This is a genomic window from Aquitalea pelogenes, assembly GCF_001515305.1.
GTDB lineage: Bacteria > Pseudomonadota > Gammaproteobacteria > Burkholderiales > Chromobacteriaceae > Aquitalea > Aquitalea pelogenes.
This window is the reverse complement of record NZ_LNQV01000033.1, coordinates 1-47954: the sequence shown is the minus strand read 5'-3', so window position 1 is coordinate 47954 and position 47954 is coordinate 1. Positions and strand designations below refer to the sequence as shown.

Annotated in this window: 38 protein-coding genes, 6 tRNA genes and 4 pseudogenes; 15 read left to right on the top strand and 33 right to left on the bottom strand. The window is 56.1% G+C overall.

Annotation, left to right across the window (positions count from 1 at the left end; genetic code table 11):
• Nucleotides 1-1188 (top strand): annotated as a pseudogene (locus AWT75_RS14320) (multifunctional CCA addition/repair protein); the annotation flags it as partial.
• Between the two features lie 54 nt (nucleotides 1189-1242).
• Entirely contained in the window at nucleotides 1243-1617 is a 375-nt protein-coding gene (locus AWT75_RS14315; protein ID WP_045848627.1) for a lysozyme inhibitor LprI family protein, read from the top strand.
• A 39-nt stretch (nucleotides 1618-1656) separates the two neighbouring features.
• Here the strand turns inward: AWT75_RS14315 and AWT75_RS14310 are convergent, their stop codons facing one another.
• From AWT75_RS14310 to AWT75_RS14270, 9 genes are all read right to left on the bottom strand, one after another.
• On the bottom strand, nucleotides 1657-2355 hold the full coding sequence (locus AWT75_RS14310) for an N-acetylmuramoyl-L-alanine amidase family protein (protein WP_062789772.1): 699 nt from the start codon (nucleotides 2353-2355) through the stop codon (nucleotides 1657-1659).
• Nucleotides 2349-3152, bottom strand: coding sequence for a TrmH family RNA methyltransferase (locus AWT75_RS14305; protein WP_062789770.1), 804 nt, complete (start codon nucleotides 3150-3152; stop codon nucleotides 2349-2351). The genes AWT75_RS14310 and AWT75_RS14305 overlap by 7 nt, the downstream gene beginning before the upstream one ends.
• 3 nt (nucleotides 3153-3155) lie before the next feature.
• Nucleotides 3156-4478 carry an HDOD domain-containing protein gene (locus AWT75_RS14300; RefSeq protein ID WP_045848625.1) on the bottom strand — a complete coding sequence of 441 codons (1323 nt, stop codon included), beginning with the start codon at nucleotides 4476-4478 and terminating at the stop codon, nucleotides 3156-3158.
• Nucleotides 4465-5211, bottom strand: coding sequence for a class I SAM-dependent methyltransferase (locus AWT75_RS14295; protein WP_062789768.1), 747 nt, complete (start codon nucleotides 5209-5211; stop codon nucleotides 4465-4467). Before AWT75_RS14295 ends, AWT75_RS14300 begins: the two co-directional genes overlap by 14 nt.
• Nucleotides 5212-5217: 6 nt before the next feature.
• A complete protein-coding gene (gene motB, locus AWT75_RS14290; protein ID WP_062789766.1) occupies nucleotides 5218-6120 on the bottom strand; it encodes a flagellar motor protein MotB in 903 nt (300 codons plus the stop codon).
• Nucleotides 6121-6138: 18 nt separating this feature from the next.
• Entirely contained in the window at nucleotides 6139-6996 is an 858-nt protein-coding gene (motA, locus tag AWT75_RS14285; protein WP_045848622.1) for a flagellar motor stator protein MotA, read from the bottom strand.
• A gap of 314 nt (nucleotides 6997-7310) precedes the next feature.
• Nucleotides 7311-8690: an aspartate aminotransferase family protein gene (locus AWT75_RS14280; RefSeq protein WP_045848621.1), complete on the bottom strand. Its 1380-nt coding sequence runs from the start codon at nucleotides 8688-8690 to the stop codon at nucleotides 7311-7313.
• Between the two features lie 224 nt (nucleotides 8691-8914).
• Complete coding sequence (locus tag AWT75_RS14275; RefSeq protein WP_045848620.1) at nucleotides 8915-10246, bottom strand: glutamine synthetase family protein; 1332 nt, start codon at nucleotides 10244-10246, stop codon at nucleotides 8915-8917.
• A gap of 53 nt (nucleotides 10247-10299) precedes the next feature.
• A complete protein-coding gene (locus AWT75_RS14270; protein WP_062789764.1) occupies nucleotides 10300-11055 on the bottom strand; it encodes a gamma-glutamyl-gamma-aminobutyrate hydrolase family protein in 756 nt (251 codons plus the stop codon).
• 400 nt (nucleotides 11056-11455) lie between these two features.
• On the opposite strand from AWT75_RS14270, the gene AWT75_RS14265 reads away from it, so the two are divergent.
• Entirely contained in the window at nucleotides 11456-12070 is a 615-nt protein-coding gene (locus AWT75_RS14265) for a cupin domain-containing protein (protein WP_231588940.1), read from the top strand.
• Between the two features lie 59 nt (nucleotides 12071-12129).
• On the top strand, nucleotides 12130-13617 hold the full coding sequence (locus tag AWT75_RS14260) for an aldehyde dehydrogenase (protein WP_062789762.1): 1488 nt from the start codon (nucleotides 12130-12132) through the stop codon (nucleotides 13615-13617).
• 80 nt (nucleotides 13618-13697) lie between these two features.
• Here the strand turns inward: AWT75_RS14260 and AWT75_RS14255 are convergent, their stop codons facing one another.
• From AWT75_RS14255 to AWT75_RS14245, 3 genes are all read right to left on the bottom strand, one after another.
• The gene (locus tag AWT75_RS14255; RefSeq protein ID WP_082696112.1) at nucleotides 13698-15320 is read right to left on the bottom strand and encodes a methyl-accepting chemotaxis protein; all 1623 of its coding nucleotides are present in this window, start codon (nucleotides 15318-15320) and stop codon (nucleotides 13698-13700) included.
• Nucleotides 15321-15667: 347 nt separating this feature from the next.
• On the bottom strand, nucleotides 15668-17269 hold the full coding sequence (locus AWT75_RS14250) for an NAD(P)/FAD-dependent oxidoreductase (RefSeq protein ID WP_062789758.1): 1602 nt from the start codon (nucleotides 17267-17269) through the stop codon (nucleotides 15668-15670).
• A 116-nt stretch (nucleotides 17270-17385) separates the two neighbouring features.
• Nucleotides 17386-17886 (bottom strand): YajQ family cyclic di-GMP-binding protein, encoded by a 501-nt coding sequence (locus tag AWT75_RS14245; protein WP_045848614.1) that lies wholly within the window; start codon nucleotides 17884-17886, stop codon nucleotides 17386-17388.
• Between the two features lie 193 nt (nucleotides 17887-18079).
• On the opposite strand from AWT75_RS14245, the gene AWT75_RS14240 reads away from it, so the two are divergent.
• A complete protein-coding gene (locus AWT75_RS14240; protein WP_062789756.1) occupies nucleotides 18080-18718 on the top strand; it encodes a LysE family translocator in 639 nt (212 codons plus the stop codon).
• A gap of 82 nt (nucleotides 18719-18800) precedes the next feature.
• On the opposite strand, the gene AWT75_RS14235 is transcribed toward AWT75_RS14240, so the two are convergent.
• The 4 genes from AWT75_RS14235 to AWT75_RS14220 form a co-directional block, all read right to left on the bottom strand.
• Entirely contained in the window at nucleotides 18801-18974 is a 174-nt protein-coding gene (locus AWT75_RS14235; RefSeq protein ID WP_233160942.1) for a DUF2788 domain-containing protein, read from the bottom strand.
• 206 nt (nucleotides 18975-19180) lie between these two features.
• Nucleotides 19181-20407 (bottom strand): argininosuccinate synthase, encoded by a 1227-nt coding sequence (locus tag AWT75_RS14230; RefSeq protein ID WP_045848611.1) that lies wholly within the window; start codon nucleotides 20405-20407, stop codon nucleotides 19181-19183.
• 44 nt (nucleotides 20408-20451) lie between these two features.
• On the bottom strand, nucleotides 20452-21375 hold the full coding sequence (gene argF / locus AWT75_RS14225; protein WP_045848610.1) for an ornithine carbamoyltransferase: 924 nt from the start codon (nucleotides 21373-21375) through the stop codon (nucleotides 20452-20454).
• Nucleotides 21376-21566: 191 nt separating this feature from the next.
• Nucleotides 21567-23525, bottom strand: coding sequence for an aminotransferase class I/II-fold pyridoxal phosphate-dependent enzyme (locus tag AWT75_RS14220; RefSeq protein WP_045848609.1), 1959 nt, complete (start codon nucleotides 23523-23525; stop codon nucleotides 21567-21569).
• 262 nt (nucleotides 23526-23787) lie between these two features.
• Between AWT75_RS14220 and dinG the strand changes: the two genes are divergently transcribed.
• From dinG to rnk, 6 genes are all read left to right on the top strand, one after another.
• Nucleotides 23788-25914: an ATP-dependent DNA helicase DinG gene (gene dinG, locus AWT75_RS14215; protein WP_062789754.1), complete on the top strand. Its 2127-nt coding sequence runs from the start codon at nucleotides 23788-23790 to the stop codon at nucleotides 25912-25914.
• 129 nt (nucleotides 25915-26043) lie between these two features.
• On the top strand, nucleotides 26044-26358 hold the full coding sequence (locus tag AWT75_RS14210; protein ID WP_045848607.1) for a DUF3579 domain-containing protein: 315 nt from the start codon (nucleotides 26044-26046) through the stop codon (nucleotides 26356-26358).
• Between the two features lie 167 nt (nucleotides 26359-26525).
• Nucleotides 26526-27698, top strand: a complete 1173-nt coding sequence (locus AWT75_RS14205) for a porin (RefSeq protein ID WP_239689600.1) — start codon at nucleotides 26526-26528, stop codon at nucleotides 27696-27698.
• 107 nt (nucleotides 27699-27805) lie between these two features.
• The gene (gene map / locus AWT75_RS14200; RefSeq protein WP_045848606.1) at nucleotides 27806-28603 is read left to right on the top strand and encodes a type I methionyl aminopeptidase; all 798 of its coding nucleotides are present in this window, start codon (nucleotides 27806-27808) and stop codon (nucleotides 28601-28603) included.
• A gap of 126 nt (nucleotides 28604-28729) precedes the next feature.
• Entirely contained in the window at nucleotides 28730-29584 is an 855-nt protein-coding gene (locus AWT75_RS14195; RefSeq protein ID WP_062789752.1) for a flagellin N-terminal helical domain-containing protein, read from the top strand.
• Nucleotides 29585-29694: 110 nt separating this feature from the next.
• Complete coding sequence (gene rnk / locus AWT75_RS14190) at nucleotides 29695-30105, top strand: nucleoside diphosphate kinase regulator (RefSeq protein WP_045848604.1); 411 nt, start codon at nucleotides 29695-29697, stop codon at nucleotides 30103-30105.
• A gap of 51 nt (nucleotides 30106-30156) precedes the next feature.
• Here rnk and AWT75_RS14185 read toward each other — a convergent pair whose 3' ends face one another.
• The 4 genes from AWT75_RS14185 to AWT75_RS14170 all read right to left on the bottom strand — a co-directional run bounded on the left by AWT75_RS14185 (nucleotide 30157) and on the right by AWT75_RS14170 (nucleotide 33778).
• Nucleotides 30157-30765 (bottom strand): alpha/beta hydrolase, encoded by a 609-nt coding sequence (locus tag AWT75_RS14185; protein ID WP_062789750.1) that lies wholly within the window; start codon nucleotides 30763-30765, stop codon nucleotides 30157-30159.
• Complete coding sequence (locus tag AWT75_RS14180) at nucleotides 30765-31073, bottom strand: (2Fe-2S) ferredoxin domain-containing protein (RefSeq protein WP_045848602.1); 309 nt, start codon at nucleotides 31071-31073, stop codon at nucleotides 30765-30767. The genes AWT75_RS14185 and AWT75_RS14180 overlap by 1 nt, the downstream gene beginning before the upstream one ends.
• Nucleotides 31074-31135: 62 nt before the next feature.
• A complete protein-coding gene (gene dnaB, locus AWT75_RS14175; protein WP_062789748.1) occupies nucleotides 31136-32545 on the bottom strand; it encodes a replicative DNA helicase in 1410 nt (469 codons plus the stop codon).
• A 51-nt stretch (nucleotides 32546-32596) separates the two neighbouring features.
• Entirely contained in the window at nucleotides 32597-33778 is a 1182-nt protein-coding gene (locus tag AWT75_RS14170) for a BaiN/RdsA family NAD(P)/FAD-dependent oxidoreductase (RefSeq protein ID WP_062789746.1), read from the bottom strand.
• A gap of 129 nt (nucleotides 33779-33907) precedes the next feature.
• Here AWT75_RS14170 and sodB point away from each other — a divergent pair, with 129 nt between their 5' ends.
• Complete coding sequence (gene sodB / locus AWT75_RS14165; protein ID WP_045848599.1) at nucleotides 33908-34489, top strand: superoxide dismutase [Fe]; 582 nt, start codon at nucleotides 33908-33910, stop codon at nucleotides 34487-34489.
• A gap of 100 nt (nucleotides 34490-34589) precedes the next feature.
• On the opposite strand, the gene AWT75_RS14160 is transcribed toward sodB, so the two are convergent.
• The 11 genes and pseudogenes from AWT75_RS14160 to AWT75_RS14115 all read right to left on the bottom strand — a co-directional run bounded on the left by AWT75_RS14160 (nucleotide 34590) and on the right by AWT75_RS14115 (nucleotide 44388).
• Nucleotides 34590-36434, bottom strand: a complete 1845-nt coding sequence (locus AWT75_RS14160; protein WP_062789744.1) for a SurA N-terminal domain-containing protein — start codon at nucleotides 36432-36434, stop codon at nucleotides 34590-34592.
• Between the two features lie 77 nt (nucleotides 36435-36511).
• Nucleotides 36512-36588: transfer RNA gene (locus AWT75_RS14155), tRNA-Asp, on the bottom strand.
• A gap of 6 nt (nucleotides 36589-36594) precedes the next feature.
• Nucleotides 36595-36670: transfer RNA gene (locus tag AWT75_RS14150), tRNA-Val, on the bottom strand.
• 42 nt (nucleotides 36671-36712) lie between these two features.
• A pseudogene (locus AWT75_RS14145) lies at nucleotides 36713-36981 on the bottom strand (HU family DNA-binding protein).
• Nucleotides 36982-37157: 176 nt separating this feature from the next.
• A complete protein-coding gene (gene lon / locus AWT75_RS14140) occupies nucleotides 37158-39572 on the bottom strand; it encodes an endopeptidase La (RefSeq protein WP_062789741.1) in 2415 nt (804 codons plus the stop codon).
• 143 nt (nucleotides 39573-39715) lie between these two features.
• Nucleotides 39716-40996, bottom strand: coding sequence for an ATP-dependent Clp protease ATP-binding subunit ClpX (gene clpX / locus AWT75_RS14135; RefSeq protein ID WP_045848596.1), 1281 nt, complete (start codon nucleotides 40994-40996; stop codon nucleotides 39716-39718).
• A 16-nt stretch (nucleotides 40997-41012) separates the two neighbouring features.
• Entirely contained in the window at nucleotides 41013-41645 is a 633-nt protein-coding gene (gene clpP / locus AWT75_RS14130) for an ATP-dependent Clp endopeptidase proteolytic subunit ClpP (RefSeq protein ID WP_045848595.1), read from the bottom strand.
• Between the two features lie 24 nt (nucleotides 41646-41669).
• A complete protein-coding gene (gene tig / locus AWT75_RS14125; RefSeq protein WP_062789774.1) occupies nucleotides 41670-42977 on the bottom strand; it encodes a trigger factor in 1308 nt (435 codons plus the stop codon).
• 468 nt (nucleotides 42978-43445) lie between these two features.
• A tRNA-Thr gene (locus tag AWT75_RS14120) sits at nucleotides 43446-43521 on the bottom strand.
• Between the two features lie 44 nt (nucleotides 43522-43565).
• A complete protein-coding gene (locus AWT75_RS21330) occupies nucleotides 43566-43973 on the bottom strand; it encodes a hypothetical protein (RefSeq protein WP_153013340.1) in 408 nt (135 codons plus the stop codon).
• Nucleotides 43974-44303: 330 nt separating this feature from the next.
• Nucleotides 44304-44388: transfer RNA gene (locus AWT75_RS14115), tRNA-Leu, on the bottom strand.
• 171 nt (nucleotides 44389-44559) lie between these two features.
• On the opposite strand from AWT75_RS14115, the pseudogene AWT75_RS14110 reads away from it, so the two are divergent.
• A pseudogene (locus AWT75_RS14110) lies at nucleotides 44560-45248 on the top strand (Bax inhibitor-1 family protein).
• Nucleotides 45249-45278: 30 nt separating this feature from the next.
• On the opposite strand, the gene tilS reads toward AWT75_RS14110, so the two are convergent.
• A complete protein-coding gene (gene tilS, locus AWT75_RS14105) occupies nucleotides 45279-46604 on the bottom strand; it encodes a tRNA lysidine(34) synthetase TilS (RefSeq protein WP_062789739.1) in 1326 nt (441 codons plus the stop codon).
• A pseudogene (locus tag AWT75_RS14100) lies at nucleotides 46594-47558 on the bottom strand (acetyl-CoA carboxylase carboxyltransferase subunit alpha). Before AWT75_RS14100 ends, tilS begins: the two are co-directional and overlap by 11 nt.
• Before the next feature lie 218 nt (nucleotides 47559-47776).
• Between AWT75_RS14100 and AWT75_RS14095 the strand changes: the two are divergent.
• Together AWT75_RS14095 and AWT75_RS14090 are read left to right on the top strand one after the other, a co-directional pair.
• Nucleotides 47777-47852 (top strand) — tRNA-Val (locus AWT75_RS14095).
• Between the two features lie 5 nt (nucleotides 47853-47857).
• Nucleotides 47858-47934: transfer RNA gene (locus AWT75_RS14090), tRNA-Asp, on the top strand.
• The last annotated feature ends 20 nt before the right edge of the window (nucleotides 47935-47954 follow it).

The following is a 47954-nucleotide window of genomic DNA, read 5'->3' as shown; positions in this document are numbered from 1 at the left end:
GGACTGCGGGTAAAGGACCGGTGACGTGGGTGGGTGGTAGGGCCAGCGTGGAAGCCATGCTCAAACAGGGCTACAACCGGTGGCAAGGACTTCCCAGTTTTCCTGCATCCGCGCAGTCACGAAGAATACGCACTGGCACGCACCGAGCGCAAAACCGGCAAGGGCTATCACGGCTTTGCCTTTCATGCCGATGAAAGCGTGACGCTGGAGCAGGACCTGGCGCGGCGCGACCTCACCATCAATGCCATTGCCGAAGACGAGCAAGGTCAGCTGATTGACCCGTATCACGGCCAGCAGGACCTTAAGGCCGGCCTGTTGCGTCATGTCAGCCCGGCCTTTGCCGAAGACCCGGTGCGTATTTTGCGCCTGGCCCGCTTTGCTGCCCGCTTCGGCTTTGCCGTGGCGGATGAAACCCTGCTGCTGATGCGCAATATGGTGGCAGCCGGTGAGGTCGATGCGCTGGTGGCCGAACGGGTATGGCAGGAAATGGCAAAGGCACTGATGGAAGACAAACCATCGCGCTTCTTTCTGGTGTTGCGCGAGTGCGGTGCCCTGCAACGCATCCTGCCGGAAATCGATGCTTTGTTCGGCGTGCCGCAGCGAGCAGACTACCACCCGGAAATCGACACCGGCGATCATGTGATGCGTGTCATCGACATGGCAGCCAGCATGCAGCAGCCACTGGCGGTGCGGTTTGCCGCCCTGACCCACGACCTGGGCAAGGCGCTGACACCGGCCGATGTGCTGCCGCGCCATATCGGCCATGAGCAGCGTGGTGAAAAACCCTTGCTGGCACTGTGCGTACGGCTGCGTGTACCGGCGGAATGCCGTGATCTGGCACGCATCACCGTGCTCAATCACACCAAGATTCACTGCACGGCTGAAATGAAGCCCGCCACCATCTTGCGCCTGTTCAAGGACTGCGACGCGCTACGCCGACCGGAACGTTTCCGCCAGATGCTGTGTGCCGTGCTGGCCGATGCCCGCGGCCGCCTGCATTTTGAAGACTGCGCTTATCCCCAAGTGGAGTGGATGGAGCATTTGCTGCAAGCCGCACTGGAAGTGGACGCCGGAACCATTGCCCGCAGTTGTGACGACCCGCGCCAGATACCGGCCATGGTAGAGAAGGCGCGTATTGCCGCCATCACCCAAGCACGCCAGGACTTGCCAGCAGCGACAGCCCGATGATGCCGATGTGCTAAACTGTGCATCCTCGCATCTTCCCAGCCCAGGAGAACCCATATGAAATCCTTGCTCAGCCTGATTCTGCTGGCATTGAGCGCCAGTGCACTGGCCAATTCTGCCTGTGACAAACCCAAGAACGATTTTGACGGCCTGTACTGTCTGAACAAGGTGTACAGCCAGGCAGACAAAGATCTGAACGAAAGTTATGGGGAATTGGCCAAGCAACTGGATGCGGATGGCAAGAAGCTGCTGAAGGCCGGACAGCTGAACTGGATTCGCCAGCGCAATGCCGACTGTAGCTACAGCGATTCGCGTGGCTTCTTTGTCAATCTGGATTGCGCCACCCGCACCACCATTGATCGCCTGCAGTTCATCAATGATCGCAAGCGCGAGTGCAAGAGCGCCGGCTGCATGAACAGCAAGCTGCAATAAGCCTGTGCCGCTCCACACCAGCCCTGCTGCCCTGGCGCATCAGGGCTTTTTGTTTGCCTCTGCCAGCGGACAACGCAAGGCACCGGCTGCAATGGCACGCGCCATACGGCTAGCCACAAGGGGCGATGCCAGGCGGACTTCTTCCTGTGGATTCACAATCACACCGTGTTCAATCAGCACAGCGGGCTGGCTGGCGGTCTTGAGCACCACCAGGTCATCAAACCAGTAAATGCCCAAAGCGGCATCGGCCAGTGGGCGATTCTCACCGGCAATTGGTTCGGCGTGATGCAAGGTGGGTCGTTCACCCGCCTCTTGCAGGGACAAGGCAATCTGGCGGGCACAGGCCAGGCTTGTTTCAGCAAACGGGTTCTTGCGTGACACAAACAGGGAATAGCCCTGAAAACGCCCTGCTTCCGGCAAATACTGCGGCTGGACCGAATCGTGGTGTACCGAAAGCAATAATTGCCGTCCTTGCGCCAGCTGGGTGCGTTCGGTCAATTGCCTGATATTGCCCTGCTCGCCGATCACCGCCACATCCACACCTTGCTCACGCAGCATGCCGGCCAGCAGCAAACCGGCGCGCCGGTTGAAGCTGAACTCGGTCTGACCACTGGCGCTGCGCGCACCCGGTGCCTGCAGGGAATGACCGATATCCACCGCCACCGATTGCAGCGCGGCAGCCGTGGCCGGCACAGCGAGTGCAGCACCCAGACAGATGGCAAGCCAGGATTTCAGCATGGTTTTACCGCTTCTTGCTGTCTTACCCGCTCGAACAGGCAGACAGTCGCCGCCATCGCCACGTTCAAGGATTCGGCATGCCCCGGCATCGGAATACGAACCCGGGCATCGGCCAAGGCCAGCAAGGCCGGGCTGACACCCGCACCTTCATTGCCGAATACCAGCGCCACCGGGCCGGTCAGATCCTGGCTATACAGCGAACAGCTCCCTTCCAGATAAGTCACCAGCTTGCGACCGGAAAATTGTGTCAGCGACGCTGCCAGATCCACCTGTTCGTGAATGTGCAGCACAAAATGGGCACCCATGCCGGCACGTAACACCTTGGGCGAGTAAACATCGACACAGCCCTTGGACAACAGCACCTCACGCACGCCGGAAGCGGCAGCACAACGCAGGATGGTGCCCAGATTGCCCGGGTCCTGGATGTCCTCCAGCACCACGCGCGCGGCATCCGGCGCAGGCAGGGGCGGACACGGACGCTGGCACAGTGCCAGCAGTTCGGGCGGGCTGGCCAGTGCACTCACTTTGGCCATGATGCTTTCAGGCAGCATGATGACGGTGACAGCGGCAGGCATACGGGTAAGCAAGGCTTGTACTTCGGGGTGGGCGCTGGCTGTTTCATTCAGGTACAGGCGCTGCGGTGGCTGCCCTGCATCCAGCGCCGCCGCAGTCAGATGGATGCCTTCGAGCACCATCACACCCTGCTTGCGCCGCTCCCGGCTGTTTTGCACCAGCCGGGTCAGCTGCTTGATTTCGTCGTTATGGGGCGAGCTTATGGTTTTAACGGTGTACAACATGCATCAATGGTGCGGCGTCAGCCGGGCCACCAGTTCCTTGAAGCGGTGGTAGCTGGTGTCGTCAATCACGCGTCCGCTGCGGCCATTGTCCACATAGAACACCCCGACCAGACGATGGCCAAGGTACAGACTCATGATGGCGAATTCGCTATCACCGATATGATCGAAAAAGTCATCCTGGTATTTGCGTACCAGTTGGTTTCGCACACTCTCCGGTGCGTGGAAGCTTTGTGCCTTGCTGGTGAGCAAGGTAAAGAAGGTGCCCGGCTCCAGCTCTACCGCCAGCTTGCGCAGGGCATGGCCCTCAGCCAGACCCACCTGGTATTTGAGGCGCAGGCTGTGGCTGTCGTGATCGTAGCGATAGTACAGCACGCGTTCGAACTTGAGGTCGTTCGACAGATGCCGGATCGATTCGCGGATGCCTTGCTCCAGTTGGTCCGGGCTGGTCAGCGCCACGGCCTTCTTCATTTCAGGCCGCTTGTATTCGCCTTCGATGAACAGCAAGGCCCGCGCCGGGTAGGTATACGCCGGTGCCCGCGGTTGACGCGCAACCGTCAGGCAGGCCTGGACCACCCCCAGATAGACCTGCTGCTGGCTGATACCGATCAGCTTGCCTACCACGTCCAGACCGACATTCCACGGCCCGCGCCACCAGCCCTGCTCCAGGGTATTGGCCGTGGCCACCGCCAGCTTGAGCAATTGCTTGCGCTTGCTTGGCGCTCCACCACCCAGCAAGGTCAGCAGGCCGACAGGCAGCGGGACGGCACGCACAAACTGCTCCAGCAACTTGGAATAGTCTGTCTCGAAATGGTCGGCCACTTCTTGCAGCAAGGGCTTGTCCGGCAACTGGTTGCGATAAATCAGGTACAGACAGGCAGGCAGGTTGTAGATCAGCGCAGCGACAAAGCAGTCTTCCACCTTGTGTTCGCCGGAAATGGACAGCCATTCCTTGATGATGAGCGCTGCCACCCTGCTTCGGCCCAGCCAGTCTTCCACCGCCTCCACCACTTCGGCATCCAGCTTGTCCGGAATGATGTGCATGGCAGTCAGTTTGCCAAAACGCCCCACCACCGCCTCCAGCCCCATCAACATCAGGGTCTGCTCGACAGAAGGAATGGATTCATTGCGCTGCAAGGCACGCGAACCGCCCACCACCCGCAGCAGATCAAACAGCAGCAGCGGGTCGGACAGGCACAGATTGGCCAGATCAGTAAAACTGATCAGATCGTTGTTACGGGCGCAGGCGTCCCTGACACCTTCCAGCGTGCCAGGCAGAATCGGCCAGCGTCGTTCGGAGATGGACTGAAACCAGTTAGCGAGATCCATGAGGGTGGCACCAGATCAGCAATTCTTTCTGCAGCGGTCCGCCAAGCGGAATCCGGCTATCAGGTTGGACATCGGGAACCGTGAAGGTATTGCTCACCAGCACGCTGGCGGGCGCACCTTCGGTCAGGAATTTTTGCCAAACACGCGGCATGGGTGCAGGAGACAAAAAGGCATAAACCACATCGTGCCTCCCCCAGTGCTCCTTCCAGAAACTGCGGCAGCCGAACTCAAGCCTGGCCGGACGACGGGCAAGATGCCAGCGCAACCACGCCATCAACCAGCTGCCCCAGGCATTTTCCAGTGCCAGGATGTGCAGATCGGGACGCAGCACCGCCAGTTGCATGGCCAGGCGGCCATCTCCACAACCGGCCTCCAGCACCCGGGCATCCTGCGGCAGATAAGCAGCCAGCTTTTCTGCAACCTCGTGGGCTGAGCGATACAGCGGTACCCGCTCGGTAAGGGCGTTGCGTCCCAGTGCCAGAGTCAACAGCAGGCCGGACAGATAAACCCAGGCAGGCAAACCCAGTTGCTGCAACAGAACCACCGCAGGCACAAACAGGCCATGCGCAAACTTCTGCCAGCCCGGCAAGCGCCAGACATAAGCCAGTAACACGGCAAACATCGCCTGCAAGATGGCCCAGGCCTGCGGCTGTACCACCGGTGCGACAAAGAACCAGGCCAGCAAAGCCGCCAGCAATTGCAGCAGCACATGGCGCAACAAGCCCAGGCGCATGCGGACTTATTCTGCCTTGGCCGGGGCGGCTTCCACCGGGCCGATCGGACCGATGGGTTCCTGATTCAGCGGCGGCTTCACCCCGTCGTTCTGGATGGCCTGCTCGGCATCCTTGTTGAGCACCACAATGGTGATGCGCCGGTTTTCCGGGCTGAAGACATTGCTCTTGATCAGCGGATTGGCCGCAGCCACACCCACCACGCGCATCACCTTGTCGTCCTGCAGGCCACCAGCCACCAGCTCACGTCGCGCGGTATTGGCACGATCAGCCGACAACTCCCAGTTGCTGTAACCATTCTGTCCATTGCCAAAAGGCGTGGCGTCAGTATGGCCGGAAATGCTGATGCGGTTGGGAAGCTGGTTCAGCTGCTGGGCCAGTTGCTGCAGCAGTACACGGGTATGCGGCAACATGCGCGAACTGCCCGAATCAAACATCGGACGGTTCTGCTCGTCGACAATCTGGATTTTCAGCCCTTCCGGCGTCATTTCCAGCTTCATCTGGTTCTTGTAGTCCTTCAGCACCTGGCTTTGCTCGACACTGGACTGGATTTTCTGCTGCAGATTATCCAGCGCCTGCTTTTCCAGTACCTTGCGCTCCTGCTCCTTGCTGCTCTTGTTGACCTGACCGGCCTTCTTGGTCAGGTCGTTACCACCGCCCTTCACCACCGAGGTGGCATCACCGGCACCATCGCCACCGGACATGGCTACTTTCAAGGGCGTCTTGAAGTATTCGGCAATGCCATTGAGCGTGCCTTGCGAAGCAGAACCAAGCAGCCACATCAGCAGGAAGAACGCCATCATCGCCGTCACGAAGTCGGCATAGGCAATCTTCCAGGCACCGCCATGATGGCCGTGCCCGCCTTTTTTGATACGTTTGACAATAATGGGGCGTTGCGATTCGTCAGCCATGATCCAACCCTGTTTCGCTTATTTTTTGGCTTGCTTGACGTGGTCTTCCAGTTCCTTGAAGGAAGGACGATCGGTCGAAGTCAGCACCTTGCGGCCAAATTCCACGGCAACCTGAGGCGCGTAGCCATTCAGGCTGGCCAGCAGGGTCACCTTGATAGTCTGGAATACACGGGTGCCATCACCCAGCTTGTGTTCCAGAATGGTGGCCAGCGGAGCCACAAAGCCGTAAGCCAGCAAAATACCGAGGAAGGTACCCACCAGCGCGTGGGCAATCAGCATGCCAAGCTCGGATGGCGGTGCGCCTACCGACTCCATGGTATGCACCACACCCATCACCGCGGCCACGATACCGAAAGCCGGCAAGCCGTCGGCCAGGCCCTTCACGGCACTGATCGGCACTTCACCTTCGTGATGATGGGTTTCGATTTCCACATCCATCAGGTTTTCGATTTCGAAGGCGTTCAGGTTGCCGCCCACCATCAGACGCAAATAGTCACAAATGAACTCGACCACATGGTGATCATGCAGCACCGCCGGATATTTGGAGAAAACCGGGCTGGCTTCCGGATTCTCCACATCAGCCTCGACCGACATCAGGCCTTCCTTGCGCACCTTGGACAGGATTTCAAACAGCAAGGTGAACAGCTCCATGTAAAAGGCCTTGTTGTAGGGTGAGCCTTTGAACACGGTAGGCAGGGCCTTGATGGTGGCTTTCATGGGAGCACCACCATTGGCGACCACAAAAGCGCCGGCCGCTGCACCGGCAATCATCACCACTTCCAGAGGCTGCATCAGCGCCCCCAGATGACCCCCTGCTGCGACAAAGCCCCCCAGCACGCAGCCGAGGAGAAGAAGGTAGCCGATTCCGACAAACATTGGTTTGATCCTGTAATTGTGATTATCGCGATTCGATTTTCCGTCACGTGCTGTCCGACTCAGGCATCCCCGCCACTACCGGCACAGACATCAGGCCCGTGAGCCTGCTTTCCTTGTCAGCCACACCAGCAGCCAAGCACCTGACAAGGCCATGACAGCACGAATAATAGCATGGCATGCCTTGCTTGCAGCGCGCCCGTCTTTATCTTTTGTAGCGCTGATTATGCCTCGCTGCCATCTTGCCATGCCTGCTGCAAATAAAAATGCAGGCTACCCGTGGGTAGCCTGCATGAGGATGGAACACTGCCGGCGGATCAGACCAGCCCGCGTTCCTTCAGTTGCTGTTCGAACTCCACCATGCACTTGGCGGCGGTTTCCAGCATCTGGTCGATTTCTTCCTTGCTGATCACCAGCGGCGGTGCGGACACGATATGGTCGCCGCAGGCACGCATGATCAGGTTGTTCTTGAAGAAGATATCGCGGCACATGGTGCCGATTTCACCAAAGTTGGGGAACAGCTCACGGGTGGCCTTGTTCTTGACCAAGGTAAACGCCTGGATCAGACCCACACCGCGCACATCATCCACATGCTCGAACTGACCGAACACTTCGCGCCAGCGTTTTTGCATGTAAGGGCCAGTGTCGTTCTTGACGCGATCGACAATGCCTTCGTCACGCAGCGCCTTGACGTTGGCGTGTGCCACAGCAGCCGCCACCGGGTGACCGGAGTAGGTAAAGCCGTGGTTGAAGTCACCACCTTCGGCCAGCGTGGTGGCCACTTTCTCGTTGACGAATACCGCGCCAATCGGCTGATAGCCGGAGGACAGACCCTTGGCGGTGGTGAAGATGTCCGGCTTGAAGCCGAATACCTGCTGACCGAACCATTCACCGGTACGGCCAAAGCCACAGATGACTTCATCAGCCACCAGCAGGATGTCGTACTTCTGGCAGATACGCTGGATTTCCGGCCAGTAGGTGGACGGCGGCACAATCACGCCACCCGCGCCCTGGATAGGCTCACCCACGAAAGCGGCTACCTTGTCGGCACCCACTTCCAGAATCTTGTCTTCCACCCACTTGGCGGCGGCCAGGCCGAATTCTTCCGGCGTCATGTCCTTGCCATGTTTGTACCACCACGGCTGTTCAACATGCACGATGCCCGGAATCGGCAAATCGCCCTGCTCGTGCATGTACGTCATGCCACCCAGGCTTGCACCACCGATGGTGGAACCGTGATAGCCGTTCCAGCGGCCGATCAGGGTTTTCTTGTCCTTCTTGCCCTTTACATCCCAGTAGCGGCGAACCATGCGAATCATGGTATCGACGGACTCAGAGCCGGAGTTGGTGTAGAAAACGTGCTTGAAACCTTCCGGTGCCACTTCGGACAACAGGTGGGACAGCTCCACCACCGCCGGATGCGTGGTCTTGAAGAAGGTATTGTAGTAAGCCAGCTGTTCCATCTGCTGCTTGGCTACTTCCGGCAGATCCTTGCGGCCATAACCGATATTGACACACCACAGGCCCGCCATGCCATCGAGAATCTTGTTCCCTTCGGAGTCGTACAGGAAGATACCCTCTGCCTTGGTGATGACACGTGCACCCTGCTGGTTCAGCGAGTTGGTGTCAGTAAACGGGTGCAGATGGTGTGCTGCATCCAGTTCGCGCCATTCGGTCGTAGTACGTTGGTTCTGCATAAAAGCTTCCTCTCTACTATCTCTCCAGCCCTCTGGGGGCTTATTGTTTGGCTGACCGGAATCGGCCAGCCTCAGGCTGCAACATGACGCTTTCCACGCCAAACCCGGCTTTACGGGCTGCGGAATCATCTAGTCCGTTGCAACTGCCACTACCCTGACATCGGGTGTTCCGGATGCCGGCTGCCGGCCAGCGATGACCGGCAGCACTCACCTGAAGCTTCTTCTTATACGTGCAACAGCAGGAACTTGCGCTCCCACGGGCTGATGACGCGGAAGTATTCGGAGAATTCCTTCTCCTTCATGCCCAGGTACATCTTCACAAAGTGCGGGCCCATCACTTCAGGGATATCCGGGCAGGCGGCCAGACGCTTGAGCGACTCTTCAGCACCATGCGGGAACTGGAAAGGCAACTCGTAAGCATCGGTGGACATCGGCTCGCGCGGCTTGATCTTGTTGACAATGCCCAGATAGCCGCAGGCCAGGGTGGCAGCCATGGCAATGTACGGGTTCACATCCACGCCAGGCACACGGTTTTCCACGCGACGGGCGGCCGGCGAAGAATGCGGTACACGCAGGCCGACGGTACGGTTGTCGTAGCCCCACTCCACATTGGTGGGTGCTGCGGTGTACGGACTCAGACGGCGGAAGGAGTTCACGTACGGCGCGAAGAACGGCATCACTTCCGGAATGTAGTGCTGCATGCCGCCGATGAAGTGGAAGAAGATGTCGGACGGGCTGCCATCTTCATTGGTGAACACGTTCTTGCCGGTGTTCTTGTCGATCAGGCTCTGGTGCATGTGCATGGCGGAGCCGGGTTCGTTTTCCATCGGCTTGGCCATGAAGGTGGCGTACATATTGTGGCGGAATGCCGCTTCGCGCACGGTACGCTTGAACAGGAATACCTGGTCGGCCAGATCCAGCGGATTGCCATGCAGGAAGTTGATTTCCATCTGGGCGGTGCCGATTTCATGAATCAGCGTATCCACTTCCAGATTCTGCGCATGGCAGTAGTCGTAGATGTCTTCGAACAGCGGGTCGAATTCGTTCACCGCGTCGATGGAGTAGGAACGGCGGCCGAATTCGGCACGACCGGTACGGCCGATCGGGGCGGACAGCGGAATGTCCGGATCCGGGTTCGGCGACATCAGGTAGAACTCCATTTCCGGTGCCAGTACCGGTTCGAAGCCCAGTTCGTCAAACAGGCCCAGTACGCGCTTGAGCACGCTACGTGGTGCCACATCCACCAGCGAGCCATCGGCGCGGTAGCAGTCGTAGATCAGCTGGGCGGTCGGGTCCACAGCCCAGGGCACGAAGCGCAGGGAGTTCGGATCCGGTGTCAGCACCATGTCCGGGTCAGTCAGGTCCAGCATGCTGTCGTCCGGATAGTCGCCGGTCACAGTCTGGATCAGCACCGCTTCCGGAAGACGCATTTCCGGGTCGGAGACGAATTTGTCTTTGGGAACAATCTTGCCGCGTGCCACACCGGTCATGTCCGGGACAATACACTCGACTTCCGTGATGCGATGTTCTCGCAGCCAATCATTGATTTGATTCATGTTTTCCTCTACTTCCATAGTGGCCGGTAAACCGGCTCTGGATGACGTGCGTCTCAGCCCTGTCGGCTGGCACGACGCGCGCGGCAAGCGTCACCGAACGCGTTGAAAATGGCCATGGACACCGGGTTTTCCCAGTACTTCCATTCCGGATGCCACTGCGCGCCGTAGGCAAAGCCTTTGGCATCCCTGACCCGGTATGCTTCCACCAGCCCGTCATCCGCCACGCCTTCCGCAATCAGGCGGTCGGCCAGACGTTTGATACCTTGCTGGTGCAGCGAGTTCACCTTGACTTCATCCTTCCCCAGCCAGCTCTTGAGCAAGCTGTCCGGTTGCAGGTGCAAGACATGTGCCAGACCATACATCTCATCCAGATTCTGAGTATCCGGCTCGCGATGATCGCGGAAGCCTGGCTCTTCCTGTACGTGCTGGAATAGTTCGCCGCCCAGTGCAACATTGATTTCCTGGAAACCGCGGCAAATACCCAGAAGCGGGATGCCTTCTTGCAGAAGAAGGTCGATGAACGGCAGCGTGGTTGCGTCACGCGCCGGATCATGAAGTGTTCCCTGGCGGCTGGCTTCTCCGCCATAACGATGTGGCTCTACATTGGACAGCGAGCCTGGCAACAGCACGCCATCCACAAACTTGAGATATTCACGCAGTGGTGCATCTTCACCCAGCGCCGGAATCAGCACAGGGATACCACCAACGCCACCTGCGGCAGCTGCAATGTATTTCTCGCCAACCGCGTGAAATGGCAAACCGCTAACCAGTTTGACGTCACACGGAATGCCGATGATCGGTTGCTGCATAAGGACCTCGTTTACTCGATTTAGGCGTCCGCCTTGCGGATGCCGACAGTTACTGCCTTACCGCCTGCTACTGACATACATAAGGAAGGCTGTCGTGACAGCGGAAACAGCTACGCCACCACGTCACCTTACCCCACCTGGCTATTCATACCGCATCTGAACAGCCAGGCTCGAAACCACACTGAAGGGCCGAAACAACTGGGCAGATGAAAGTATGTTGTCACCGTGCAGGATACCAGCACGAAACAGCATGCCACGGTTCTTGCAACAAGCCAAGGTTTGATCAAATATACTGTTGCAGATGTTTAAAAAAATCCACAGCGCACTTGATTCATGTGGTCGATTCTGGCTATAAACTCGAAAACTTGCAAAATAATTTGATTTTGCGACGCAACAACAGATGCAGGATACGATCAAAAACCCGTATGATGGAACGTCTAAAATTCTTAACATAGATGGAAACCGCCAGATGGATGTTGGAGCACGATTGAGAGTGGTCAGAGAGCGCTTCGGACTCTCGCAACGCGAGCTTGCCAAACGGGCAGGCGTGACAAACGGCACGATCTCGCTGATCGAGCAAAATCGCGTCAGCCCGTCGATCAGTTCCTTGAAGAAAGTGCTGGAAGGCATGCCCATGACGCTGGCCGAATTCTTTACCTTTGATGTAGAGCCGCAACAGCCACGCGTGTTCTATCAGGCCAAGGATTTACCCAATCTGGGCAATGATCAAATCAAATTGCTGCTGGTTGGCACTGCGCACGAGCGTCGTGACATTGCCATCCTGAAAGAACATTACGAACCGGGTGCCGACACAGGGCCTGACATGCTGACGCATGAGGGTCAGGAAGGTGGTGTTGTCATTGCCGGTTCGATTGAACTCACGGTCAACAATGAAACCCGTGTCCTGGGCCCGGGCGACTCTTACTATTTCGACAGCAAACTGCCGCACCGCTTTCGCAATGCCGGCAAGGAAATCTGTGAAATCGTCAGCGCCAGCTCGCCGCCCACATTCTGATTGACGGTTGCCAGTCACGAGCAACCGGGATCACCGCATATAACATCAGGAGAACACCAATGGCTCGTACCCATGCACAGTGGAAACAGTTTGCTGCCGAACTCAATATCGAAGGCCGCGCTTTCATCAACGGCGCGTACACCAGCGCCGCCGATGGCAAGACTTTTGACTGCATCAACCCGGCCAACGGTCAGAAGCTGGCCGACATCGCCTGGTGTGGCGAAGCGGAAGTGGATGCAGCGGTCAAGGCAGCCCGTGCTGCTTTTGAATCGGGTGCATGGTCCGAACTGGCACCGCTGGCACGCGGCAAGATCCTCAAGCGTTTTGCCGCACTGATTCGCGAGCATGGTGACGAACTGGCGCTGCTGGAAACCCTGGACATGGGTAAGCCGATTGGCGACTCCACCACGGTGGACGTGCCGGGTGCGGCGTATTGCGTGGAATGGTTTGCTGAAGCCATCGACAAGATTGGCGGCGAAGTGGCACCGGTCGACCCCAAACTGGTAGGCCTGGTCACCCGTGAAGCCATTGGCGTGGTGGCTGCAGTGGTGCCGTGGAACTTCCCCATCCTGATGGCCAGCTGGAAATTCGGCCCTGCGCTGGCGGCCGGCAATGCCGTCATCGTCAAGCCGTCGGAAAAGTCTCCGCTCACCGCCATTCGCCTGGCCCAGCTGGCCAAGGATGCCGGTATTCCGGATGGCATTTTCCAGGTATTGCCGGGTGCCGGTGAAGTCGGCAAGGCGCTGGCCCTGCACATGGACGTGGATTGCCTGGCATTCACCGGCTCCACTGGCGTGGGCAAGCTGATTGCCGGTTATGCCGCACAGTCCAACCTCAAGCGCGTATGGCTGGAGCTGGGTGGCAAATCGCCCAATATCGTGCTGGAAGACTGCGCCGACATCGCCAAGGCAGCCCGCACTGCCGCCGGTGGCATTTTCTTCAATATGGGTGAAATGTGCACCGCCGGTTCACGCGTGCTGGTGCACAGCAAGGTGAAGGAACAATTCCTGGCTGAATTCAAGAAGGCTGCCGAAGGCTGGTATCCGGGCGATCCGCTGGACCCGGCCACCAGCATGGGTGCCATTGTGGACAAGATCCAGTACGACAAGGTGCTGTCCTACGTCGACAAGGGCATCAGCGAAGGTGCCGGCCTGATTTGTGGCGGCAAGGCAGCCCACACCGACAAGGGCTTGTTCATCGAACCGACGGCCTTTGATTGCCAGCGCCCGGACATGACCACCTGCCGCGAGGAAATCTTCGGGCCGGTATTGTCCGTCATCACTTTCGATACCATCGACGAAGCTGTCCGCATTGCCAATGACACCGAGTACGGCCTGGCCGCTGCGGTATGGACTTCCAATGTCAGCACCGCACACCAGGTTTCGCGTCGCCTGCGTGCCGGTACGGTATGGGTGAACTGCTATGACGAAGGTGGCGACATGAACTTCCCCTTCGGCGGCTTCAAGCAATCGGGTAATGGTCGCGACAAATCGCTGCACGCGCTGGAAAAGTACACCGAACTGAAGAGCACCCTGATCAAGCTGTAAATCTTTCTGCTTGCCATAAGCCTGCGGGCCTTTGCCAGTGATGGCGAAGGCCCGTTTTGCTGCAAGTACTCTCGACAGATTTACAAGATGTACTGCTGAATGATGCCGATTTGCCGCTCCGCCAGCGTCAGCAATTGACTCGCATTACGTGCAGCATCTGCCGCACTGGCGGAAGATGCTTCTGCCATTTGCACCACCTGCTCGATGCGATGGGCAATACTGTTGGCCGACTGCCCCTGCTCGGCAATGGAAATCGCCATTTCCTCCACCATTTTGACGGTACTGACCGTCGCATCACCAATCTTGTTGATTGCCTGATCCGCATCATCGGCCCTGGATACGCCCAGACGCGCCAACGTTTCGGCAACTTTCATTTGCTCGGTGGCCTGGCTGGATTTATCTCGCATGGCATGAATGGTTTGTGCGATTTCCTGCGTGGAAACCGAAGTACGTTCTGCCAGCTTGCGTACTTCATCCGCCACCACCGCGAATCCCCGTCCCAACTCTCCGGCCCGGGCAGCCTCAATTGCGGCATTCAAGGCCAGCAGATTGGTCTGGTCAGCAATATCCTTGATCACCAGCACCACGGTATTCACTGTACTGCTATAGTTTTCCAGCTCGCGGATACTGGCACCCGACTTCTCCACTGCCTGGGAAATTTCACGGATATCCTGAATGGTCTGGCTGATGGTGGCCGAGCCCTGATGTGCCAGCGTTCCGGCTTCATGCGCGAGGTTGCGGGCATGGGTTGTTCGTTCGGCAATATGGTTCACCGCAACCGTCATTTGTTCGATCGATGCGGCCATACTGGCAGACGCTTCACTCTGCTGGCTGGAAGCCAGGGCCACCTCCTTGGCTGACTGACTGAAATCCCTGGAAGACACCATCACGGCGCGAGCACTGGTCTGCATTTCGCCAAAGTTATGATGCAGATTCTCAATCAGTGCATTCACGGTATTCAGCACATCACTGACTTCATCCCTACCCTTTCGCACATGACGCACGGTAAGGTTTTTATCCTTGTTCAACTGGTGAATAACGGATTTCATTTCAGCCAGGCCACCAGCGATAGCCCGGTAAACATTTAAATATACAAGCGACAATATCAGAAAAGAAATTCCGGCAACGGAAGAGAGTATAAGCACATTGCGGGCCGAAGCGGATGCATCCTCACGTTGAATCTTCTCTGCAATTTTCATGTTGTAGGCAATATGCTCACGAATAGCGCGCATGAATGCCTCAGCCGCCATCTTGACATCCCCATTCAAAAATTGCGCAAGAGCAATGCTACGCCCGGTCCCGGTCGACTCCATAGCAAGTGCCGACAGCGCCACTTTATTGTAGTATTCAAAAGCGCTCTTATCCTTTAAAAGCAGTTCCTTGTCTTGCTGATCATACAGATTATTGCTTTCATATCGATCTAACGCCTGCTTCAGCAGCACTGCTGCCGCCTGAAACATTTGCAGCAGCTTTTTACGCTCATCGGCAGAATCGACCAATAATGACTTGTTGGCATCGGTCCGCATTTCTACAAATGCATCAACGGCACTATTCAAATCCCTGACTGATGGCAGCAGATTATTCAAGGCATCATCCAGTCTGCGATCTGCCATTTTTTCAAAACTGATTGCCATCACAACCAGAATCAACATGGTCAATACTGATACCAGAATGGACATTAACAATCTTGATGAAAGTTTCATCACACACCCCAGTCATTTGGCGGGAAATATCTTGCTTATAGCACTCTCATCATCAGCTACAAGCATTACCAAATAACCGCGAATCGGCCTTTAGTACAGGTTGAAATATCTGCAAAATAATAGGACGTCAACTAAGACAGTTTCATCATCGCATTTTCATTACACACACACTCCCTTTGCCAGCCGTAGCAATTAATAAATAAAAATTCAAAATTTCAATAAAAAAGGCGCTTCCTCAGAAGCGCCCGGCAACAACATCGGTATTGATTGATTACTGTAAAACCATTACCCGGCCAGACAGCCAGCACGCGTGAAGCAGGCTGCCTGTCAGCACATGGGACACATCATCAGGCTTGCGCTGCCATATTCAATGCCACCGCCTCGGCCACGCGGATGCCATCCACACCGGCAGACAAAATGCCACCGGCGTAGCCAGCGCCCTCACCGGCCGGATACAGCCCCTTCACGTTCAGGCTTTGCAAATCCTCACCACGCGTGATGCGCAGTGGCGAGCTGGTGCGAGTTTCCACCCCGGTCAGCACTGCATCGTGCATGTCGTAACCACGGATTTTCTTGCCAAACTCGGGCAGGGCTTCGCGCATGGCCGCAATGGCGAAATCCGGCAGCGCGGTGGACAGGTCGGTCCAGTGCACGCCAGGCTGATAGGAAGGCTCGACCGAGCCCACCGCCGTGGAGGCACGTCCAGCCAGGAAGTCCCCCACTAGTTGGGCAGGTGCTTCGTAGGTGCTGCCACCCAGCACATAGGCGTGGCTTTCCAGCGCGCGCTGGAAGGCAATGCCAGCCAGCGCACCACCCGGATAGTCTTCCGGGTTGATACTCACCACCATGCCAGAGTTGGCATTGCGCTCGGCACGGGAATACTGGCTCATGCCATTGGTGACCACGCGCCCCTCTTCCGAAGTGGCTGCCACCACCTGACCACCCGGGCACATACAGAAGCTGTATACCGCACGGCCATTGCTGGCGTGATGCACCAGCTTGTAGTCGGCAGCACCCAGAATGGGGTGCCCGGCATATTTGCCCCAGCGCGCCTTGTCGATCATGGTTTGCGGGTGCTCGATGCGGAAACCGACCGAGAACGGTTTGGCTTCCATGAACACGCCACGCTGGTGCAGCATCTCGAAGGTATCGCGCGCACTGTGCCCCAGCGCCAGAATGACATGATCCGCCTCGATCTGGCTGCCATCGGCCAGCGTCACACCGCGAATGTGGCCGTTGTCGATGTGCAGGTCGGTGACACGCTGCTGGAAGCGGATTTCACCACCCAGCGCTTCGATTTCCGCCCGCATTTTTTCCACCATGCTCACCAGGCGGAAAGTACCGATGTGCGGCTTGGCGATAAACAGGATTTCTTCCGGCGCGCCGGCCTTGACGAACTCGGTGAGCACCTTGCGGCCCAGATGGCGCGGGTCCTTGATCTGGCTGTACAGCTTGCCGTCCGAGAAAGTACCGGCTCCGCCTTCACCAAACTGCACGTTGGATTCCGGGTTCAGCACATTCTTGCGCCACAGGCCCCAGGTATCCTTGGTACGCTCACGCACTTTCTTGCCGCGCTCCAGCACGATGGGCTTGAAACCCATCTGGGCCAGTACCAGCGCAGCCAGCAGGCCACAGGGGCCGAAGCCCACCACCAGCGGACGCTTCTGCAGCGTGGCCGGTGCCTGGGTGACAAAGTGATAGCTGGTATCCGGCGTGGGCAGCACATGGGCATTACCCTTGAAGCGGGCGAGCAACCTGGCCTCGCCTTCCACTTCCATGTCGATGATGTAGGCCAGGCTCATCACACCACGGCGCGCATCGTAGCTGCGCTTGAATACGGTGTAGCTTTTCAGGTCGGCCGGCTTGATGCCCAGGAAGGCCACGATGGCATCGGAGAGTTCTGCCTCGCTGTGATCCAGCGGCAGTTTCAATTCGGTAATGCGTAACATGCTGATTCCAATACTCAGGTTGCTGTCTATTCAACAAGGGCCGTATTGTAGGAGGGACGCCCTGCAAAAGCAAAACCGGCCACAGTGGGCCGGTTCTGCATATAAGGAAAACAGGCTTAGTCGCGGAAGTTGTTGAACTGCAGCGGTACGCCATTTTCCTTGTCGTCGGCAATTTCCTTGCGCAGCAGGGCAATGCATTCTTGCAGCAGGTCGCGCTTGGCACCGGACACACGTACTGCCTCACCCTGGATGCTGGCCTGCACTTTCAGTTTGGCATCCTTGATGATCTTGACGATCTTCTTGGCCATCTCGGTTTCCAGGCCTTCCTTCACGGTCAGCACTTTCTTGACCTTGTTGCCACTGACCTTCTCCAGCTTGCCATACTCCAGGCTGCGCACGTCAACGCCACGCTTGGACAATTTGTTGACCAGGATGTCGTTGACCTGATCCAGCTGGAATTCCGCGTCGGCATACAGGGTGATGTCCTTGTCGGTCTGCTCGATGCGGGAATCGCTGCCCTTGAAATCGTAGCGGGTGGACACTTCCTTGTTGGCTTGCTCAACGGCGTTGCGCACTTCTACTTTATTGACTTCGGAAACAATATCAAAAGACGGCATGGGAGATCCTGTAAGGCTGAATAGCTCAATGGCGCAATTTTAGAGACTGTATGCCGCCTTGTCACCCGCCGCCCCTTGATATCGACAGCATCTTGCCTGTCCGCACTCGCAAGGCATGACACTGGCACATTCCGCTTGTCGTTTGAGCGCAAATCTTCAATCATGCTGTTTTAACCCGCGCAGGCAAGCAATCATGATCGTCACCCCCGAACAACTGGCGGCTTTCACGGCCGCCGCCATGCTGATCACCCTCTCCCCCGGACCGGACAACCTGATGGTACTGAGCCTGGGCATTGCCAAGGGCCGTCGTCAGGGCATGGCATTTGGTCTGGGCTGCGCGCTGGGCTGTATCACCCACACCCTGCTGGCCGCACTGGGCGTGAGCGCCCTGATTGCCGCCTCGCCCACGGCCTTTGGCCTGCTGAAATTTGCTGGTGGTGCCTACCTGGTTTATCTGGGTTGGCAAGCCATCCGCAGCCGGGGCAGCAGCCTGAAGGCCGACAAGGGTTCGGTTGATGACACGCCGCTGTCTGCCCACTTTCGCAAGGGCCTGATCGCCAATGCCATCAACCCCAAGGTGGTGTTGTTCTTCCTGGCTTTCCTGCCGCAATTCGTCAATCCGGCACAGGGCCATAGTGGCTGGCAAACTGCCATTCTGGGGCTGATCTTCACAGCACAAGCAGCCTTGCTGTTTGGCAGCCTGGGTTATTTTGCCGGTGCCATTGGCAGCTGGCTGACCCGTACCCCCAAGGCCAGCCAGTGGCTGGACCGCATTGCCGGCAGTATTTTCATCGCACTGGGCTTGCGCCTGATCCTGTCACCGCAGCGCTGAAACTGCCTGTCGGCTTATTTGATCCAGATGCAAAACGGGTTGGCACATGCCAACCGTTTTATCCTGGTGCTGCCGCTCTGTCTTACTTGAGCACCAGAAACTCCACCAGCACGTTCTTGAAGATAAAGCCCACCACGCCAAAGCCCAGCACCAGAAACAGGATGGCGGTACCCATCTTGCCCGCCTGGGACTTCTTGCCCAGATCCCAGATGATGAAGCCCATGAAAATGATGAGGCCGGTCAGGCACACGGCCATGGAAATATCGGTAAATTGCTCTTCAGACACCCTGATGTTCCTTGATGAATGCAGTGGTGGGCTCACATGATTTGTCGTGACATCTGCCAGTCAGACAAACAAAGTCGTTACGATACGCCGCATTGATCCGGCTCTCAACTTTTCCGCCGTTCGGCTACTGCACCAAATAAAAAACCGCCCGAAGGCGGTTTTGTTCACGGGGCCAATCAGCCGCGCTTGAGTTTGGCGTTGGCGGCAATCCGCATGCGCAGGGCATTGAGGCGGATGAAGCCGGCCGCATCGGCGTGGTTGTATGCGCCACCGTCTTCGTCGAAGGTGGCGATGTTCGGGTCGAACAGCGAATCGGTCTTGGATTCTCGACCAACAACGATGACATTGCCCTTGTACAGCTTCAGGCGTACCCAGCCGTTTACAGTGGCTTGCGAAGCGTCGATCAGGCCTTGCAGCATCTGACGCTCCGGGCTCCACCAGTAGCCGGTGTAAATCAGCTTGGCGTACTTCGGCATCAGCTCATCCTTCAGGTGGGCCACTTCGCGGTCCAGCGTGATGGATTCGATGGCGCGGTGTGCCTTCAGCATGATGGTGCCGCCCGGGGTTTCGTAGCAGCCACGGGACTTCATGCCGACGTAACGGTTTTCCACGATGTCCAGACGACCGATACCATGCTTGCCGCCCAGGCGGTTCAGCTCGGTCAGCACCTGTGCCGGGGTCATGGCCACACCGTTGATGGCGGTGATGTCACCCTTTTCGTAGCTCAGCTCGATGTATTCGGCCTGGTCCGGGGCATTCTCCGGGCTGACCGTCCACAGCCACATATCTTCTTCCGGCTCGGCAGCCGGGTTTTCCAGCACGGTGCCTTCGTAGGAGATGTGCAGCAGGTTGGCATCCATGGAGTACGGGCTGCCACCGTTCTTTTTCTTGCTGATGTCGATGCCGTGCTTTTCAGCATAGGCCAGCAGCTTTTCACGGGACAGCAGGTCCCATTCGCGCCACGGCGCAATCACCTTGACGTCCGGTTTCAGAGCGTAGTAACCCAGCTCGAAACGCACCTGGTCGTTACCCTTGCCGGTGGCACCGTGCGATACCGCATCGCCGCCCACGGCATTGGCGATTTCGATCTGGCGCTTGGAGATCAGCGGACGGGCGATGGAAGTGCCCAGCAAGTACTCGCCTTCGTAGATGGCGTTGGCACGGAACATCGGGTAAACGTAATCGCGCACGAACTCTTCGCGCAGGTCTTCGATAAAGATGTTTTCCGGCTTGATACCCAGCGCAATGGCTTTCTTGCGGGCCGGCTCCACCTCTTCACCCTGGCCGATATCGGCGGTGAAAGTGACCACTTCACAGTGGTAGGTGTCTTGCAGCCATTTCAGGATGACGGAGGTATCCAGGCCACCGGAGTAGGCCAGCACTACTTTTTTGATGTCAGACATGATGCGTTTTCTTTCCAGCGAATCTAGTGGGTTGTCCTGCCGGTTCAGTCGTACTGATGACCAAGCAGCAGATATTCGATCAGGGCTTTCTGGGCGTGCATGCGGTTTTCCGCCTCGTCCCATACCACGCTCTGCGGGCCGTCGATGACTTCGGCGGTCACTTCCTCGCCGCGATGGGCAGGCAGGCAGTGCATGAACAATGCGTCCGGCTTGGCATGCTTCATCAGTTCGGCATTTACCTGATAGCTGGCAAATGCTTCCAGACGGGTGGCACTTTCGGCCTCGTAGCCCATGCTGGTGAACACGTCGGTGGTAACCAGATCGGCACCTTCCACGGCCTTGACGGCACTGTGGCTGGGCTCGAAGTGTTCCGGGCCGTAGTGTTCGCCATCCAGCACGGTCAGCTCGTAACCTACCGGGGTTGCCACCTTCAGCTTGAAGCCAAGAATCTTGGCTGCCTGCAGCCAGGTACGGCATACATTGTTGCCATCGCCGATCCAGGCAACGGTCTTTCCCTTGATCGAGCCACGATGCTCGATGAAGGTAAAGATGTCGGCCAGAATCTGACAGGGGTGGTATTCATTGGTCAGGCCATTGATGACCGGCACTTTGGAATGCGCAGCCAGACGTTCGACCAGCGATTGCTCAAAGGTACGGATCATGATGATATCGCTCATGCGCGACAGCACCCGTGCCGTATCTTCAATCGGTTCACCGCGCCCCAGCTGGGAGGTCTTGGTGTCCAGGAACATCGCATGACCGCCAAGCTGGGCCATGCCGGCTTCAAAGGAAACCCGCGTACGCGTGGAATTCTTTTCGAAGATCATGGACATTACGCGGCCTACCAGCGGCTGATACAGCTGTTTTTCGCTGTGTCGTCGCTTCAGAACCTTGGCACGCTCGAAGATGTGACGATACTCCTCGTGATTCAGGTCGCTGAATTGCAGGTAATGTCCTACTTGCTTCATGGGTAAGATTTCCAAAAAAAAAGACCATCGCGCATAGAACACGGTGTGTGTCTTCATGCGCAATGGCACATTACTACACGCAGGTCTCAAGTCAGTTAACTGGTGTCGCAAAACCGTATCAATTGGATACTGGATTTATATATTTGCGACAATTGTTATATTTATCGGAAATTGACCATTCTGACAAGGTCTCAGCCAAACAACAATCTGTCAGGCAAATGCGAAAGCTCCCTATCTTTTAGCACTCTGACATACATTTCTCCACCATCTTCGGCGAGTCCGTGCATTTCTATGGTTTTTTGTGTCTTTTGCAGACGTGCCAGATAAGACAGGATACTGTCGTCAATCACCTGCCCCGGCACCAGAACGGGAATGCCAGGCGGGTAAGGGACGATCTGGTCGCAACACACCCGGCCATTGAGCGCGGCATTGGGTCGACCATCATCATCCAGCAAAGGCAGGCGCTCGCCGGCTTCGTAAAATGCATCACGTGGCAGGCAGGCCAGGCGGGAAAAACGCGGAATCTCCGGCATCCGCCCGACAGCACGCGGTGCGCGTTTCTCCTTGGCCAGACGCAGCAGCGCATCATACAGCCGTGATACCTTGCTGCGCGTGGTACCCATGGTCAGCAACAGGGTGATGGTGCTGAAGGTGGATTTCTCCACCTGAATGTTGTATCGCTCGAACAATTCATGCTGCAGCTCGTCGGTGGTAAAGCCGGACTGGCTGATATCCACGGTCAGCTTGGTCGGGTCCAGCCGGATGCCGTCCTCGCGCATCTCCTCTGGCAGCAGGTCTTCCAGCTCCAGCACGCGGAAAGCCGCGGTGGAGTTGATCTTGTCGCGCAGCTCTTCCGCCAGCTTCAGCGTGCGGTCCAGCAGCCGGTAGCCCTCGGTCACCGCCTGCTTGCGTGCCACGTCCAGGCTGGCAATCAGGTTGTATTGCGGACTGGTGGAGGTATGCATATTGAAATTCTCCCGGAACAGATGCTCGTCAAATCCGGGGTCATTCACGTGAATCATGCTGGCCTGCGAGAAGGCGGACAGAATCTTGTGGGTGCTTTGCGTGACATAGTCGGCACCGGACTCCAGTGCCGTGGGGCGGAACGCCGGGTGGAAACGGGCAAAACCGTACCAGGCTTCATCCACGATCACCTTGATGCCTTTCTCGTGTGCAGCTTCGATGATGGGCACCAGGTCATAACGCAGGCCATCATAGGTGCAGGAGGTCAGAATCAGCACCCTCGCATCCGGGTTGGCTTCGATGGCGGCAAAAATGGTGGCCTTGGGTACCGGACCGAAAATGCCGTACTGCTTGTTGATGGAAGAATCCAGATACACCGGCAAGGCGCCGGACAGAATCACCCCGTGATGCACGGATTTATGGCAGTTTCGGTCCAGCAGCAGCTTGTCACCGGGTGCCAGCAAGGTCTGGAAGATCACCTTGTTGGAAGTTGAGGTGCCATTGGTAGCAAAATAGGTCTTGCGTGCGCCAAAGGCTTTGGCGGCCAGCTTTTGCGACTCGGCAATCACCCCGGTAGGGTGCAGCAGCGAATCCAGCATCGGTACCGAGACCGACAAGTCGGCGCGCAGCATGTTCTCGCCGACAAAATCATAAAAATCCCCCACCCACGGGCTGCCTTTGAGCGAATCGCCACCCGCGTGGCCAGGCGTGTGCCAGGAATCCTTGGCCATGCGCACATACTGCTTGAGCTTGTCGTAAAACGGCGTGGCAGACTTTTCCGCCAGTTCGGCAGTGAGGATACGGAACCAGCCGTTGTAGTCGGTTTCGTCGCGGTAGAAATAGCCATCCACCGCGTGACTGGCCAGATTCTCCACCAGCACGCGCTCGTCATCATCCATCAGCAATACATACAAGGATAATTCCGGGCGAAAATCACTGATCTGGTTGGCCAGCGTCACCGCCGCCTGATTCAGGCCCTTCTCTTGCAACTGCTTGTCCACCAGCACGGCCTGGATATCACCATCACGCCGGATGATGTCCATTGCCTCCTTCAGACGGGAGGCGCCAATAAAGGTGAGGCCATAAGGATTTTCCAGCCGCACGGCCACGGCACCCAGCCCGGCCAGAACGTCGGACTGCCACTTTGCATCATCGCTTACCACCAGAACGCGGCTAACGGGTGTCATCAACTCATTTCTCCTGTGTGCAGAACACTGCGTACTTGTTATTTGTCTGTCCATGCGTACGCAAAACGTCTCAGTCAATTCTTGTCACAAGCCAACCGCTTTCACGCGAAGCTTGTGCCGTTGCTGATCACGCTTGATGAATTTGGCTATCGTATCCACAAGCTGAGTGCGTCGTCATTTTGCAAAGCACCATTTGCGCACAAACGAAAATCCATGACGCTTTAGCCGCTAAATCAGCCTCAGCTTGCGGTACAATCCCGCCATGCTGACCGATGCCGAAAAAGACGCCATTCGCGACCACTACCGCACCATTGCCGACAACCTGCCGGGCTTCCGCCCGCGCGCGGCACAACGGCGCATGCTGGCCGAGATTGCCAACGCCCTGTCCCGCAGCCTGGAAAAGCAAGGCGATGCTTATCCCAACCGCGAGGGTGAAAGCATCGCGGTGATCGAAGGGCCGACCGGTGTTGGCAAAAGCCTGGCCTACCTGCTGGCCGGTGGCGTGATGGCTAGGTCGCGCGGCAAAAAACTGGTCGTCACCAGCGCCACCGTCGCCCTGCAAGAGCAGCTGGTTAACCGCGACCTGCCCTTCGTAGTGGAAAACAGCGGCCTGCCGCTCACCTTCGCGCTGGCCAAGGGCCGTGGCCGTTATCTGTGCCCGCAGCGCATCTACGCCCTGACCGCTGAAAATGCCCAAGGCCAGCTGCTGGCCCCGGACCCGATGCTGGCCTTATGGGACCGCAAGCCGCAAGCGGGAGAAATAGAAGCCCTGCGCAGCATGGCCGATGAGTTCTACTACCGGCGCTGGAACGGCGACCGCGACACCTGGAAAGAAGTGATCGAGGACGGCTTGTGGAGTCGGGTCACCAACGACCGACACGGCTGCCTGAAAGCCGCCTGCCCCAACCGGCCGGAATGCCCGTTCTATCTGGCACGCGACACGCTGGAAACCGTAGACGTCATCGTCGCCAACCACGACCTGATGCTGGCCGATGTCTCCATGGGCGGCGGCGTCATCCTGCCTGCGCCGGAAGACAGCTACTACTGCATTGACGAGGCGCACCATCTGGCCAAAAAGGCCATCAACCAGTTCTCGGCCGAACACTCGCTGGCCCAGGCCATGGGCTGGCTGGACAAGGTAGCCCCCACTGCCGCAAGGGTGGAAACACTGACCGGCAAGGTGGAAATCACCGCACAAGCCATGGATGCTGCCAGCGCTTGCATGGAAACGCTGAATGAATGGTTGTGGTTGCTTAGCGGGGAGGAAGCCCTCAGCGCGAACAGTGAAAACATGGAACCCACCTGGCTGATGGAAGACGGCCAGTTGCCGGAACGTCTGCAACAGCCGGCAAGCAATATGGCCATGGCCGCCCGCGCCATCTTCAAGCACCTGGCCGCACTGAATGATGCACTGACCGAAGCGCGCAAGGAAAAAGGCAGCGATACCACGCAAATTGACAAAGCCGCCGCCGATATCGGTTTTCTCAACGGCCGTGCCGAACAGCTGATGGCCGTGTGGGATCTGTTTGAAAAGGAAACAGAAGAAAGCGCACCGCCCATTGCCAAGTGGATCACCCGTCGCATTGAGGGCAAGGGAGACTACATATTCTCCGCATCCCCCGTCAGCGCAGCGGCCAGCCTGGCAGCCACCTTGTGGCGTCGAGCCGCCGGAGCCATACTCACCTCGGCCACCCTGCGCTCGCTTGGTGCCTTTGACCTGCTGCTTGGGCAAACCGGCCTGAAATGGCTGCCACAAGTGACTTGCGTGGCACTGGACTCGCCCTTCAACTTCACCGAGCAGGGTGAACTCTACCTGCCACCCATGCTGACCAGCCCCAAGGACCCGCAAGGCCATACCAGGGAAATCGTCGAATGGTTGCCCAAGCTGATTGATACCGCAGAAGCCGTCGGTACGCTGGTACTGTTCTCTTCACGCAAGCAGATGCAGGATGTGGCAGCTGCCTTGCCGGAGAGCCTGCGCAGCCAGTTGCTGATTCAGGGCGAGATTCCCAAATCCGTGCTGCTGGAAACCCACCATACCCGTCTCAAGAATAGCCAGGCCAGCGTCATCTTCGGGCTGGACTCTTTCTCCGAGGGGCTGGATTTGCCCGGGGAAAGCTGTGTCCACGTCATCATTGCCAAACTGCCATTTGCCATGCCGGACGACCCGGTTGGCAAGACACTGTCACGCTGGATAGAGAAGCGCGGCGGCAATCCCTTTGTCGAACTCACTGTTCCCGAAGCATCCATCAAGCTGATCCAGGCCGTTGGGCGCCTGATCCGCACCGAGCGCGACTATGGCCGTGTCACCATTCTGGACAATCGGCTGGTGAAACAAAGTTACGGAAAAAAGCTGTTGTCCTCGTTACCGCCATTCAAGCGCATCTGATTTTCAGGTAAAATTGCGGGTAAACCCGCTATTGCCTTGCCACAAAGACAGTCCAATACAACAACACTGTCTTTGCTATAGATAAATACTAGAGACCACACCTTAAAGAGCACACTCCGGTTAATCACCATGATTTGCAATCCATATGAAGTAGTCATCCAGGGACTCACCTCCGAAGGCCGCACCTTCCGCCCCAGCGACTGGGCAGAACGTCTGGCTGGCATCCTGGCCTCTTTCGGTGGCGATCAGAAACTTTCCTACCACGCCTTCGTCCGCCCCATGCTGCTGGAAGGTGTGCGTTGCGTTGCCGTCGACAAGAAGCTGCAGAAGATCGATCCGCAGGTCTTCCAGTTTCTGATGGATTTCGCCAAGGACAATGATTTGCGCATTGTCGATTGTCGAACACTGATCGACGAGATCTACCCCAACAAGTTTTTGGCATAAATACAACAAATCCGGTTTGGCGAGGCTTGATCTGCATCATTACTGCAACATCACCGTCACATTTTGTGGTTAAACTTCGACAGTACTGACGTCCTGGACGGCTCAAACATAGAGTTCCGCCACAGCCAGTACGCATAACGAAACACAAAACCCCTGATGGAGCACTGATGATGCACAAGAAAAGCTTAGCCGCACTGGTTGCAACCCTGTTCGCCGTTCCGTTCGCCGCTCACGCCGACGTAACCATTTATGGTTTCCTGAGCAGCAGCATCGAATCCACCAAAGCTACCGGCGCTACCGCCGGCTCCGCTTCCGATTACAAATCCCGCACCCGTGTCGTGGATGACAACTCCCGCATCGGTTTCAAGGGTAATGAAGACCTGGGCAATGGCACCAAGGCCATCTGGCAGGTTGAAAGCAGCCTGCGCTACTTTGAACAAGGTGGCACTAACGACAAGAACGATACCGCCACCTTCGCCACCCGCAACTCTTTTGTTGGTCTGGACAACGGCACCTTCGGTAAAGTACTGCTGGGTCAGAACGACTCCGCCTACAAATCCCTGACCAACATCGGTCTGAACCTGTTTGGTGACACCACTGCCGAAAACAACGGTGCAGCCAACGTTTACAGCCGTGGCGAAGCCCGTCTGAAGAACTCCATCCACTACTTCTCCCCGAACTGGTCCGGCTTCCAGGTTGGTGGCTCCTACGGTGTAGATGAAAGCCGCACCTCCAGCGGCAGCAACGGTAGCACCAATGCTTCCCACCTGTCCCTGGCTGCCAACTACACCAACGGCGGCTTGCAACTGGCTGCTGGCTGGGATCGCACCAACGACACTGGCTTCAAACAAGACCAATTCAAGAACTCTGCCTACAACACTTACGCTTGGTCCGGCGCTAATGTGACCTACACCAAGCTGGCTGCCAGCTACAAATTTGCCACCGGTACTTTTGTTGGTGCAGGTTATGAATTCGGTCGTTTCGACCAAGCTATCGCTGGTGCCAGCTCCCTGAAGCAGGATGACTGGACTCTGTCTCTGGGCCAGGACATCGGTGCCGCTACCATTAAGCTGGAATACAGCTCGCTGGGCCGTCTGAAGGGTGCTACCGCTGGCACTGAGGACAACTACAAGGCTCATCAATGGGCCCTGGGTGTGGACTACAACCTGACCAAGACCACCAAAGTGTTCAGCTACTACACCAAGATCACCAACAAGAGCGCTCAGGCAGCTAACTTTGCCAACACTCCGGTATGGACCTCGGTTAGCGGCACTACTGGCACCCTGTCTCAAGGCGTTGACCCGCAAGCCTTCGGTGTTGGCCTGAAGGTAGCGTTCTAAGCTGAACATCGCTTAGCAACAAACTGTAAAACGGGCGTCCTTCGGGATGCCCGTTTTTTCATCATTTGCTAGAATGGAATATTGCCGCACACACCAAGACCACCACAATGAGCGTTGAACTGAAAACAGCCGCCGATATCGAGAAAATGCGTATCGCCGGCAAGCTTGCGTCCGAAGTACTCGACTACATCACTCCCTTCGTCAAACCCGGTGTCACCACCGAGGCCATCGACAAGCTTTGCCATGACTACATGGTCAATGTGCAAGGCTGCATTCCGGCTCCGCTCAACTACGCGCCGGACGGCCACAACCCCTACCCCAAGTCCATCTGCACTTCGATCAACAGCGTGGTGTGCCATGGCATTCCCAATGACAAGCCGCTGAAGAACGGCGACATCATGAACATCGACATTACCGTCATCAAGGATGGTTACCACGGCGATACCAGCCGCATGTTCTATGTCGGTGAAGTCAGCGAGCACGCCCGCCGCCTGTGCAAGATTACTTATGAATGCATGTGGCGCGGTATTGAAAAAGTTAAACCGGGCGCCACACTGGGTGACATCGGCTATGCGATTCAGCAATATGCTGAAGCCAGCGGCTACAGTGTAGTGCAAGAGTTCTGCGGCCATGGCATTGGCAAGCGCTTCCACGAAGAGCCGCAAGTCCTGCACTATGGCCGCCCCGGCACCGGGCTCAAACTGGAAGCCGGCATGATCTTCACCATTGAGCCGATGATCAATCAGGGTAAACGTCATCTGCGCATGATGGGTGATGGCTGGACAGTCGCCACCAAGGACCGCAGCCTGTCGGCACAGTGGGAGCACACCATTCTGGTTACCGAAACTGGTTATGAAGTATTGACACAGTCTGCCGGCACACCTGCCAAGCCCGCTTCTCGCTGAGTTTTATTAGCAATACAACAGTAAACACCCGCTCCAGGCGGGTGTTTTTGTGTAAATACTGGTTAAGCAGCAAGACTGAATCTATAGTTAAGGCCGTGATCTGACTGTACTTTAAGCGAGCATGACATGTTAACCATCGGCAGCAATTCAAGTGTTCTGAGTGCACAGTCCCAGCTGGAGAAATCGCGCAAGAAAACTGAACAGACTCTGGAACAGCTCTCGTCCGGCACACAACTGAACAATGCTGCAGTGAATGCTGCAAATACAGCCCTGTCACAATCCCTTGAGGCCCAGGTTCGTGGCGATAATCAGGCCAGCAGCAATGCACTGGACGGGATTTCCGTGGTACAAACTGCCGACAGTGCCCTGTCGCAATTGCAAAGCAATACCCAGCAGATTCAGGAACTGGCCATCCAGGCCGGTAATGCAGCCCTCAACAGCAGCAATCGTCAGGCCTTGCAACAACAGGTGGATCAGCTCACCCAGAGCAACTCGGCCATTATCCAGAACACCCAGTACAACGGCACGGCACTACTGAGCAGCAATAACAGCCTGCAATTTCAGGTAGGGCCCAATGGCGGCAGTGGTAACCAGATCAACGTCAACACCAGCAATCTGTCAGCCTCCCCTTCCAGCGGAGGCCTCAACAGCTACAATGCCAATCTGGCAGCCACCGGCACCATTGATCTATCCAGCCCCGCCAGCGCCATTGCAGCACAATCGCAGATGCAAGCAGACCTTGCCACCATTGGCAACTCGCGCACCCAGCTGGGTGCAGCCAGCAACCAATTTGCTGCGGCCATCGATAATTTGCAGAATGCCTCACTCAATGCCCAGGCAGCCAACAGTCGCATCAGCGACACCGACTTTGCAGCAGCCACAGCGCAATTGGTGCAGCAGCAAATCCTTGGCCAGTCAGCCATCGCCGTGCAGGCACAAGCCAATCTTTCCCAGCGCAGTGCACTCAGCCTGCTTGGCTAGGCCAGTGGCAACTTTCCGTCGTCCTGATACTCCAACTCCAATACCTCATTTATCACCATGTGCACAGGCTTGAAAATGCCTGTGCTTTTTATTGCGAGAAGGAGTCAACCATGCCCAGCCAACCATCCATCATTGTTTCCAGTCTTGATTACGAAAGGCTGGCAGCCTGGATGGAGCGCATGCCAGCACAGGACAAGACAACGCTGGCGGCGCTGGAAGCCGAGCTGGAACGTGCCGAAGTGGTAGAGCCGGAAGACATACCGGCGGGCATCATCACCATGAACAGTACGGCACGGGTACGTATTGAACAAAGCGGCGAAGAAAAACTGCTGACACTGGTCTACCCCAATCAGGCAGACGGCACTGCTGGGCATGTTTCAGTTCTGGCGCCGGTTGGTGCTGCCCTGCTAGGCCTGGCCGAAGGGCAATCGATTGACTGGCCTACGCTGGCAGGTCAAACCCGACTCACCGTCCTGGAAGTCACCTACCAGCCTGAAGCAGCCGGCGATCTGCACCGTTAATTAAAAATAGCCAGTCAACAGACTGGCTATTTTCGTGTTGGCAGGACGGGCTTACCAGCAGCGCTGAATCATCTGCCCCAGCTTGATCAGCTTGCCATGGAAGAAGTGACCGGCACCCGGGAACACCAAAACCGGCAAGTCCTGTGGACGCGCCCAGTCCAGCACGGCTGACAGTGGAATCACCTCATCCTCTTCACCATGAATCACCAGAGTCTCCGCCGGCACCGCTGGAGTCGGAATGGTGTACTTACCCACTGCCACACCCATCAGCAGCAACTTGTCAGCCTCAATCACGGCACGGGTTCGCGCCGCCACAAAACCGCCGAACGAGAACCCTGCCAGTGCCAGCGGCAAGTCACCATGCACCGTACGGGCATGCTCGACCACGGCAATGACATCCTCCACCTCGCCAACCCCATGGTCGTGCTGACCGCCGCTCTCCCCCACCCCGCGCAGGTTCGGGCAGTAACAGGCATAACCCAGCTGAGACAGCGCCTTGGCGGCTGTCTGCACCACCTTGTTGGTATTGGTGCCGCCCTGTAGCGGGTTCGGGTGGCAAATCACGGCAATTCCCTGCGGCTCGCCTTGCGGCAATACCACGATGGTCTCCAGGTCGCCAACCGGGCCGGAAATCACACACTTGTTCAGGGCTTTCAACATCAGATCTTCAACCTTTCAACAACACGACCAGCTACCATGTGCTCATCGATGATTTCGTCAATGTCCTCACGATCGACAAAGGTGTACCAGGTCTCTTGCGGATAAACCACCATCACCGGCCCATCATCACAACGCCCCAGACAGCCCGCCTTATTGATACGGATCTTGCCGTCACCCGCCAGCCCCAGCGCCTTGACACGGTCCTTCATATAGCCCAGTAGCTCACTGGAACCATGGTTATTGCAGCAATCCTCCCCGGCAGCACGCTGGTTGCAGCAGATAAATACATGTTTGTCGAAATAGCTCATGAACTACCTTTCGTGAACGGATACAGACTTGCCGCACCCGGTAACCAGATCATCAGGCGGGGTTAGCCGTCACTATCCGCCCAGCCGCTGATACCCAGCGTGGCCGCATTTTCGAATTTGGCGTGCTTGCCGACAAAGGCCAGCCGCACCGCACCGGTAGGACCATTACGGTGCTTACCGATAATGGCCTCGGCCATGCCCTTCACTTCCACGTTTTCCGGGTTGTAGTACTCTTCGCGATACATGAAGATGATGATGTCAGCATCCTGCTCGATGGCACCGGATTCACGCAAGTCAGACATCATCGGGCGCTTGTTGGGACGCTGCTCCACCGCACGCGACAGCTGCGACAGCGCAATCACCGGCACCTGCAACTCTTTGGCCAGGCCCTTAAGGCCACGAGAAATTTCGCCCAACTCGGCAGTACGGTTATCACCACGACCAGAACCCGACATCAGCTGCAAATAGTCGATCACGATCAAGCCAAGCTTGCCGCCATGCTGACGTGCCAGACGGCGGGCACGGGCACGTAGTTCCAGTGCGGTGAGTGCCGGGGTTTCGTCGATATACATCGGCGCTTCCGACAGCTTGCCGATAGCGTAAGTAAGTTTTTGCCAGTCTTCATCGCCCAGCTTGCCAGTACGCAATACATGCTGATCAAGCCGCCCCACCGAGCCCAGCATACGCATCACCAGCTGCGCGCCCCCCATTTCCATGGAAAACACTGCCACCGGCAAATGCGCCTCCACTGCCACATGCTCGGCAATATTCATCGAGAACGCGGTTTTACCCATGGATGGACGTCCAGCCACAATCACCAGATCCCCTGGCTGCAGACCGGATGTCTTGGCATCCAGGTCGATAAAGCCGGTAGGAATACCTGTCACTTCGTCCGGATTATCCCGGCTATAAAGCATGTCAATCCGTTCCACCACTTCCTTCAACAGGCCTGGCATTTCCAGAAAGCCCTGCTTTGACTTGGCGGTGGATTCGGCAATCTGGAACACCTTGCCCTCTGCTTCGTCCAGCAGCTGGGCAGCATCGCGGCCTTGTGGGGCATATGCCGATTCGGCAATCTCCGCCCCTACCACCGCCAGCTGACGCATGATGGAACGCTCGCGCACGATTTCGGCATAGCGACGGATATTGGCAGCAGATGGCGTGTTCTGCGCCAGCGTTGCCAGGTAAGACAGACCGCCCACATCCGCCAGCTCGGCGTTTTTGTCCAGCACCTCGGATACCGTCACCACGTCGGCGGGACGGCCCAGCTCAATCAGACGGGCAATATGCTTGAAAATCAGCTTGTGGTCGTGGCGGTAAAAATCCGCCTCGGACACTACATCAGCAATCTTGTCGAAAGCACCATTATCCAGCATCAAACCGCCAAGAACCGATTGTTCGGCTTCGGTCGAATGCGGCGGGGTGCGCAGGGATGCCATGGCACCATCAAAATTTTCGTACTGTTCGGTCATGGAGACTCAATGAAATGTGCAACAGGCAAGAACCGGGATCAGGTGGCAATTCTAGCAGTTTTTGCCGGCCACATAGCCGGATGACCACGCCCACTGGAAGTTGTACCCACCCAGCCAGCCGGTAACATCAACGACTTCGCCGATAAAAAACAGACCTGGTACATCCTTGGCTTCCATGGTTTTGGAAGACAAGGCCTTGGTGGAAACCCCACCACGCGTCACCTCAGCCTTCTTGTAGCCCTGGGTACCATTGGGCTTGATGCGCCAATGCTGAATCTGCTCCGCCAGTTGCAGCCGCTTTTTGGGCGACAAATCCTTCAGCCTGACATTGAAGCCCAACCGGCTCAACCACGCCTCGGCAAAACGCTTGGGCCAGCCCAACTCAGCCAGCGCATTACTCAACAGCTGTTCACTGCCTTGCCGCTCCTCCAGAAACGTCGCTACGTCACAATCAGGCAGCAGATTGATCACCACATCCATTCCCGGTTCCCAGTAAGAGGAAATCTGCAGGATGGCCGGGCCGGACAAGCCTTTGTGAGTAAACAGGATCTGCTCACGGAAACGCCCCTTGCCTGCACGCACTTCCACATCCAGTGACACCCCGGCCAGCGGCGCAAAGGCCTCGGCATCCTCGACATGAAACGTCAGCGGCACCAAGGCCGGACTCAGCCCTGTTACCGGCAGCCCGAACTGTTCGGCAATACGGTAGCCTAGCGGTGTTGCTCCGATTTGCGGGATGGACAAGCCACCGGTGGCCACCACAAGCGCATGCGCACTGAAGAGACCTGCGGTAGTTTCAAGCACAAACAAACCTGTTTCATCTTTGGTAACAGTACTGATGCTAACGCCCATCTGACGGAACACCCCGCCTTTTTGACACTCGGCGTCGAGCATATCGATAACCTGCTGACTGGAATCATCACAAAACAACTGCCCCAGTTTCTTTTCGTGATAAGCAATGCCATGCCGTTCAATCATGGCAATAAAATCCTGTGGACCAAACTGTGCCAGTGCCGAGCGACAAAAATGCGGGTTTTCAGATAAATAGCGCTCTGGCTTCGCATCATGGTTGGTGAAATTACAGCGACCACCACCGGAAATACGAATTTTTTCTGCCAGCTTTTCGGCATGATCCAGCAGCAACACCTTGCGTCCACGCTGACCCGCAATAGCGGCACACATCATGCCAGCAGCCCCGGCACCCAGAACCACGACGTCGAATGACTTATTCATTTTCTTACTTTACTTATTTAGTCAACTATTGGCGATCAAGTGTTGAATCCAGTACACTTGCTGTTACAGTTATCCGCTAGATTCGGCTTTCGCAATTTCGCAAGCCCAATTCTCAACAAGGAGAGCATGATGGAACACAAACTGCCGGAACTGCCTTACGCACTGGATGCGCTGGCCCCCCACATCTCCAAGGAAACCCTGGAATTCCACTACGGCAAGCATCATCAGACTTACATCACCAACCTGAACAACCTGATCAAGGGCACCGAGTTTGAAAATGCCTCGCTGGAAGAAATCGTCAAGAAATCTTCCGGTGGCATCTTCAATAATGCCGCTCAGGTATGGAACCACACTTTCTACTGGTTTGGCCTGGCTCCGAATGCTGGCGGCGAACCGACTGGCGCGCTGGCTGATGCCATCAACGCCAAGTGGGGCTCCTTCGAGGAGTTCAAGAAGGCCTTTACCCAGACTGCCGTTGGCACCTTCGGCTCCGGCTGGGCATGGCTGGTGAAGAATAGCGATGGCTCGCTGGACCTGGTTTCCACCAGCAATGCCGCCACTCCGCTGACCACCGACAAGACCCCGATCCTGACCTGTGACGTGTGGGAGCATGCCTACTACATCGACTACCGCAATAGCCGTCCGAACTATCTGGACAGCTTCTGGAAGCTGGTAAACTGGGACTTCGCTGCCAAGAATTTTGCGGCTTAAGCATCCCGGATAAAACAAAGGGCCTTACGGCCCTTTTTTTATTGCGTAACGCAATTCAAGCAAGGGACAGAACCGGATACCGGCCCTGCCCGTCAGAATATTACTGTTCGCTTTGATCGTTCAGCTGTTGCTTGCCCATCTTGATGGGGTACTTTTGGCGCAGTGTTTCCAGGTAGCTACCCAATTGACTGCGCGCAGTCATCTGCATCATTGCCCCAGCCAGCTGGGTACGCTCTGCGTCATTGACAGCAGCACCCGCAGCAACATTGGCAATCTGGTAAATCGCATAGTCGCCATTATCATGCTTGCTACCGGCAAAGGCCGGCAGGGTGGTGGTTGCAGCAGAGAATACCGCACGCACATCACCCCCAATCATATTGCCAGGGTTACGACGCGAAACCGTTTGCAGTTCGCCCCATTTCTGACCATCAACACCCTTGCCCGCCTTAAGCTGCGCCAACAGAGCCTGTCCCTGTTTTTCTGCAAGCTTGGCGCCTTCAGTGGCGATCAGCTCATTCTTGATGACATCACGCACTTCATCCAGCTTTTGCTGACGCTCAGGCTGATGGTCAGCCACACGTACCACCACCAGATTACCGCCGCCAATATCCACCGGCTCGCTATTGTGCTTTTTCTTCAGCACATCATCACTGAAGGCCGCATCCAGCAACTTGGCGTTGGACAATACCGGATCGGCAGATTTCTTGTCACGAGACACCCAGTCAGAGTGTTGAATCTGCAACTTCAGGGCATCTTGCACACCCTTGAGGGAGTCTGCTTGCTGATAGGCAACCTCTGCCAGCTTGTCGGCCATGCTGCGCAATTGTCCCGCGGCCTTCTGCTGTTTCAGCTTGGCCTCCACTGCGGCCTTGACTGCGGCGAAGTCAGGTTGCTTTATCTCGTCAAGCTTGATGATGTGGTAACCATACTCGGTTTCCACCACCTCACTGATTTTCCCAGCTTGCATACGGAACACCACATCATCAAACGGCTTGACCATGGCTCCACGTGCAAAGAAGCCAAGATCGCCACCATTGGCAGCTGAACCAGGGTCTTGCGATTTGGCTTTGGCCAGTTCCGCAAACTTAGCAGGGTCGGCGCGCAACTGTTTGAGCAAGGCTTCAGCTTCAGCCTTGATCTTTGTCTTCTCTGCCGGTTTGGCATCTTTGGGTACCGTCAGCAGGATATGGGAAGCGCGGCGCTCTTCACCTGCCAGTTCCGCCTTGTGCTGCTCGTAGTATTGTTTCACCTCGGCATCCGTCACGCTCAAGGTAGCAGCAACAGACTGTGGAGACAGCAACACGTAATCAAGCTTGACGGACTCCGCCGTACGGAAGCGCTTGGCATTGGCATCATAGAAAGCCTTCAGCGCCGCGTCATCGGTCTTGACCTGGGAAGCAAAGTCAGCCGGTTTCAACAACAGCAGGCGTACCTGGCGCTCCTGCGCCATCAAACCGCCCATGCGTTCCACTACGCTGCGCGATACAAAACCAGTACCAGCAAAATTGTTGATCTGATTTTGCAGCATGATGTCACGGCTGATTTTGGCTTCAAAAGCCTCGGGTGACATATTGCGTGCAGCAAGGAATTCTTTATAGCGCGTGGCACTGAACTGGCCGTTTTCCTGCAGCTCGGCAATGCCGGCAATCACTTTGCGCAATTGCTCCGGACTGACGATTGCTCCACCGTCCTGCGCCGCTGCGAGCAGCAAGTCCTGACGAATCAAGTCCTCCAGCGCTTGCTGACGGGTTGCCGCATCGGAAGGCTGGCCTTCAAGCAGGCGGTCGAGATCCCGTTTGTAAATCTTGGCAGAGCCTACCTTGACCAGGTACGGGTCTTCCACGGCAGAGGTGTAACTACCCACACCAAAGCCAACAAAGGTCAGCGCAACCGCGCCCAGAATGACTTGAATGGCAATTTTATTATTCTGAACAAAATCGAACATGGCGATATCGGCGCAAGCCACCCCATTGGTAAAAAAAAAGGTGAACGACTGAATACGTTCACCTTTTCTGTAGATTCTGGCGGAGTGGACGGGACTCGAACCCGCGACCCCCGGCGTGACAGGCCGGTATTCTAACCAACTGAACTACCACTCCAAACTTTGGTGGGCGTTGACGGAGTCGAACCGCCGACATTCTGCTTGTAAGGCAGACGCTCTACCAACTGAGCTAAACGCCCGCTATAAAACCTTGCCGCTATCGCTAACGACAAGGTTGAAGATTATAGCGCGTCTTTCAGTGCTTTGCCAGCACGGAACTTCGGAGAACGTGCAGCCGGGATCTTGATGGTTTCGCCAGTTTTCGGGTTGCGACCGCTGCGTTCAGCACGCTCGCCAACATAGAAAGTACCAAAACCTACCAAAGTCACGGTGTCGCCCTTTTTCAGAGCGTCGGTAACAGCGGCAACCATACCATCCAGTGCTTGGCAGCTGCAGCTTTGGAAATATCAGCTTCAGCGGCGATTGCATCAATCAGTTCAGACTTGTTCACGTAAGTCCCCTTTCGTCGTTCTTCGGTCTACGTAATTCGGATAAAAACCGCTTGCTTTATAGCAAGGTCAAAATCCTTGTGTCAAGCGGCTTCCAGAGGAATATTGCCTTATGGCAAGGTCATCCGGAAAGCACAAGCGGCCCGGTAATTTCACTACGGCTGCAACATACTGATTTTTAATGCGTCATTACGGATACACCGGCCGCACCTTCCGGCGCGGGGTGCAACTCGTCCGGCTTCGCGTCATCAGGCAAGGGTTCGGGCTGGCGCTCCAATGCCAGGGCCAATACCTCGTCGATCCACTTAACGGGATGAATCTCCAGCTTCTGCTTGATGTTGGCAGGAATATCCACCAGATCCTTGGCATTGCCATGCGGAATCAGCACATGCTTGATTCCACCACGATGCGCAGCCAGCAGTTTTTCTTTCAAACCACCAATGGGCAGCACTTCGCCACGCAAGGTGATTTCGCCCGTCATCGCCACGTCAGAGCGTACCGGAATTCCCGCCAGAACGGAAACAATTGCAGTCGTCATGGCAATGCCGGCACTCGGCCCATCCTTGGGTGTTGCACCTTCCGGCACATGAATGTGCATGTCATGCTTTTCATGGAAATCCGGTTTGATTCCCAAGGCACGCGAACGACTGCGCACCACACTCATTGCCGCGGTGATGGACTCCTGCATCACCTCACCCAATTGGCCGGTACGGACAATATTACCCTTGCCAGGCAGTGATACTGCTTCGATGGTGAGCAACTCGCCACCCACCTCGGTCCAGGCAAGGCCCGTCACCTGACCAATACGGTTTTCCTGCTCAGCCACGCCATAATCAAAGCGATGAACGCCCAGATATTTGTCGAGGTTCTTCGCATTCACCGTCACCTTGGCTGCCTTGTTCTTGCCCAGCAGCGTGCTAGTGACCACCTTGCGGCAAATCTTGGCAATTTCCCGGTCCAGACTACGGACACCCGCCTCGCGGGTGTAGTAGCGCACGATGTCGCGCAAGGCACTTTCCTGCAGTACCAGCTCGCCATCTTGCACGCCATTGGCCTTCATCTGCTTGGGCACCAGGTACTTCAGTGCGATATTGACCTTTTCGTCTTCGGTGTAACCGGCCAATCGGATGATCTCCATGCGATCCAGCAAGGCATGGGGAATATTCAGCGAATTGGCAGTGGCTACAAACATCACATCAGACAGGTCGTACTCAACCTCGGCGTAATGGTCAACGAAAGAGTGATTCTGCTCCGGATCCAGTACTTCCAGCAAGGCAGATGATGGGTCGCCACGGAAATCAGCTCCCATCTTGTCCACCTCATCCAACAGGAACAACGGGTTCTTCACCCCGACTTTGCTCATGTTCTGCAGTACCTTGCCCGGCATGGAGCCGATATAGGTACGACGATGACCACGAATCTCGGATTCGTCGCGCACGCCACCCAGTGCCATGCGGACAAACTTGCGGTTGGTCGCACGGGCGATGGACTGACCCAGAGAGGTCTTACCCACCCCTGGCGGCCCTACCAGGCACAAAATAGGCGCTTTGAGCTTGTCGACACGCTGCTGCACTGCCAGGTACTCCAGAATGCGCTCCTTGACCTTTTCCAGGCCAAAGTGATCCTCATCCAGTACTGCCTCGGCATTGGCCACATCCTTGTTGATCTTGGTCTTTTTCTTCCAGGGCAACTCAAGCAGGGTGTCAATGTAATTGCGCACAACCGTCGCTTCCGCTGACATCGGCGACATCATCTTGAGCTTTTTAAGCTCGGCACTGACCTTGTCCTTGGCTTCTTTTGGCATGCCAGCCAGACGAATCTTCTTTTCGAGCTCATCGATGTCGCTGACTTCATCCATGTCACCCAGTTCTTTCTGGATGGCCTTGACCTGCTCGTTCAGGTAGTACTCGCGCTGACTCTTTTCCATCTGGCGCTTGACGCGACCACGGATGCGCTTTTCCACCTGCAGGATGTCGATTTCGCCTTCCAGCTGAGACAGCAGATGCTCAAGCCGGGCACGGACATCAAACATCTCCAGCACTTCCTGCTTTTGCTCAAGCTTGAGCGGCAGATGGGCGACGATGGTATCTGCCATGCGGCCGGCACGCTCGATCCCCGCCAGGGATGTCATGACTTCCGGCGGAATCTTCTTGTTGAGTTTGACGTACTGTTCAAACTGGGCCAGCAAGGCACGGCGCATGGCTTCGGACTCGGTAGAGTCCTCGCCGTCCGCTGCCAGCGGCGTGATGGTGCCGACAAAGCAGCCACCATCTTCTTCAACCTGGGAAATTTGCGCGCGCTGACGGCCCTCGACCAGCACTTTAACCGTGCCATCCGGGAGCTTGAGCATTTGCAGCACCGAGGCAATCGTGCCGACGCTGTAAAGGTCATCCGCTTCCGGTTCGTCCTTGGAGGCAGAGCGCTGGGCTACCAGCAACACCTGCTTGCCTTCGTCCATGGCGCTTTCCAGCGCCCTGATTGACTTGGCCCTGCCGACAAACAGCGGGATGACCATATGAGGAAAAACAACCACATCCCGCAACGGGAGCAGGGGCAATGTGGTTTCTTCGCGGAGTTCTGCGGGTTGGGGCATATCACCTAACCTTGCGTACGTGAAACATTGCATGAAAGATGGGGCGGTCATGCTGAAAATCAACACCCCATACTAAATCAGTTTGGCGACATTACAAAAGAAAACCGCCCATTAAGGGCGGCTTTATCTGCGACTGAACAGACTCAGGCAGACTGCGCCTGCTCATCCTTGTCACGATAGATAAACAAAGGCTTTTCACCTTTTTCGATAACCTTTTCATCTACCACGACTTTTTCCACGTTTTCCATGGAAGGCAGCTCATACATGGTGTCCAGCAATACACGCTCGATGATGGAACGCAAACCACGCGCACCCGTCTTGCGAATTAGCGCCTGCTTGGCAATGACACGCAATGCAGACGGACGCACTTCCAGCTCGACGTTTTCCATGCGGAACAAGCGCTGATACTGCTTAATCAATGCATTCTTGGGCTGCGTCAGAATGGTGACCATGGCCTCTTCGTCCAGCTCTTCCAGCGTAGCAACCACCGGCAGACGGCCAATCAGCTCGGGAATCAGACCAAAACGGATGAGGTCTTCCGGCTCAGCCTCCTTGAACAAGGCAGAGGTGGACTTGCTGTCATCCTTGGAGCTGACTTCAGCACCAAAACCGATCCCGCCCTTTTCCGAGCGGCGACGGATGATCTTTTCCAGACCATCAAATGCACCACCGCAGATGAACAGGATATTGGTGGTATCCACCTGAATGAATTCCTGGTTCGGATGCTTGCGTCCACCTTGCGGCGGAATAGAAGCAACCGTCCCTTCGATCAGCTTCAGCAAGGCTTGCTGCACCCCCTCACCCGAAACATCGCGGGTAATGGACGGGTTTTCCGATTTGCGCGAAATCTTGTCGATTTCATCGATGTAAACAATGCCGCGCTGGGCCTTTTCCACATCGTAATCGCACTTTTGCAGCAGCTTCTGGATGATGTGTTCGACATCCTCACCCACATAGCCGGCCTCGGTCAGCGTGGTGGCATCCGCAATAACGAACGGTACATCCAGCAAACGTGCCAGCGACTGCGCCAGCAAAGTCTTGCCTGAGCCGGTAGGCCCTACCAGCAGGATGTTGCTCTTAGCCAGCTCGACTTCATCCTTGTCGCTTGCCGGGGTGTACAGACGCTTGTAATGGTTGTACACGGCAACAGAAAGCGTTTTCTTGGCGAAATCCTGACCAATGATGTACTGATCCAGATCGGCGCGGATTTCCTGTGGCGTGGGCAAAGCCGTTGAGGCAGTTCCTGCCTCACCAATCTCACCCACTACCTTTTCCAGCTCCTCGCGAATGATGTCATTGCAAAGCTCAACACACTCATTGCAGATAAACACCTGAGGACCGGCGATCAGACGCTGGACTTCATGCTGGCTCTTGCCGCAGAAAGAGCAATACAGAAGTTTTTCGTTGCTGCTTTTATCAGCCATTAGCTAGTTCCACTGCTTACGCCGTGACATCCTTGCGGGAGGTCAGCACTTTATCAATCAGGCCATATTCACGAGCTTCGTCGGCGGACATGAAATTGTCACGCTCGGTGTCGGCCTGCAAACGCTCCATGGTCTGGCCGGAATGCTTGGCCAGCAACTCATTCATCTTGGCCTTCACCTTCACCAGCTCACGGGCATGGATTTCAATATCGGTCACCTGGCCGCTCAGACCACCGCCATACAGCAAGGGCTGGTGGATCATCACACGACTGTTGGTCAGCGCAAAGCGCTTGCCTTGCGTCCCTGCCGAAAGCAGGAAGGCACCCATACTGGCAGCCTGGCCAATGCACAGGGTGGAGATGTCCGGCTTGATGAAATTCATCGTGTCGTAAATGGACATGCCGGCGGTAATCGAACCACCCGGTGAGTTGATGTAGAAATAGATGTCCTTGTCCGGATTTTCCGACTCAAGGAACAACATCTGCGCTACAACCAGGTTGGCCGATTCGTCAGTGACGGGCCCCACCAGGAACACGATACGTTCCTTGAGCAGGCGCGAGTAGATGTCGTAGGCGCGCTCGCCACGGCCACTCTGCTCCACCACCATGGGCACCAGGCCCAGCCCTTGCGGTTCAATCATCGATTTCATCGACCAACTCCGTTTGTATCGTTATCAGGCGTTGTTACCCATCAGGGCATCAAAGGACAGCTCTTCCACTTCAACCTTGGCCTTGGACAGGACAAATTCCACAACATTGTCTTCCAGCACCATGGAGGTCGGGCCTTCCAGACGATCTGCGCTGGCGTAATACCAGGTCAGCACTTCTTCCGGATGCTCGTAGCTGTCAGCAAACTCTTCGATCATGGTTTTGACTTGTTCCGGCTTGGCTTCCAGCTTGTTCGCTTCCACCACTTCAGCCAGGATCAGACCCAGTGCCACGCGGCGCTCTGCTTGCTGGGCAAACAGTTCCGGCGGGAAAGGCATGTCTTTTACGTTCATGCCGCGCTGCTGCATGTCGCGTTGCGCCTGTTCAATCAGACGACCGATTTCCAGTTGAACCAGAGCCTTCGGCAACGTGATTTCGGTCGCATCCAGCAGCGCTTGCATCACGGCTTCTTTGGTGCGAGCTTGCAGGCGACGCTTCACTTCGCGCTCAACATTCTTGCGAATTTCAGCGCGCATCTTTTCTACGTCGCCATCAGCGATGCCCAGCAGCTTGGCGAACTCTTCATTCACTTCCGGCAGGGTTGCTTCAGCAACGTTCTTCACGGTGATTTCGAATACAGCAGTCTTGCCTGCTACATCCTTGCCATGATAGTCAGCCGGGAAGGACACTTCCACATTCTTGACTTCGCCTTCCTTCAGGCCGGTCACACCAGCCTCGAAGTCAGCCAGCATCTGACCCTGACCGATTACAAAGGGGAAGTTTTCGGAAGAACCACCTTCAAACAGCACGCCATCGATGCTGCCCTTGAAGTCGATGATCACGCGATCACCTTCAGCAGCGGCACGCTCAACGCGGTTGTAGCGGGTACGTTGCTTGCGCAGGATGTCGATGGTTTTTTCGATTTCAACATCGGTAACCGGGGTGGAAGGCTTCTTGATTTCCTTGTCGGCCAGCTCGCCAACCTTCACTTCCGGATACACTTCAAAAGTAGCGGCAAACTTGAAGTTTTCAGCATCACCTTCAGCGGCAACCGGCTCGAAGCGCGGGTAGCCAGCAACACGCAATTTCTGCTCGCTGACAGCACTGTAAAAACCTTGCTGAACCTGCTCGCCCAACACCTCTTCACGCACCTGGGCACCGTAGTTGGCTTCAACAATCTTCAGCGGAGCCTTGCCCGGGCGGAAACCTTGAATCTTGGCAGTGCGAGCCACGCGCTTCAGGCGCTCGGTCACTTGGGCATCAATGGCAGCCATCGGCAGAGCGATGTTCATGCGACGCTCAAGATTGCTCAACGTTTCCAGTTGTACTTGCATGTTCAATCCTTAAACTAGTCAGCTGAATACGAGTTCGGCTCTTGCACGAACAATTCGTATCTTGGAAAACAGGTGAAACCCTCCAGGGCTTCGGCTCTATATGGGGCCTCAAGCCCCAGCTACAAGTGCAGTTCATCCACCGCCAGCACAACAGCCTTGGCAGGACAGCACCACATTGCGAAGACGCGCAGTATAGCATGTGCCCTGTTTTGTATGCAGCCGAATCACTGCCACTGGCAAGCATGTCAAACTCGGCAAGATGAAAAGGGAGAAATCGGCGAGCACCTTACCAAGACTCAGTTCACAGGAACATACCATCACGTGATATGCGGGCAAATTCATCCTGGCGTATTGCATGGACTGCAGCGGCAGATGACGCACATCCGCAGTGGCAATCTCGCACTTGAAATGCAATTCATAGAACAACAAACGCAAAACGGGCCTTGTATCTCTACAAGCCGTAGTATTTGGTGCCGGCGGCAGGAATCGAACTCGCGACCCCCTGATTACAAGTCAGGTGCTCTACCAACTGAGCTACACCGGCGAAGGGCTGCAATATAGCGTCCTGCCTTCTAATTGGCAAGAGGCTCAGTGCATTTTCTTACTCTTCTTTTTTGTGCTCTTTTTTATACTATTGTTTTTGCTTGGTTTATGCGATTTGTATTTCTTGGCATGCGATGAATGGGCTGGAGTGTGCTTAGTCAAAACTTTGGCCTTATGCACTTTGACGACCCCGCCACCCCTGTGCAGCTTCACGGCTTTTCGCTTGGCATGAGCATGGCCATTTCGTTTGACGTGCTTTGCCGACCGACGCTCTGCACCAGCGCGCTTTGCCACCCCTCCCGCACGCTCATGACGAGTCGATGACTTTATCGTCTTGACTGGTGCATTTTGCACATCACCCGGCAAAGGAATATCTTCCGTTTCGGCATGCGCGACACCAGACAGCAACAACGCACCCAACAGCAGGGCACGCCCAATAATGGAATGATTCATAATCAAGTCAGAGCCCTTATGGTTTACCTAATATTCAGTCAGGTGTAAGGAAAGGGGAACAAACCAGCGATCTTAGCACGGCTTGCTGATACACACGCAGCCATGTCTTCCAGAGAAGATCTCATCCATCAAGAGTCCAAGCCGGGAAAACATCCAACGGCCCCATCCAGCGAGACCTCTGCACAATGGGATCCATGACAGATGGATCAACCTCCTTCAATTGATGAAGATGCGCAAATGCATACAATGGGAAAGTCGCAGCTTGAATTTGAAGCAGATGGAAATATATAGAGAAAACAGAAAATAATATAAAACTGTTCATCTATCTGGTGGTGCGAGCGGAGAGACTCGAACTCTCACGCCTTGCGGCGCTGGAACCTAAATCCAGTGCGTCTACCAATTCCGCCACGCTCGCACAATTGGGTAACAAGGATATTGCCACCCGAAAGGAGGCCGAACTATACCGCAGGACAGCCTATCTTTCAAGCCATCCAGAATGAACCAAACACACGGTTTCGTGTCAGAATGCAGGCACATCGCCTTGAGCACACACTGACGCAGTATAAACACACAAAGGGAGCGCAGCATGCAACCAGATCTGCACAATACCTACCAAACCAGCACCGCCGACCTGTCGCGAAACAAGATTCTGCGCAACACCTATGGCTTGCTTGGTCTTTCGATGATCCCCACAGTCATGGGTGCACTGATTGGCACCCACCTGAACTTTGCCTTCATGGCTGCCAGCCCCATCATGGGCATGCTGGCCATCATGGCAGTATTCTATGGCCTGGTTTTTGCCATCGAAAAAAACCGCAATAATTCGCTGGGCGTGTTCCTGATGCTGGGCTTTACCTTCATGATGGGCCTGCTGCTGGGGCCTTTGCTGCAATTTGCCCTGCGCTTCAGCAATGGCGGCCAGCTCATCATGACAGCCGGTGCGGCAACTGCTCTGGTTTTCATCGTGATGGCAGGCATTGCCAGCACGACCAAACGTGATTTGTCCGCACTGGGCAATTTCCTGACCGTAGGAGCATCGTGCTGATGGTGGCTGTTGTTGCCAACCTCTTCCTGCAAATGCCCGGCGTACAACTGGCCATTGCTGCAGCCTTTGCCTTGTTCAGCTCGCTGATGATCCTGTGGCAAGTCAAGGTGGTGGTGGATGGCGGTGAGTCCAGCTATGTCTCGGCCGCCCTGTCCATTTACATCAGCATTTACAATCTCTTTACCAGCCTGCTGCAATTGTTGCTGGCTTTCAGCGGCGACCGGGATTAATCATAAGCTGCATAAGAAAAAGCGCCTTGTTCAAGGCGCTTTTTTCATTTCTGGCACCCATTCGGGCCAAAAGCCGCCGGGATCAAAACAATCACTTGCTACCGCGACGCCAGGTACTGCCAGCAGCTTGCCTTCAGCAGAATAAAGTAGCGGCCATTGCTTGCGCAAAACCGGGGGCATTCCCGCCTCCTGCAACAGCTTGCGCACTTCCTTGCGGCCATATGGCTGCATCAGCAACTCGCCACCCAGACGGGGTTGCAGTACCAAACCTTCGGCAATGACATCCATTGACAAGCCCCCGCCACCCTTCCACCGCAAGCCCCCAGCCCAGTCAGGTGAGCAAACGGTATTTTCCAGCGAGGCTGCATCCAGCCTGATCGGACTATCTGGCACATATTTGAGTTGGGTCACCAAATAGAGAGACTGCCGATAGCGCAACAAAACCCTTCCATCCAATTGCAAAGAAGGATGCGCTTCAACACCTGCGTGGCGCAATTGCCGCAGGAACTCTTGCAATCGATTCGGGGCAACCCCTTGCAAACCCCTCTCCTGCAACCAGGCCAGCACGACAAAGCCCTGCCGAACCTCGGACAATGCCAGTAGTGGTGCCACTGCCAGGCCATCTGCCGTCAGGCAGGCAGACAAATCGCCAGCCACCACCTCATCCAGCAATTGGGTAGCCTGCGCCATATGCCAGGCGGAACGAGCGATTTGGTGCCGATAAGCGGGAACATGCTGCTGCAGCAAGGGCATGATGCGATGACGAAGCATATTGCGGCGATATCTCAAATCGTCGTTGCTATCATCCTCCACCCAGGCCAGCGCGTGCTCACCGGCGTATTGCTCCAGTTGCTGGCGGGTGAATTGCAATAGAGGACGCCACAGCGGCTTGTCGGCCAGTTGCCGCAATACCGGCATGCCAGCCAAAGCTCTTACCCCACCGCCACGTAACAACTGGAGCAGCACGGTTTCCGCCTGGTCATCCAGATGCTGCGCCAGCACCACCACATCGGCCTTTGTTTGCTGATAGGCCTCATAGCGCAATTGTCTAGCACAGGCTTCAATGCCTTGCGGAGCGTTGCGATCAACCAGCACACGAACAACGCGCAGTGGAATGTTCCACCGGGCGCAAACCTGCTGACAGTGTTGCACCCAGGCTTCTGCAGCCGGGTTGAGGCCGTGATGAACATGCACCGCAGACACCTGCAAGCCTGGACGGCGTGCCCGGGCACGCGCAAGCAGGGAGAGCAACACCATGGAGTCCAGCCCACCACTGAGGCCAAGCTCAAAAGCACAAAGGCCGGACAATTCGTCCGGCCAGTTGGCTAATACATGCTCAAGCAGATCAGGCTGCATCTTCCTTGAAGCGTCCATAACTCATCAAACGATCAAAGCGCTCTTTGAGCAGGGCATCAATCGGCCGATTGGCAAAGTCTTTCAGCTGCTCCTGAATGACGCGCTTCATGGCATTCATCATTTGCGCATGATCACGATGAGCGCCACCCACTGGCTCATTGATGACGCGATCAATCAGTCCCAGTGTTTTGAGACGGTTGGCAGTAATGCCCAGCGCTTCAGCTGCTTCCGATGCACGCTCAGCCGTTTTCCACAGAATGGAAGCACAGCCTTCGGGCGAAATCACGGAATAAGTTGAATATTGCAGCATATTCACCTGATCACCCACCGCAATGGCCAGCGCACCACCGGAGCCACCCTCACCGATAACAGTGCAGATGATGGGGACACGCAGGCGCGTCATCTCGTAGAGGTTGCGACCAATCGCTTCGGACTGGCCACGCTCTTCCGCACCAATACCAGGGTAAGCACCCGGAGTATCAATGAAGGTGATGATGGGAATGCCAAATTTTTCGGCCAGCTTCATCAGGCGCAATGCCTTGCGATACCCTTCTGGGCGTGGCATGCCGAAATTACGGTAAATCTTTTCCTTGGTATCACGGCCCTTCTGATGACCAATCACCATGACTGGCTGGCCATTGAAGCGGGCCAGGCCACCCACGATTGCCGGATCATCAGCAAACGCGCGATCACCATCAGCTCTTCAAAGTCAGTGAAGATGCTGCGCAGGTAATCCAGCGTATACGGGCGCTGCGGGTGGCGCGCCACCTGCGAGATCTGCGAGGGGGACAGTTTGGCATATAGAGTCTTGGTCAGTTCCAGACTCTTCTTTTGCAGGCGTGCGATCTCTTCAGAGATGTCCAGTACGGAATCATCCTGTACGAATCGCAGCTCTTCTATCTTGTTCTCGAGCTCGGCGATAGGCTGCTCAAAATCGAGAAAGGTCGGCTTCATTATGCACATCATCCGATTAAGCGAATCGGGCAATCATACATGACAGCAAAAGAATCCGTCACGCCCCTGTCTGACAAAATTCAGTCTGCATAAGGAGTCGATCCGTTTATTCCGGCTATTACGCAAAAAAGTGAAACCAACCTCTTGCGCGGAGTTTTAGCCTGTGCTTTAATTCGCCTCCTCGCTGAGACGCAAACGCAGACAGCGAAAAGATTTCAGGGCGTTTAGCTCAGTTGGTAGAGCGTCTGCCTTACAAGCAGAATGTCGGCGGTTCGACTCCGTCAACGCCCACCAAGGTTGGAGTGGTAGTTCAGTTGGTTAGAATACCGGCCTGTCACGCCGGGGGTCGCGGGTTCGAGTCCCGTCCACTCCGCCAACAGTTTAAAAAGCAGTAAC

Excerpts from the sequence above, each read along its gene's own strand:
- motB (WP_062789766.1), bottom strand. The coding sequence starts at position 6,120 with ATGGCTGACGAATCGCAACGCCCCATTATTGTCAAACGTATCAAAAAA.
- AWT75_RS14230 (WP_045848611.1), bottom strand. The coding sequence starts at position 20,407 with ATGTCTGACATCAAAAAAGTAGTGCTGGCCTACTCCGGTGGCCTGGAT.
- AWT75_RS14295 (WP_062789768.1), bottom strand. The coding sequence starts at position 5,211 with ATGCGCCTGGGCTTGTTGCGCCATGTGCTGCTGCAATTGCTGGCGGCT.
- AWT75_RS14315 (WP_045848627.1), top strand. The coding sequence starts at position 1,243 with ATGAAATCCTTGCTCAGCCTGATTCTGCTGGCATTGAGCGCCAGTGCA.
- AWT75_RS14160 (WP_062789744.1), bottom strand. The coding sequence starts at position 36,434 with ATGTTCGATTTTGTTCAGAATAATAAAATTGCCATTCAAGTCATTCTG.
- AWT75_RS14195 (WP_062789752.1), top strand. The coding sequence starts at position 28,730 with ATGTTAACCATCGGCAGCAATTCAAGTGTTCTGAGTGCACAGTCCCAG.
- AWT75_RS14310 (WP_062789772.1), bottom strand. The coding sequence starts at position 2,355 with ATGCTGAAATCCTGGCTTGCCATCTGTCTGGGTGCTGCACTCGCTGTG.
- motA (WP_045848622.1), bottom strand. The coding sequence starts at position 6,996 with ATGTTTGTCGGAATCGGCTACCTTCTTCTCCTCGGCTGCGTGCTGGGG.
- AWT75_RS21330 (WP_153013340.1), bottom strand. The coding sequence starts at position 43,973 with ATGAATCATTCCATTATTGGGCGTGCCCTGCTGTTGGGTGCGTTGTTG.
- clpX (WP_045848596.1), bottom strand. The coding sequence starts at position 40,996 with ATGGCTGATAAAAGCAGCAACGAAAAACTTCTGTATTGCTCTTTCTGC.
- AWT75_RS14265 (WP_231588940.1), top strand. The coding sequence starts at position 11,456 with ATGCAGGATACGATCAAAAACCCGTATGATGGAACGTCTAAAATTCTT.
- lon (WP_062789741.1), bottom strand. The coding sequence starts at position 39,572 with ATGCCCCAACCCGCAGAACTCCGCGAAGAAACCACATTGCCCCTGCTC.
- AWT75_RS14280 (WP_045848621.1), bottom strand. The coding sequence starts at position 8,690 with ATGCAGAACCAACGTACTACGACCGAATGGCGCGAACTGGATGCAGCA.
- AWT75_RS14170 (WP_062789746.1), bottom strand. The coding sequence starts at position 33,778 with ATGAATAAGTCATTCGACGTCGTGGTTCTGGGTGCCGGGGCTGCTGGC.
- dnaB (WP_062789748.1), bottom strand. The coding sequence starts at position 32,545 with ATGACCGAACAGTACGAAAATTTTGATGGTGCCATGGCATCCCTGCGC.
- AWT75_RS14260 (WP_062789762.1), top strand. The coding sequence starts at position 12,130 with ATGGCTCGTACCCATGCACAGTGGAAACAGTTTGCTGCCGAACTCAAT.
- tilS (WP_062789739.1), bottom strand. The coding sequence starts at position 46,604 with ATGCAGCCTGATCTGCTTGAGCATGTATTAGCCAACTGGCCGGACGAA.
- AWT75_RS14245 (WP_045848614.1), bottom strand. The coding sequence starts at position 17,886 with ATGCCGTCTTTTGATATTGTTTCCGAAGTCAATAAAGTAGAAGTGCGC.
- tig (WP_062789774.1), bottom strand. The coding sequence starts at position 42,977 with ATGCAAGTACAACTGGAAACGTTGAGCAATCTTGAGCGTCGCATGAAC.
- AWT75_RS14250 (WP_062789758.1), bottom strand. The coding sequence starts at position 17,269 with ATGTTACGCATTACCGAATTGAAACTGCCGCTGGATCACAGCGAGGCA.
- AWT75_RS14185 (WP_062789750.1), bottom strand. The coding sequence starts at position 30,765 with ATGTTGAAAGCCCTGAACAAGTGTGTGATTTCCGGCCCGGTTGGCGAC.
- map (WP_045848606.1), top strand. The coding sequence starts at position 27,806 with ATGAGCGTTGAACTGAAAACAGCCGCCGATATCGAGAAAATGCGTATC.
- argF (WP_045848610.1), bottom strand. The coding sequence starts at position 21,375 with ATGAAGCAAGTAGGACATTACCTGCAATTCAGCGACCTGAATCACGAG.
- AWT75_RS14205 (WP_239689600.1), top strand. The coding sequence starts at position 26,526 with ATGATGCACAAGAAAAGCTTAGCCGCACTGGTTGCAACCCTGTTCGCC.
- AWT75_RS14270 (WP_062789764.1), bottom strand. The coding sequence starts at position 11,055 with ATGCAGCAACCGATCATCGGCATTCCGTGTGACGTCAAACTGGTTAGC.
- clpP (WP_045848595.1), bottom strand. The coding sequence starts at position 41,645 with ATGAAATCGATGATTGAACCGCAAGGGCTGGGCCTGGTGCCCATGGTG.
- AWT75_RS14255 (WP_082696112.1), bottom strand. The coding sequence starts at position 15,320 with ATGAAACTTTCATCAAGATTGTTAATGTCCATTCTGGTATCAGTATTG.
- AWT75_RS14275 (WP_045848620.1), bottom strand. The coding sequence starts at position 10,246 with ATGAATCAAATCAATGATTGGCTGCGAGAACATCGCATCACGGAAGTC.
- rnk (WP_045848604.1), top strand. The coding sequence starts at position 29,695 with ATGCCCAGCCAACCATCCATCATTGTTTCCAGTCTTGATTACGAAAGG.
- AWT75_RS14300 (WP_045848625.1), bottom strand. The coding sequence starts at position 4,478 with ATGGATCTCGCTAACTGGTTTCAGTCCATCTCCGAACGACGCTGGCCG.
- AWT75_RS14235 (WP_233160942.1), bottom strand. The coding sequence starts at position 18,974 with ATGGCCGTGTGCCTGACCGGCCTCATCATTTTCATGGGCTTCATCATC.
- AWT75_RS14240 (WP_062789756.1), top strand. The coding sequence starts at position 18,080 with ATGATCGTCACCCCCGAACAACTGGCGGCTTTCACGGCCGCCGCCATG.
- AWT75_RS14180 (WP_045848602.1), bottom strand. The coding sequence starts at position 31,073 with ATGAGCTATTTCGACAAACATGTATTTATCTGCTGCAACCAGCGTGCT.
- sodB (WP_045848599.1), top strand. The coding sequence starts at position 33,908 with ATGGAACACAAACTGCCGGAACTGCCTTACGCACTGGATGCGCTGGCC.
- dinG (WP_062789754.1), top strand. The coding sequence starts at position 23,788 with ATGCTGACCGATGCCGAAAAAGACGCCATTCGCGACCACTACCGCACC.
- AWT75_RS14210 (WP_045848607.1), top strand. The coding sequence starts at position 26,044 with ATGATTTGCAATCCATATGAAGTAGTCATCCAGGGACTCACCTCCGAA.
- AWT75_RS14220 (WP_045848609.1), bottom strand. The coding sequence starts at position 23,525 with ATGACACCCGTTAGCCGCGTTCTGGTGGTAAGCGATGATGCAAAGTGG.
- AWT75_RS14305 (WP_062789770.1), bottom strand. The coding sequence starts at position 3,152 with ATGTTGTACACCGTTAAAACCATAAGCTCGCCCCATAACGACGAAATC.